Source organism: Roseburia sp. AM59-24XD (genome assembly GCF_003478445.1).
In the GTDB taxonomy this organism is placed as follows: Bacteria; Bacillota; Clostridia; order Lachnospirales; family Lachnospiraceae; genus Jutongia.
In genome coordinates, this window is sequence record NZ_QUET01000016.1 from 1 (window position 1) to 57671 (window position 57671).

The 57671-nt window shown below is 47.6% G+C and carries 38 protein-coding genes, 1 tRNA gene, 1 other RNA gene and 4 pseudogenes (1 of these 44 running past the window's edge); 4 read left to right on the forward strand and 40 right to left on the reverse strand.

Annotation, left to right across the window (positions count from 1 at the left end):
* Positions 1-166: 166 nt before the first annotated feature.
* The 18 genes and pseudogenes from DXA20_RS08920 to nrdG form a co-directional block, all read right to left on the reverse strand.
* Positions 167-835 (reverse strand): FHA domain-containing protein, encoded by a 669-nt coding sequence (locus DXA20_RS08920; RefSeq protein ID WP_158577178.1) that lies wholly within the window; start codon positions 833-835, stop codon positions 167-169.
* Between the two features lie 35 nt (positions 836-870).
* The gene (locus DXA20_RS08925) at positions 871-2520 is read right to left on the reverse strand and encodes a M14 family zinc carboxypeptidase (RefSeq protein WP_147403728.1); all 1650 of its coding nucleotides are present in this window, start codon (positions 2518-2520) and stop codon (positions 871-873) included.
* 188 nt (positions 2521-2708) lie between these two features.
* Entirely contained in the window at positions 2709-3386 is a 678-nt protein-coding gene (locus DXA20_RS08930; protein ID WP_022305115.1) for a peptidylprolyl isomerase, read from the reverse strand.
* A 209-nt stretch (positions 3387-3595) separates the two neighbouring features.
* Positions 3596-4015, reverse strand: coding sequence for a hypothetical protein (locus DXA20_RS08935; RefSeq protein WP_022305116.1), 420 nt, complete (start codon positions 4013-4015; stop codon positions 3596-3598).
* A 68-nt stretch (positions 4016-4083) separates the two neighbouring features.
* A complete protein-coding gene (locus tag DXA20_RS08940) occupies positions 4084-4776 on the reverse strand; it encodes an alpha/beta hydrolase (protein WP_199877067.1) in 693 nt (230 codons plus the stop codon).
* A gap of 172 nt (positions 4777-4948) precedes the next feature.
* Complete coding sequence (locus DXA20_RS08945) at positions 4949-15241, reverse strand: leucine-rich repeat protein (protein ID WP_118560209.1); 10293 nt, start codon at positions 15239-15241, stop codon at positions 4949-4951.
* A gap of 917 nt (positions 15242-16158) precedes the next feature.
* Positions 16159-17196, reverse strand: coding sequence for a zinc-dependent alcohol dehydrogenase (locus DXA20_RS08955; RefSeq protein ID WP_118560211.1), 1038 nt, complete (start codon positions 17194-17196; stop codon positions 16159-16161).
* A complete protein-coding gene (locus DXA20_RS08960; protein ID WP_118560213.1) occupies positions 17193-17786 on the reverse strand; it encodes a TetR/AcrR family transcriptional regulator in 594 nt (197 codons plus the stop codon). The genes DXA20_RS08955 and DXA20_RS08960 overlap by 4 nt, the downstream gene beginning before the upstream one ends.
* A 168-nt stretch (positions 17787-17954) precedes the next feature.
* Positions 17955-18308, reverse strand: coding sequence for a dihydropteridine reductase (locus DXA20_RS08965; RefSeq protein ID WP_118560215.1), 354 nt, complete (start codon positions 18306-18308; stop codon positions 17955-17957).
* 164 nt (positions 18309-18472) lie between these two features.
* Positions 18473-18816, reverse strand: a transfer-messenger RNA (tmRNA) gene (gene ssrA, locus DXA20_RS08970).
* A gap of 121 nt (positions 18817-18937) precedes the next feature.
* Complete coding sequence (smpB, locus tag DXA20_RS08975; protein ID WP_022305798.1) at positions 18938-19405, reverse strand: SsrA-binding protein SmpB; 468 nt, start codon at positions 19403-19405, stop codon at positions 18938-18940.
* 51 nt (positions 19406-19456) lie between these two features.
* Positions 19457-21805: a ribonuclease R gene (rnr, locus tag DXA20_RS08980; RefSeq protein ID WP_022305797.1), complete on the reverse strand. Its 2349-nt coding sequence runs from the start codon at positions 21803-21805 to the stop codon at positions 19457-19459.
* Positions 21806-21946: 141 nt separating this feature from the next.
* A complete protein-coding gene (gene secG / locus DXA20_RS08985; RefSeq protein WP_022305796.1) occupies positions 21947-22195 on the reverse strand; it encodes a preprotein translocase subunit SecG in 249 nt (82 codons plus the stop codon).
* A gap of 154 nt (positions 22196-22349) precedes the next feature.
* Positions 22350-23894, reverse strand: coding sequence for a 2,3-bisphosphoglycerate-independent phosphoglycerate mutase (gpmI, locus tag DXA20_RS08990; RefSeq protein ID WP_118560217.1), 1545 nt, complete (start codon positions 23892-23894; stop codon positions 22350-22352).
* Between the two features lie 283 nt (positions 23895-24177).
* Positions 24178-24923: pseudogene (gene tpiA / locus DXA20_RS08995) on the reverse strand (triose-phosphate isomerase).
* A 26-nt stretch (positions 24924-24949) separates the two neighbouring features.
* Positions 24950-26160: pseudogene (locus DXA20_RS09000) on the reverse strand (phosphoglycerate kinase).
* Positions 26161-26328: 168 nt separating this feature from the next.
* Positions 26329-27345 (reverse strand): type I glyceraldehyde-3-phosphate dehydrogenase, encoded by a 1017-nt coding sequence (gene gap / locus DXA20_RS09005; protein WP_022305792.1) that lies wholly within the window; start codon positions 27343-27345, stop codon positions 26329-26331.
* A gap of 187 nt (positions 27346-27532) precedes the next feature.
* Entirely contained in the window at positions 27533-28063 is a 531-nt protein-coding gene (gene nrdG / locus DXA20_RS09010; protein ID WP_118560219.1) for an anaerobic ribonucleoside-triphosphate reductase activating protein, read from the reverse strand.
* Positions 28064-28186: 123 nt separating this feature from the next.
* On the opposite strand from nrdG, the gene DXA20_RS09015 reads away from it, so the two are divergent.
* A complete protein-coding gene (locus DXA20_RS09015; protein ID WP_118560221.1) occupies positions 28187-29017 on the forward strand; it encodes a hypothetical protein in 831 nt (276 codons plus the stop codon).
* Between the two features lie 84 nt (positions 29018-29101).
* On the opposite strand, the pseudogene nrdD reads toward DXA20_RS09015, so the two are convergent.
* Together nrdD and DXA20_RS09025 are read right to left on the reverse strand one after the other, a co-directional pair.
* Positions 29102-31226 (reverse strand): annotated as a pseudogene (nrdD, locus tag DXA20_RS18400) (anaerobic ribonucleoside-triphosphate reductase).
* Positions 31227-31638: 412 nt separating this feature from the next.
* Positions 31639-34218, reverse strand: coding sequence for a leucine-rich repeat domain-containing protein (locus DXA20_RS09025; RefSeq protein ID WP_118560223.1), 2580 nt, complete (start codon positions 34216-34218; stop codon positions 31639-31641).
* Between the two features lie 296 nt (positions 34219-34514).
* Between DXA20_RS09025 and DXA20_RS09030 the strand changes: the two genes are divergently transcribed.
* Both DXA20_RS09030 and mutY read left to right on the forward strand, forming a co-directional pair.
* Positions 34515-35378, forward strand: a complete 864-nt coding sequence (locus DXA20_RS09030; RefSeq protein WP_158577179.1) for an RNA polymerase sigma factor region1.1 domain-containing protein — start codon at positions 34515-34517, stop codon at positions 35376-35378.
* 23 nt (positions 35379-35401) lie between these two features.
* A complete protein-coding gene (gene mutY, locus DXA20_RS09035; protein ID WP_118560227.1) occupies positions 35402-36505 on the forward strand; it encodes an A/G-specific adenine glycosylase in 1104 nt (367 codons plus the stop codon).
* Here the strand turns inward: mutY and DXA20_RS09040 are convergent.
* The 6 genes from DXA20_RS09040 to DXA20_RS09065 all read right to left on the reverse strand — a co-directional run bounded on the left by DXA20_RS09040 (position 36489) and on the right by DXA20_RS09065 (position 43611).
* The gene (locus DXA20_RS09040) at positions 36489-37895 is read right to left on the reverse strand and encodes a DUF4340 domain-containing protein (protein ID WP_118560229.1); all 1407 of its coding nucleotides are present in this window, start codon (positions 37893-37895) and stop codon (positions 36489-36491) included. The genes mutY and DXA20_RS09040 overlap by 17 nt on opposite strands.
* A gap of 3 nt (positions 37896-37898) precedes the next feature.
* Positions 37899-39341, reverse strand: coding sequence for a GldG family protein (locus DXA20_RS09045; protein WP_158577180.1), 1443 nt, complete (start codon positions 39339-39341; stop codon positions 37899-37901).
* Between the two features lie 37 nt (positions 39342-39378).
* Positions 39379-40248: an ABC transporter permease gene (locus tag DXA20_RS09050; protein WP_118560233.1), complete on the reverse strand. Its 870-nt coding sequence runs from the start codon at positions 40246-40248 to the stop codon at positions 39379-39381.
* Positions 40248-41375: an ABC transporter ATP-binding protein gene (locus tag DXA20_RS09055; protein WP_118560284.1), complete on the reverse strand. Its 1128-nt coding sequence runs from the start codon at positions 41373-41375 to the stop codon at positions 40248-40250. The genes DXA20_RS09050 and DXA20_RS09055 overlap by 1 nt, the downstream gene beginning before the upstream one ends.
* A gap of 216 nt (positions 41376-41591) precedes the next feature.
* On the reverse strand, positions 41592-42110 hold the full coding sequence (locus DXA20_RS09060; RefSeq protein WP_022305781.1) for a peptidylprolyl isomerase: 519 nt from the start codon (positions 42108-42110) through the stop codon (positions 41592-41594).
* Between the two features lie 130 nt (positions 42111-42240).
* Positions 42241-43611 carry a hypothetical protein gene (locus DXA20_RS09065; RefSeq protein ID WP_118560235.1) on the reverse strand — a complete coding sequence of 457 codons (1371 nt, stop codon included), beginning with the start codon at positions 43609-43611 and terminating at the stop codon, positions 42241-42243.
* A gap of 180 nt (positions 43612-43791) precedes the next feature.
* Between DXA20_RS09065 and DXA20_RS09070 the strand changes: the two genes are divergently transcribed.
* Positions 43792-44397, forward strand: a complete 606-nt coding sequence (locus tag DXA20_RS09070) for a stage II sporulation protein M (RefSeq protein ID WP_118560237.1) — start codon at positions 43792-43794, stop codon at positions 44395-44397.
* On the opposite strand, the gene coaE is transcribed toward DXA20_RS09070, so the two are convergent.
* The 14 genes and pseudogenes from coaE to rsmD form a co-directional block, all read right to left on the reverse strand.
* Positions 44377-44961, reverse strand: a complete 585-nt coding sequence (coaE, locus tag DXA20_RS09075) for a dephospho-CoA kinase (RefSeq protein ID WP_118560239.1) — start codon at positions 44959-44961, stop codon at positions 44377-44379. The two genes, DXA20_RS09070 and coaE, sit on opposite strands and share 21 nt — an antisense overlap.
* 96 nt (positions 44962-45057) lie before the next feature.
* Positions 45058-47909 (reverse strand): annotated as a pseudogene (gene polA, locus DXA20_RS09080) (DNA polymerase I).
* A gap of 12 nt (positions 47910-47921) precedes the next feature.
* Positions 47922-48230 (reverse strand): anti-sigma factor family protein, encoded by a 309-nt coding sequence (locus DXA20_RS09085; protein WP_022305776.1) that lies wholly within the window; start codon positions 48228-48230, stop codon positions 47922-47924.
* Positions 48231-48365: 135 nt separating this feature from the next.
* Positions 48366-48447, reverse strand: a tRNA-Leu gene (locus DXA20_RS09090).
* Between the two features lie 121 nt (positions 48448-48568).
* A complete protein-coding gene (locus tag DXA20_RS09095) occupies positions 48569-48931 on the reverse strand; it encodes a response regulator (protein ID WP_022305775.1) in 363 nt (120 codons plus the stop codon).
* A 112-nt stretch (positions 48932-49043) separates the two neighbouring features.
* Complete coding sequence (locus tag DXA20_RS09100; RefSeq protein WP_022305774.1) at positions 49044-49496, reverse strand: NUDIX hydrolase; 453 nt, start codon at positions 49494-49496, stop codon at positions 49044-49046.
* 88 nt (positions 49497-49584) lie between these two features.
* Positions 49585-51114, reverse strand: a complete 1530-nt coding sequence (locus DXA20_RS09105) for a peptidoglycan D,D-transpeptidase FtsI family protein (protein ID WP_147403729.1) — start codon at positions 51112-51114, stop codon at positions 49585-49587.
* Entirely contained in the window at positions 50996-51289 is a 294-nt protein-coding gene (locus DXA20_RS17165; protein WP_279222364.1) for an FtsW/RodA/SpoVE family cell cycle protein, read from the reverse strand. The genes DXA20_RS09105 and DXA20_RS17165 overlap by 119 nt, the downstream gene beginning before the upstream one ends.
* Positions 51290-51306: 17 nt before the next feature.
* Positions 51307-52488, reverse strand: a complete 1182-nt coding sequence (locus tag DXA20_RS17170; RefSeq protein WP_279222365.1) for an FtsW/RodA/SpoVE family cell cycle protein — start codon at positions 52486-52488, stop codon at positions 51307-51309.
* Positions 52489-52558: 70 nt separating this feature from the next.
* The gene (locus tag DXA20_RS09115) at positions 52559-55057 is read right to left on the reverse strand and encodes a U32 family peptidase (RefSeq protein WP_118560243.1); all 2499 of its coding nucleotides are present in this window, start codon (positions 55055-55057) and stop codon (positions 52559-52561) included.
* Positions 55058-55199: 142 nt separating this feature from the next.
* Entirely contained in the window at positions 55200-56159 is a 960-nt protein-coding gene (zapA, locus tag DXA20_RS09120) for a cell division protein ZapA (RefSeq protein ID WP_158577181.1), read from the reverse strand.
* Between the two features lie 69 nt (positions 56160-56228).
* The gene (locus DXA20_RS09125) at positions 56229-56858 is read right to left on the reverse strand and encodes a hypothetical protein (protein ID WP_022305768.1); all 630 of its coding nucleotides are present in this window, start codon (positions 56856-56858) and stop codon (positions 56229-56231) included.
* Between the two features lie 40 nt (positions 56859-56898).
* Positions 56899-57384, reverse strand: coding sequence for a pantetheine-phosphate adenylyltransferase (gene coaD, locus DXA20_RS09130; RefSeq protein WP_118560247.1), 486 nt, complete (start codon positions 57382-57384; stop codon positions 56899-56901).
* Between the two features lie 2 nt (positions 57385-57386).
* A protein-coding gene (rsmD, locus tag DXA20_RS09135) for a 16S rRNA (guanine(966)-N(2))-methyltransferase RsmD (protein WP_022305766.1) crosses the window boundary here: on the reverse strand, positions 57387-57671 show its final stretch. It continues 300 nt past the right edge of the window; 285 of the gene's 585 nt are visible here — the last part of the coding sequence; its start codon lies beyond the right edge, outside the window; its stop codon occupies positions 57387-57389.

Consider the following 57671-nt stretch of genomic DNA (forward strand, 5'->3'; position numbering starts at 1 on the left):
CATTTTCCTATACCAGAACAAAAGGGCAAAACCAGCGTTTTGCCCTCCAAGAATTGCTTCGCAATTCTCGTTAGCCTTCCACCACATTACGAGCATTTTCCTATACCAGAACAAAAGGGCAAAACCAGCGTTTTGCCCTCAATTAACACTATATTATGAGCATTTCTTATACCAGAACAAACACGGCTTTACCGTTGGAGAGCGAGATACGGCTTCCGACAGGCACCTGCACCGGCTGTCCTTCCGGCAGCTCGTCCCCACCCAGCACATAGGTTCCGTTGGTGGAAAAATCAGCGATCAGGAAACCCTCCTTCGGTCCGAGATAACTGATCGAGCAGTGCTTACGACTGATCTCCGGCGTCTCAAATATCACGTCTGCCTCCTCCGGATCTCTTCCGATCACGACATCCTCGTCCCTTCGTATCGGGATCAATGTTCCTTCATAGGTACCGGAAATCCCCTGAAGAATCCCCCACTCCTCTCTCGCCTTTCTCTGACGCAGCCACATCTGCAGCTCGTCCACCTTGCTGCAGATCAGCTCATGATAATACGGACTGATCGCAATCAGACGGTTATCTAACAGAATATGCGCCGGATAGACTGCCACGATCGCCTTACAGGACACCAGATAATTCGGATGACACCGCACAAAATGCGTGCCGTCCAACAACTCCCATAGTTCATCCAGATTCCCGTCGAAGCTGATCTGATGCTCATCCATCATCGTTACAAACACACGCATCGCTCTTCCTTCAAAATACTTGATCTCATCCAACGCAAGCGTTAGTTTGTTACCGTGAAAGTTAATCTGTAAATTCTCTCCGTTTCTCTCCATATCAGCTTCCTCCATTTGTTTATTGTCCTGTATTCCTAACGAAACAGCTTCGCTGCCTGTATTACAACCATTTTATTGCATTTCCATACGGAAGGATATTCTCTTGCCGGTCCCGGACAGGTGTAGCGTCCAACCTCCAGAGTGATGCCCGGCACCTTTGTAACCTCATGAATATAGGTAAGGAAATTGCCGTCTCCTCCTGATGAAGAATGATAGCCCGCCGCACTGGCATAGCCCGTCAGCCGTCTCGACTGATAATACAGCCTGTCTGTATTCTTCTGGAGCGTGCCGCCCAGACCGCTTCCACCGAAAATGATCGAACCCATCGCATGATAGCTGATCACGCCGCGCAGTGTCTTTTGTGAACGAAGTTGATCTGTCAGCTTCTTAATCGCACGCGTCTCACTCTCGCTACATGCTTTCGGTCCGCTGTAGCCCATCGGTCCGCGCTTTCCCTGCTTGCGGAAACGCACCGGATAATTACGGTTCAGATCAACGCCTCTTGCATTGGCTTTCCAGATCGTTGTGCTGCCGCTTTTCAGCTTCCGGAGACGCTTTCGCAAAGCTGCGCTTCGTATGCCCTTGATTCCAAACTGTGAGATTGTTGTGCCATCCGGATTCGCCATCGGTACATAGTGAACAGCAATCTTATCAAAGGTCTTCTTCCAGCTTCCACCCTCTCTTGCCGTATAATAATTCTCCAGATAATATTCAATCTGATCCATGCAAAGCTCAGAGGTCATATACTCTCTTGCATGAAGGTTGGCGACCACAAGCAGGGTCTTTGATGCCTTCGTATTACCGATCACTACATCATAAAGATTTCTACCATCTTCACTCTTTCCGATCACACTGGTATGTACGATCCCATGATATTTATCCTGTAATTTCTGAATATCTGCCGACATCTCCGCATAGCTGTACTTCTGATGATCCGTCTGCACAATGGTGCGGTTATTATAGGTTCCTGTTCTGCCGGCTGCCTTTCTGATGCCATCCGTCTTATTCACTGCTACTACCTGATACCGGTACTTTTTGTTAAAAGTAAGAGACTTATCCAGATATTTATGAGCGGTCACCTCTGCCCGCAAAGTATACTTCTCCTGTCCGGAAGCCTTGCGGTATACAAGATAGGATGTCGCATTAGCTGTTTTCTTCCAGGAAACCGTCACCTTGTGACGTCCTCTTCCGCAAAAATAAAGCTTTGCCACGCGTCCCGGCTCAAGATCGACCATCTCTGTCGGTATCGGAACCGGAGAAGCGGTAACTGCACCCTCTGAAGGAGCCGGTGTCTGGGTTGCCGGTGGTGTCGCTGTTTTCGCCGGTTCTGTTACAGCCGGTTCCGTTGTTGCAGGTTCTGTTACGGAAGGCTCTGTCGCTGATGGTTCAGTTGTTGCCGGTTCGGTAACTGCCGGCTCTGTTTCCGACGGCTCCGTTGTTGCAGGTTCTGTTGCCGACGGTGTCACAGTCTGTGCCGGCTGCACACTTTCTTCTGTATTCTCTGCCTTTTTCAGACTCTGCTGCTTCTTATCATTCGGTAACTGTTGTGATGCATATACCTTTTTGATATTCATTCCAAAATCCGCTGCCATCTTCCTTTCTGCCTGCAGGTCATTTCCCGCGCAGGTCTCCAGCAGTAATACCACTGCCAGCATAAAACATTTCCATTTCATTCTTCGTTTCACTGTACTTACTCCCTTCAATATACTCCTGTTTTTTATTTATTATACAGATTCCAGCCACAAAAGTCCATTTCCCGGACAGAGATATGTTCGGAAATTGCAGCTTATTTCCGTAAAAAATTATGTAAAACAAAAAACGGTCAGACAAATCAGAAATTCTTCCGACTTGTCTGAACCGTTTGGCTTCTCACTTAATCAATCACCTTGATGCTCTTGATCACCGGCTGATTCTCTGCGGCAACCGTACCATTCTCATCCTCAACCTGTGTATCCTCGCAAATCTTATCAACAACCTCCATGCCCTTCGTCACAGTTCCAAAAGCAGCATACTGACCATCCAGTCCCGGATTATCCTTATGCATAATAAAGAACTGAGAGCTGGCACTGTCATAATCCTGCGACCGTGCCATGGAAATCGTACCACGCACATGGGAAATACTGTTCTCAACGCCGTTCTCAGAAAACTCCCCCTTGATCGTCTTGTCTGACCCTCCGGTACCATTGCCCAGCGGATCACCACCCTGGATCATAAATCCGGAAATGATCCGGTGAAATGTCAGACCGTCATAAAATCCGTCTTTGGCAAGATCCACAAAATTCGTCACAGTGATCGGTGCCACGTCCGCATCAAGCTCGACAGAAATAGTTCCGTAATCCTTCACCTTGATCTTAATATGATGCTTACCGGAAAGCAGATCGCTGTCTTCGTTATCAGAAGCCACATTGCTTTCTGCATCCGCTGCCGGAGAAGAGACCGCCGCCGAGGAAACATTCCTGTCTGTAGCCGTATTATTGTCTGTACTTCCACATCCTGTCAAACACAATGCTCCAAGAAGCACTGTCATCAAAATACTACTTATCTTTCTCATAAAAACCTAACCTTTCTTTCGACTTTAAAATCACTTTTCTTTCACTCAAATTTTGAAAAAAACTATAGAGCATCATACCACAAACTTTTGATTCTGTCTATTCTAAGAAAAATGCCCCCTTTCGGAAAACAGTTTTTTATGATCCTACCTGTTTTCCCAAAAGGGAGCATATCCTATTTCGTCAGGATTTTTTCACAAAATATTTTGTACTATTTGTATACCTCTTGAATTTCCTGTTGCAGCTCTTCACACTCCTCCGGCTGCACAGGATATCCGAGATACGCGATTCCACGATAAACAGAATCAGTAATCTCTCCCGATTCTTCCATCACGCTGCAGATTGTCACAATCAGCTCCTGCTTGGCGGCGACCACCTTCTCATCCGCATCATAAAACTGTGTCATGTCATAATCCGAGGTATTTCCGCACGGATTTTTGCAGACCGCACAGTCCGGTGCGATCACATTCTTTGCCGCATGGATCTGCCTCACCATATCCTCTTCCCTGTCCGGCTCACGCAGATGCAAAAAAGCCTCCCTGATCACCTCATCTGTCTGTTCTGTTCTGCCATTGTTGGACACCGCACCTACCAGTCCGATCAACGCACTTATTACTTTATCTCCTGTCATCAAAATATCCTCCTGTCAGATCATATCTTTTCCACCACAGCGCTGTCCCATATTATGGACAGACCAAATCACGAACGTTCCAAATTACGAACACACCATATAAACGCTTTCGCACATCGGACATCCGACTCCTGAAAATGATTCCCTTCGTTCCATTCCAGCGTTGTCTGGATCCCCTGCTCCTGCAATTGTTTATATTGTTCACGAATGCGGTCTCCCACCGCTGCCATAACCTGGTTCCTCGTTTTCTCTTCTCTCTTGCCAAGACTTAAATAAATCCGTTCTGTCTGTACGGCATGCTTCCCCGCATATTCATCCCACTTTGGAAACCATACTGACGGAGACACTGCCGCAACCGCCGCAAACAGATCCGTCTGATACGCACTCCAAAGTGAAAACAGTCCTGCAAGTGAATAGCCGCCAAGCACCACAGGCACATCAGAAGCTGCTGCGTAGTGTTTCACCACAAACGGCACGAAGCTTTCCTGCACAAACCGAAGCGTGCCAGCCGCTCCGGTGCCAAAGCCCTCCGTCCCGAACACAGACGGTGCCTCCCACGGTGAAAGCTCCCGATTCCAGTCCCGTACCAGAAATGCCGCCAGTACGACCGGTTCCGTCACCCTGTCACCGATCATAGAAACTTTCTTCTCCAACTGAGCCATCTCATGTTCATTCACCGGCTGGATCAAAATATATTCCGCATCCGAGCTGCCATGTATCACGCACTGTTTATCTTCCAATAGAAATTTCTCGTTTATCATGTTCTCACCTTCAATGATTGTTTGTCATGTTTATTTAAGCAAAAATAGAAATTTTCGTCAAGGAGAAGAGGATGTGGCACGGAAACCTTCTGTACTAAAAAACGGACACCACATTTTTGTGTGATGTCCGCTTTTCTATTTTCACTACATCATATACATTTTAGCATATTATCTAGCGAATTTTTCTCTGACCGGTAATCCCCGTCTTCTTCAGCCAAATCTTATACTGTTTTTTGCATTTCTTCGGCACCTTTACAACAGCCTTTTTGTGTACTTTATAAAATGCTTTCTTTCCGACTGTTTTGGCAGTTAATTCCTTCGTCTTGATCACAATGTTTTTCAGATTTGAGCATCCGTAAAATGCTTTTTTGCCAATCTGAACCACATTTTTACCAATGACGATCTTCTTAAGCTTTTTGTTATTATAAAACGCTTTTGCTGCAATGGAGGTCACCTTGTATGTTGTTCCCTGCAGTGTTACTGTTGCCGGGATAACCACCGTGCCTTTTGCCTTTGCATCTGCTTTCTGATACTCCACAGTGTCATCCGCCGTGATCCGGTAGGTGACACCGTCCTTCACTAACACTGTTCCAACGGATACGGTGTCCCCATGAGAAGGATCCGGCGATACCATCCCCTGATCCAGTGAAGGAAGTGGCTGTGATGTTCCATCCGGTGCTGCCGGCTGAGTTGGTATTGGTGCCGGTGTTTCGCTCGGCTTTACCGTCGGCGTTACCGTCTCTGTTGGCTTTGGTGTCTCGCTCGGCTTCACTGTTGGTATTACCGGCTCTGTTGGCACTGGTGTCTCACTTGGCTTTGCTGTTGGCGTTACCGTTCCTGTCGGTGCCGGTGTCTCGCTCGGCTTTGCCGTCGGCGTTACCGCCTCCGTTGGCTGAGGACTCTCACCCGGTTTCACCGTTGGTGTTACCGTCGGCACTGTGCTCTCGCTCGGTTTTGCTGTCGGTGTTACCGTTTCTGTCGGTACCGGCGTCTCTGTTGGCTTCGGACTCTCGCTCGGTTTCACTGTCGGTGTTTCCATTGGCACTGGTGTCTCACTCGGTTTCACTGTCGGTGTCTCCATCGGTTCTATCGTTGGAACAGGTGTCTCGGTCGGTGCCGGCGTTACCTTCGGTATCATAATGATACTTTCCGGATTGATCGCATCACACAGAGTACAGTGGATCGATTTCTGTCCTTCTTCGTCCTCAGAAGCCTCTCTGTCAATCACATAGTCCTCTCCCCAGACATGTGCATCCGAATCGATTGGAAGAATAATCTCCCTTGATTCACCGCATCCGCCGCACACTTCCACTGCCTTTCCTGTCTCGGAGCAGTTCGCATATTTGATCACAATCGGCTCACCGTAGCTATGTCCCACTGTGACAAGACATTGTGCGGTCACTTCTTCATTATCTGCCGCAATCGCAGAGATCGTTGCGGTTCCTGCTGCAACAGCGCTTATCACGCCATCCTCTGAAACGATGGCAACCGATTCATCCGATGACTTCCAGTTGATTCCCGGCTTGGTAATATTTTCCGGTGCGGCAATGGCACTAAGCGTTGCCGTCTTTCCCGGACAAAGTGCCAGCTCATCCTGATCAAACGTTATGTCGGTTGTGTATATCTGCTCGGACTTTGTTCCCAGCGCATAAACGCTGAAATGCTCGGTCTGGAAGGTAAACTTGCCGTTCTGGTACTTTGCATGCATGTCAGTGATCGTTCCGTCTTCCTCGATACGGTAAATCACCGCATCCTCCGTCAATACACCATCCGGAACCGGTATCTCCACATCCACGCTCTGTCCCGGCTGGACCGTAGCCTCATTTTCATACAGACTGATATCAAAGATCGGCGTCACAGGCTTATGTCCCTTTGCCGCTTTGATCATTTCCTGAATGATCTTCCAGAACAGTTCCCATCCCTTCGGATATTTCTTCTGCAATGCTTCCCTGGTGATCTCATCCACTCCAAGTGTCATGTCCTTATCCATCTCACTGTCATCTGAATTGCTGACAATGATTCCTGTCTTATCATCCTTCAAACCGACTACGGTCACCTCGTAAGAGGATGTCTTATCTCCTACCGTTGCCGTGATCGTTGCCTTTCCGGTCTGAACTGCTGTTACAACACCGTTTTCATCAACTGTCGCAATGGATGGATCAGAGGATTCCCACTGAACCGTTGTATCATCTGTCGTATTCTCCGGCTCATAGATTACGCTTAATTCCTTCTTTCTCTCCAAACGCAGGGTTCCGGTGGCTGTGTTCAGCTTGATCCACTGCAGTGGTGCGAAAACTTCCACCTCCATCTCGCATCTTCTGCCGTTGACCAGTGCAATGATCTTCGCATGTCCCGGTCCCTTTGCCGTCACAGTCCCGTCGGCATTTACTGACAATACACTGTGATCTGTGCTGATCCATGTCACACTCTTATCATCAGAGGTATTTACCGGATCATATGTTATCTGCAGCTTCTTCTCATCGCCGACATTCATCTGCTCGATGGTTTCCTTAAAGGAGATCGACTGCAGTGGCGCATATACCCGTACCGTGTAATGTACCTCATCAATACTGCCATGACGTATCCGAATATCTGTCTCTCCCGGCGATATCGCAGTAACTTCTCCGGTTTCAGAAACTGTTGCCACACTCTCGTCACTGCTGGTCCACTCTGTGGTAGCAGTATCATCCTCCGGCACAACAATCTCTGCCGGGATCTGATAGGTTTCTCCCGCATTCATTTCCTTCTGATATTCACTCAGCTTAATTCCATAATTAACCTGCGTTACCGTCACGGTACACTGTGTCTTGATAGACGGATCTTCCTTCAGGGCTGCCGTGATCACAGCCTCTCCCTGTGCGATACCCTTCACCGTGCCATCCTCTGTCACAGTGGCTACTGTCTCATCGGAGCTCCTCCAGAGTAACGTATCATCGTGACTGTACTCCTCCGGTGCATATGCCACCGTCAGCTTCTTTGTATAGCCTTCCTCGACCTCTGCACTCTCCGGCAGTGATACACTCTGTATTGGTGTGTCATAAACTGCATAAGCGTTCAGATCAGCGGTTAAAGTTGCCGGCAGCTTATCTGCCTTTCCGTCTCCATCAATATCCCATCCAATGAATTTGGCACCATCCGGCAGATATTGATCGATCAGGGACTGTGCCGGTGCCTGAAGCACCTGTGCGGACAATACAGGTTCCATCTGAAGAACCATGCCATCCACCCAGAAGGTTGCCTGGTTCCATTCACCATCGTAGTAGAGGTTATCGAGACGCTGTCCGTCGTTTCTCTTTACATGAGAGTAGATTACACTACCATTATAGGATGTCGCTTCACTTATCTCCGTAGCATCAGTAATCACATTCACATTCTGACTGCCATTATAAAGTATATTCAAGGCAGCTTCATCCACTTTGGCGATCCGAATGCATTCAATTCCTGTTGCATCAAAAAACATGGAACTTCTCTCCAAATTAGAAGGATCCGCTTCAAAAAGTATATATTTCAGACCGGCACAATAAGCAAACTCAGAAAAACCATGTGTTGTCAATGTTTCCGGTAAAACAATACTGTAAATCTTTCCGCAGTAACCAAACGCATACTCTCCTATCGATGTCAACCGCCGGCTCATCTTCACAGATTTAAGATTTTTACAATAGTAAAATGCGAATTCATTAATATGCAAAACAGAATCCGGAATCTCAACCCTATTCAACGTTTCATTATAACTCAAGCAACCTGCTGCAATCAAACGTGTTCCTTCTTTAATCTTCAAATATTCAGTCACATATCCAAGATTGCTACACACAGCATATGAGCCGATATAAAGTACACCATTCTCCCAATTTTTCTCATTATAATAATACCCGGTTCCTCCAAATGCACCCTGACCAATAAATGATACATTTTCACCCATATAAATCGCCTTTAATTTTGGGCAGTTAAGAAAACAAGTGTTTCCGATATACTCCAGACTATCCGGTAATACAATCTTTTCCAGTTTTTCCCGGTCAGAAAAAGCTGATTTTTCAAGACGTTTCACACCTTCCGGAATAACCACCTCTCCACTGATCATCATCGGTGTCAGTAGCAGTTTTGTTCCTTCTTTGTTGTAAAGAATACCATCCTGCGTCTTAAAATACTGATTGGTTTCATCAACACGGATGTACTGTAACTGACTGCATCCATTAAAGACAGAATCACCTAGTGTTTTCAATTTAGATCCCAATGATACATATTTAATACCGGTTTGTTCAAAAGCTCCAGAATCTATTTTCTCAATATTATCGGGAAGTTCAGCCTTATGAAGTTTTGTATCTCCCATAAACAACCAGTATGGAATTTCATGAAGATTTTCACTCAATTCTATCTGTTCCAACTGTACACATTCCTGAAATGCATATTTACCAATTTCTGTGACACCGTCCGGTAAATCAATCTCTTTCAAAGAAGATTTCAAAAATGCTCCTTCTCCAATCACTTTTAAACTATCTGGCAAAACAACCTCAGTTACACCGGTACCCGCAAAGGAATAATCCCCTACTCTCTGTATTCCATTCGGAATCGTCACCGATCCTGTCAACTTTCCCGGAACGCATAACAATTCCGTTTTTTCTATATTATAGAGCACTCCATCGACTGAGCAGTATGCCTCATTCTGCTCATCCACATCAATTCTTTCCAAATTCTTGTTTTCAGAAAAGGCACCTTCCCCGATAGATGTCACACCTGCTGGAATCTCTATATTTTTTAACGAGCTCAACGCAAAAGCACGCTTCTGTATATAATTCAATTTATCCGGCAGTGTAACTTCCTCCAAAGAAGTATTATAAAAAGCTTCTTCTCCAATAAAGTTTAACGATTTCGGAAGATCTATTTTCGTTAATCGGGAACAATTCCGAAAAGCACTTGCATTAATCTTATTTACCTTCTCCGGAAAAACCACTCTTTCAGGTGATGTTGCTTCAAAAGCCCGTTCACGAATAACCAGCAGATTTTCCGGTAAACTGATTTGTGTCAATGACGTACTACAAAAAGCGCATGCTCCTACTTCTGTAACTGTATCCGGCAAATTCACTTCACTGATTCCCTCCACAGACCAGCAATACTCTTCTGGTACAAACTGTCCCTGAAGGATCGTCAGCTTTTTCAGGTTACCAATAGTCGTCCATTGCTCCTGCGCAAACAGATCATCCAGTTTCACCGTATTAATATATCCATTTCCTGCTTCCGCACCCAGATATTCACCGAAAAATGGCAACGTCAGTTCTTCGATCGTATTGGCTCCCTTCAATGCCCCATTTCCAAGATATGTCACACTGACCGGGAACTCCAGCTTCGTCATCTTCGCCAGACCACAGTCTGCAAAGGCATTTCTTCCAATCTCCTGAATGGAATCATTAACGATCAGGGTATCCAGCTTCGCACCATTGAATGCCGCTGTTCCGATCTCCACCAGATCCTTTGGCATCGTAAAGTTTGTAACTGCCGAATACTCAAACGCATGGTCATCAATACTCATCATCTTGCTATTATCAGTGATATCCATATTATTGAGACTATTACAGCCATAGAAGGCGTACGCGCCGATCTCCTGCACGCCATCCGGGATCCGGATGGATTCCAGCTGACTGCAGTTATAGAAAGCACTTTTATAAATTCCGCCAAGCTGGCTTCCCTCTGGTACCTCTACCGTTTTCAAACTACTGCAATACGCAAAGGCATACCGGTCAATGCTCTGCAGTCCTGCCGGGATACTGATCTGCTCCAGCTTCTCACAGCGCATAAACGCACGGTAACCGATCGTACTTAACCGGCTGTCCTGCGGGATTGTAATCTGTGACAGCTTTGATTTTTCAAATGCTGCAAATCCAAAGGAGGTCACGGTACTCTTGACCGTATAGCTGCCTTCCTTATTGGCAGGACAGGTGAGCAGAGTTGTCTGTGCCTTATTGTACAGAATATCCTCATCCGAGCTGTATCTTTGATTGTCCTCTGCCACCCGGATCGCCTTCAGATTTTCACAGCCGGCAAAACAGAGTTCTCCGATATGATCCACTCCGGCCGGAATCGTGACCTCCGTCAGACCGGAATTATAGAATGCATTTCCCTGCAGCGTAAGCTTCTCCCCGTTTCCAAGATCCACCTTTGTCAGACTGGTCGCATCACTGAACGCATTATAGTCAATGTTTGTCACACTGTCCGGCACGGTAAAGTCAGTAAGTGCTGAACCGGCAAACACATAACGCCCAATCTGTGTCGGTTCTGCTCCATCGGCAAAGGTAAGCTCCTTAATTCCGCTCTTATAGAATGTATAATCACGGATCCGGTCAACGCCCTTCGGCAGGGTAAGCTTTGTCAGGTTCTTTGTCTCTGTAAACGCATAACGTCCCAGAGTCACTAACTTACTTCCGGCAGCAAACTCCACCTTAGCCAGACCGCTTCGCGTAAAGGCATGGTCATCGACCACACGCACTGCAGCCGGGATCGTGATCTCCTGAAGCTCTGTCGTTCCGGCGAAGGCATTCTGATAAATGCCGGTCAGTGTCTCCGGCAGGGTAATACTGCGAAGGAATATATTATTCTGGAACACTTTACCGCCGATCGAGATGATATCATGACCATCGATCTTATCCAGTGCGATGTCTGTGGCACTTCCGTGATAAGCAACAATGCTGGCATCTCCATCCTCGGTCAGAGCATACTCCCATTCCCCGCTGCTGACCACATCTGATACACCCAGATAGTAAGCAGCCACATCCTCGTTCCATTTTTCTTCCAAGCCTTCCGGCAGCACACTTGCCTTAAAATAGATCTCAATCTTGTCGGTATCGACAAAGGCATATCGTCCGATTTGGGAAAGCTTCGCCGGCACGGTCAGCTTCTTCAACGAAGTACAGCCCTGGAATGCATATCTGCCAATTACAGTCAGGGACTGTGGCAGAGAAATATCTGTCAAGGAAGAACAGTGATTCAGTGCATAATTATCAATCTCCTGCAGCTTTGTACAGTATTTCAGATCCAAATGGTTCAAGGAGGTCAAGCCTTCCAATGCTCTTGCCTCGAGCAGCGTCAGGCTGCTTCCCTCTTCAAAGGTGATCCGGCGCAGCGCATCCGCACCTTGAAACGTCCATGCCGCAATGCGTTCCAGCTGGCTCTCTCCCTCGAATGTCACTGTGACCAGGTTCTTGCAGCCGGTAAATACCTCCTGTCCCATTGTAGAAACGTTCTCCGGCACTGTGAAATCCTCAATACCACAGTATCCAAATACACCATAACCGAGACGGTTCAGTTTGCTTTCCGGTTCAATCTCTATCGCAGTCAGGTTATAATCATACGCAAACGCAAATCTGCCAAGTGCAGACACACTTTTCGGGATCAGGCATTTCTCCGTCATGCTGCTGCAGTTTTCAAAGGCATTCTCCGAAATGCGTTCCAGCCCCTCTGGGAACACTGGTGTCTGAAGTGATTCACAGTCACTGAAAGCATATCTGCCGATTTCAATCAGACCATCATTCAAGGTTACTTCTGTCAGCTTAGACGCTCCCGAAAATGCATATCCGGCGATCGTCTCGGTGGTCTTTGGAAGTGTATATGCCCCCGTCTTTGCCGCCGGATAGAACATAAGCTTCGTCTTCTCCGCATTGAACAGGACACCGTCATAAGAGCCAAACACTGCATTATCATTATCCACCGTGATGTCCTGCAGGTTCTGGCAGTAGGACAATGCACCTTCGCCAATCTCCGTCAGTCCGGCACCAATCTCAATCTCCTCCAGTCCCGACTGGTAAAAACAGAGTTCCCCAAACGATCGTACCGAATCCGGAACTTTGATCTGCTTTAACATTCTTGTTCCTGAAAATGCATAGCCTCCCAAAACCGTGCATTTACTGTCTGCTCCAAATGTTACCTGACTCAGTTCCTGACAACTGGCAAATGCCGCAAGGTCGATCGCCTGCACCGTATCCGGTAATGTGATTTTTCGCAGATTTGACCACTGAAACGCTCCATTTCCAATCAGCTCCAGCTGTGAATCCTCCGCAAAGTTAACACTAACCAGCCCCGTGCTGCTAAACGCTCCACTTTCAATTTCTGCAATCCCCTTCGGAATAGAAACAGTTGCAATCAGGCATCCCATAAATGCACCTTCCGAAATCTTGGTAAGCTGGCTGTCCTCCGGCAGATCTACTGCCATAAGAGAGGAGTACGAAAAAGCGTACTCTCCCATTTTCCGGACAGACGCCGGAATCGTGATCTCATTGGCGGATACCCCCGTAAAGCTCTGATCTCCGATCGTCTCCAGTCCATCCGGAAGCGTAATCTGCGATGCTCTCGCATATGCAAACGCATATTTTCCGATCTCCTTCGTTCCCTCTGCCACCGGATAACTTCCCGCAAGCCCGGTCGGATAGTAGATCAGCTTTGTTCCGGTGCTGTCATAAACTGCATGCTCCTTCTCCTGAAATGTCGTGTTGCCCTCTGCCACCGTGATCTTTCTCATGCCACGGCAGCCCAGAAATGCTCCGTCCCCCAGCTCACTGAGCTTCTGCGGGATCGTAAAGGAGCTGATCATTGTATTGGCAAATGCCTGCTCTCCGATCGTGCGAAGATCACTGCCCGGCACGATCCCCACACTGCTCATTCTGGCACAGCCGTAAAACGCAAATGTTCCGATCGTCTGTACGCTTTCCGGGACATCGATCGACAACAGTCTGCTGCATCCGTTAAACGCATACGGCATGATCTCTGTCAGATGTTCCGGCAGGCTCACCTTCCGGAGTCTTGCATTGTTCTCAAAGGCGGACTCTCCGATACAGCTTACGGTCTTTCCTTCGATCGTATCCGGTACGGTCAGATATTTTCTCTTACCGGTATAGGATAAGATCTTCACCGTTCCATCCGGCAGGGTTGCATAGGTGTATGCATTGGCATCGTCCTCATTCGCCCACTTTGCATACAGTGTCACATCCTGCGAAAAGACATCCGTATAATACTCCACCTCATCCGTGCAGTCCCTGTCATAATACCAGCCGTCAAACACGACATCTTCCCGCTCCGGCTCCAGCATCAGCTGAACCGTATGTCCCTTTACAAACGGCTGTGTCTCATTCTTGATCTCATCGGTCTGCATCTCATAGGTGATCGTTCCTTTTTCCTCATACAGAAATGCATAGATATCCAATGCACCGTAGCCGTAAAGCACATCCTCTCCGCTGGTGCCAAGATCCACACTCGATGCGATCAGATAATCACGGATCTCTTTAAACTCCGCACCCGGATGGTCTGCGCGGTACAGTGCTGCCGCTGCTGCAACGATCGGGGAAGCCAGAGAAGTTCCCTGTGTGTATCCGTATGTACCGCCCATCTTTGTCGTATACACACTTCCCGGTGCTACGATATCACTGTTGTCACCATAGTTGGAATACGCAGCAAGCTCCCAGTCCGAATCCAGTGCTCCGACACCGATCACGTTCTCATCGGCAGCCGGGTAATTGAGGAGTGCCGTGCTGTCATTACCGGCAGCCGCCACACAGATCACATCGCTGTCCACCGCCAGCTTCGTATAATAACTGAAGATATTTTCATCTGTCACAAAGGACATGTTTACCACATCTGCATCGGCTTCGATCGCATACGCCAGACCAAAAACAAGATCGGATGCTCTCAGAAAATTACCCTGCGCATCTGCATCGCATTTGATCACAAGCAGCTCTGTCTCAGGCGCAACACCTGTGATACCGCTTCCATTATTCATGGATGCACCCAGAGTTCCGGCAACACTTGTTCCATGTCCCTGCTCATCCTCGATCACAGACATATCATAATCCTTGACGATCTTGTCATCCGAAGCATTATAAGAAAGCTTACTGATCCGCCCCTGAAATTCCTCATGATCCGTATCAATACCGGTATCAATAATGGCTACCGTCACTCCGGCACCCTTATTGTGCTTCCAGGTATCCCTCAGGTTCAGATAGCCCGTCTCGCTCTGCTTATCGTAGTCCGGATCACTCACCTCGTAATCCGCTCGCGTCTGATACAGCTCATGCTGGCTGGCATCCACCGCGCTCGCCTTCACATGGTAGTTTAAGGACATCTCGGACAGATCCTGCCTGTATTCCTTGTCCGAATAAATGTCCGCCACCTTCACATCCTTCGGCAGCGTCAGCACCGCAAAGTGCTTGTCTGCCGTCATGCGGACAGAAGCACCCATCTTGTCAGCCAGAGCCTTTGCCCGCGACTCATTTGTGTCCGACAGAACGATGGTCTTCTCATCGTACCGTCCCTTCTGCTGCACAAGCTCCTTACATTTTTCATCCTGCTGTTGTTCCAGCTTTTTCTTCTGATCATTGGATGCATTGATCGACCCGTTTGTCTCCGGTCTTTCGTGGTAGTATCCCACGATACCGCCCACAATGACAGCCATGATCACAAGAATTATTCCGATTCTTTTTCGATTCATCGCTTATCCTCCTTATCCGAAAGTCTAGATAAGGATATGATAACATATCCGATGAATCGTTTTCTTTCCGTTTTTTTCACCATCAACATTGACAAAAAATAAATCAAGTATAGATTGATATCAAATAATGTCACCAATCCGTCAACAGTATACGCTTTTACACATGAAAATTACTTTCCAACTCTTGATTTTGCTTACAATCTCTGATACCAATTAATTGAATCGAGTAGGAGGCTAATCATTAGTTGATTAGCCGACCTCTCACACCACCGTGCATACCGTTCGGTACACGGCGGTTCCTTAGTTTTCACTGACCATCAGATAATGGTCATGCATGGATGTATATCCCAGCTTGGCTATTGTTTTATTCGTGATTACTGAATTTAACACTTGTGCCATTTTCCAATAACCTTTTCTACTATTGGCTAGTTTCTTGGCTTTCCATTCCTCTAATCCTAGTGCTTTTAGCATTCGGTACTTTGCTTTGATTTTCTTCCATTGTTTCCAATAGACCGCTCCTCTGAGAATTGCTCCTCATAGATTGGCGAGAGTTCCTGTGCAATTGCCTGTTGGATTACCCTGTCAACAACCGTAGGAACTCCCAGCTTTCTAAACTCGCCTTTTGTCTCCTTGGGTATTTCTACCCTTCGAACCGGGTTAGGTTATATTTCCCTTCCCTTATCTCCTGGATTAAGGATTCCTGGTTTTCTCTAAGGAAGGGCAGAAGTTCATCCACCTGCATACCATCGATTCCACCTCACGATGGACACCCTTGGTCTCGGCTGTATCTTTCCCACTACTAGGGCGGATTAGGAACTTACACCCCTTAGCGACGTGCGCCGCAAGGCGCACACAAAGAAGAGAATGGCTTTCTCCATTCTCTTTTCTACAAATTGAAAGTCATAGCACAGACTTTTTTATCCTTTCATTTCCACGACCACATTTCCAGCATGGTCAACATCGCTCGCCGTGCGGATGGCTTGTTCCAATTCATTCAGTGGGAACTCATGAGTGATGATCCGCTCCAATTCCCACTTACCACTCGCCATGATCTCCTGCACGTCCCGCACATCCTCCGGCATATAGCCACCGGAGCCGATGATGCTCTGCTGGGCATAGGTCATGTGGAGCAGGTCAATGGTGCGGGGCATGTTGTTGACTGCAACGGAGACAAAGCGGCTCTCGATTTTTCCAAACCGAAGGAAATCATCCAGAATACTCTCCGCACCGGCGGCATCCAGCCAGCAGTCAATGCTGGCAACTGTGCCATTTAGGGAAGGAGCCGTGCCGAAATAGCTAACGGCTGATGTTTCAAAATTCTCTGACGCTGTATTGCAAACCGCAAAGCCTAACTGTTCTGCTAAACTTAGACGAAAATCCGAGCGGTCACAGATCATAACTTTCTCCATGCCGAAGTGCTTGAAGGCAACTGCAGCGGCAATGCCAATCGTTCCGCAGCCGAACACCACGGCATTCTGCCCAGCAACATACTGTTCCTTGCCCCAGGGAATCATCCCCCGGCGGGCAGCACGGCAGCCAACCGTAAACGGCTCAATCAGGCTTGCCAGCTTATCGGAGATACAATCATCCACAGCATAGAGGGAATGATTCCGTTTGGCATTAGGAATGAGAATATATTCCGAGAATCCGCCGATGGTTCCGGCTCGTTTTGTGTCCCCTTTGGCATAACGAGGGTAAGGGTAGACCCGTTCGCCTACTGAAAAATCTGTGACATTCTTTCCGACCTTCACCACACGGGAAACAGTCTCATGACCAAACTCACCGCCGACAGTCACCTTGTGACCAGTGTTCGGACCGTGGGTGAAAACCGCAACATCTGTGCCGCAGATACTGGAATAGAGGTTCTGCACCAGCACATCATTGTCTCCGACTTCCGGCAACGGCAGCTCCCGAATTTCAACTTGTTCTTTTTCTAAATAGATACCAGCTTTCATATTTCCTCCCTGCGGCGTTTTACACACCGCTGAATCACATTTACAACATCCTCAACGGAATCCGTGCAGTCGTTTTTGAGCCATTCCGAGATAATTGCCATTAACCCTTGAATATAAAACGCCATGAGATACGGTCTGTCCTGCTGCGGTATACCGTAGCGGTCGAGGATTGGCGTGAACACATGGCGGAACATCCGTTCATAGCTTTTATCCATTCCCAGCACTGCGGCATTTTCTGTTGCCGTGCGGAACAGTAGCTTGTGCTGCTCGATGTAATCAAGATAAGGTGTCAGATACTCTGGCGTAATAAGGTACAATTCATCCAACGGACAATCCCACAACTTTGTGACAAAGGCATCTGTGTCCTTCTTCATGTGAGCAAGAAACTGCTCATTCATATGACTGACGCTCTCCGAAAGTAAGTCTGCCATTGTTTCATAATGCAGATAAAAGGTGGAGCGATTGACGCCTGCCTCCTCGCAGATTTCCTTGACTGTAATGTAGGCAAAATCCTTCTTTTCCAAAAGCGCCAAAAAAGCCTCGTCCATTCTGGCTGCAGTGGCGAAATATTTGCTTTCTGACTTCTTCAATCGTTTCCACCTTCTTTCGTGTTTTATGTTATACAACAGCATGATTACGGCAATCAAAATGACCATGCCGTAGACAAATCCGCCTGTAATGGCGTTCATTATTTTTCGGTAACTCTCTCCGTTTTCAGAAAAACGGGTTATCATCGCTGTCTGCAAACTGAGAATGCATCATTTCTCACTGATTTCTTTCGCCAATTCCATAATCTCAAAAGCATATTTCTGCTTGCTCCGTGCCAGCAGTTTTTTGTAAATGGGATAGTTGACACCCATACCCAGCAGACCGATGATTCCAACAATCACACCGAGGACGAACATAGCGGTCGTACCACTGCCGATGATCTTCATTGAGAGACACATTCCCACACCTGCTACCAACGCAGCGATAATTCCGAAAGTGTAGGTGAAAACGGTTGCGGGAAGTTTAGCTTTCTTGTCCAGCTTGCGAAGGGCAATCACTTTCGAGGTGTCTTTAGGTGTGTACTCGTTGGCGAGCTGTTCTGCGTAAATCTTATCTGTGTTCATGGCTTATTGCCTCCTTTATTTGATGGTTTTATGATACCAGCAAAAAAGGAACAACTGAACAACACGGATGAGGATTTGTGTTGAGTTCAGGAATACTGTAAATTCTAAGTTGTTAACCGGTATAATACAAAAGCCCCAAGACACGGTATATCGTGCCTTGGGGCTAATGGAGCTGAGGGGAATCGAACCCCTGTCCGAACCCGGATCCAATGTCCTTCTACTGTCATAGTCAGTGTTTTGACATTCCCTCCGGCTGCCGCCCACTAACAGGCTGCAGTCTTCAGTAGCTTCATGAATTTTCTGATACCGCAAAGCTTAGGCATCAGAGTTTCCCGCAGGTCGACACCGGAACCCCTAACGGCGGGACGCTAGGACCGATGGGCTGCAACTAGGCAGCCAGTGCTAAATTATCTTCAGCGTTTAATTTTAAATTCGAACTTTTAACGTGGTGTCCGACCACGGACAGCTTCTCCATCTTCAGCGAGCCCGTCGAAACCTGTACAACCCCTTAAGTTGTAAGATTGCTGATTACTATAACACCCTTACAACATTTTGTCAATAACCAGATCATCTTTTTGATAAGCTTTTGATCTATAAATCAGACGTTGTCTGTTCTACCGTAAGCCTGTCTAATAAAGATTTCTGACCTTAAACTGCTTTTCAGCCTCCCGGCGCTGATCCTTCTTGGCAATGTCCTGGCGCTTATCATACTGCTTCTTACCCTTTGCCAGGCCAATCTCCACCTTCATAAGGCTGCCCTTAAGATAAACATTAAGCGGCACTAAAGTATATCCCTTCTGTGCGATCTGTCCCTCAATCTTACGGATCTCATAACGGTGCAGAAGAAGTTTTCTCGCACGAAGCGGATCCCTGTTAAATATATTACCCTTTTCATAGGGGCTGATATGCATACCGTAGATAAAAACTTCTCCCTTCTGGATGCGGACAAATGCCTCTTTGATACTGCACTTGCCCATACGCAGGGACTTTACCTCTGTTCCCACCAGTTCGATACCGGCTTCGTATTTATCTTCGATAAAGTAATCGTAAAATGCCTTTTTGTTGTTCGCAATGATCTTTTTACTTTCCTTTGCCATAATTCCTCCTAATGCGCATCACGCTGATCTGTCGATCAGATCATCCGCAGTCTATCTGCGTGTGCGTCTCTTTGCCACCTTCTTTTTCGCCTTGCGCTCCTTGGCTCTGCGGGTTCCTCTGTCTGCGCGGCCTCTTCCTGATTTACCATCCTTACCGGAATTTCTTGACTTTCCGGCAGACTTTGCAGCCATCGCTTTCTTCTCACGGGCACTGATACGCTCCTTCGGCGACTTCTTCTCTAAGGAAGGCAGGATTGGATTGCCGTCCTCATCCTCCTGATACAAAACAAAGTCAATCGTTCTGGTCAGCTTGTCGACACCGGCTACAATGATGCGCAGCGGTTCTCCCATCTTGTATACCTTGCCGGTCTGCTCACCGACCATGCGATGAAGATCCTCATCATAATAGTAATAATCTCCCGGAATATCTGCCACACGGATCATTCCTTCGATCGTATTCGGAAGCTCCACATACATGCCCCAAGTTGTCAGTCCGGAAATCGTTCCCTCGAAATCCTTTCCGACAAACTGCTCCATATATTCTGCCTTCTTCATCTTCTCTACTTCGCGCTCTGCGTCATCTGCACGCCTCTCCAGAGCACTCGTCTGCTCTGCAACCTCCGGAAGGATCTTCTGATAATGATCAATCCTCTTATCCTTCATGCCGCCGTGGATATTCTCCTTGATGATGCGGTGGATCTGCAGATCCGGATAACGGCGGATCGGCGAGGTAAAGTGGCAGTAATACTTAAGTGCAAGTCCGAAATGCCCCTCACACTCTGTCGTATATCTCGCCTGCTTCATGGAACGAAGTGCCAGCCTGCCGATCAGTCCCTCCTCCGGCTTGCCGGCGATGGAACGCATCAGCTTCTGAACCTCCTTCGGATGAATCTCATCCTCCTTGATCTTTAAAGTATACCCAAAATTCTCGATAAAGAGTGCCAGATTCTGGATTTTCTCCATGTCCGGCGTCTCATGTGTACGATATACAAACGGAAGCTCGTTCCAGAAATACTCCTCAGCGACCGTCTGATTGGCAGCCAGCATAAACTCCTCAATAATGCGGTTCGCCTGCGTCCGCTCGTATTCCTTCACATCGATCGGCTTCCCCTTCTCATCGAGAATGATCTTTGCCTCCGGGAAATCAAAATCAATGGAGCCTCTCTTCTCCCGTCTCGCCTGCAGGATATCTGCCAGCTCATACATCAACTCAAACATCGGGATCAGCTCTTCGTATTCCTTACGCTCCGCCTCATCCTTCTCTTCGATGATCTTATGCACACTTGTATAGGACATACGTCTTGTTACATTGATCACTGATTCACAGATCTTGTGCTTTACGATCTCACCCTTTTCGTTGATGTCCATCATACAGGACAGCGCCAGACGGTCAACGCCCTGATTCAAGGAGCAGATGCCGTTGGACAGCTTGTGCGGGATCATTGGGATAACGCGGTCTACCAGATAAATGCTGGTACCTCGTTTTAACGCTTCCTTGTCAAGCGGTGACCCTTCCGTCACATACTGACTGACATCGGCGATATGAACACCCAGATGGTACATATTCCCTTCCTTGGAAATGGTGATGGCATCATCCAGATCCTTTGCATCCTCACCATCAATCGTAACTGTCTGAAGATCTCTGAAATCGGCTCTTCCAGCCTTCTCCTTCTCTTCCACCTCATCCGGAATATTCTCGATCTGCTTCATCACATCATCCGGATACTCCTCCGGAAGACCGTATGCCTTGATCACGGAAAGAATATCAACACCCGGATCATTGACATGTCCCAGAATCTCCAGAACACGTCCCTCAGGCTTACGCTGCTCATCGCCAAAATCCGTGATCTCGACAACAACCTTGTGACCGGTCACCGCCCCCTTGCTCTCTGCTTTCGCAACATAAATATCCTTGGTAAATTTCTGATTATCCGGCGTCACAAAGCCAAAATTACGGCTGCGTGTATAGGTTCCGACAAGAACACTGTTGCCCCGTTCAAGAATATTAAGCACCTGACCCTCGCGCCGTTTGCCTTCGCCGCCTTCCTTTTTGACAAGTACCTGCACGGTATCGCCATCCAGTGCGCTCTTGGTATAGGAACCCGGAATGAAAATATCGTCATCCTCTCCTTCCACGCGTACAAAACCAAAGCCGCGCTGTGTCGCCATATACTTTCCGACCTTGACATCTGCCGGAAGCGGCTTGATCTTCCCTTTCAGATCAATGCTGATCTTGCCTTCCCTCGCCAGCGCGTCTAACACCTCACGGAAATCCTTCTTGTCACGGGACGGCACCTGAAGCACCATCGCCATCTCTTTCACAGACATACTGCGGTATCCCTTGGAGCCCACAAACTCCTCGATCATTTTCTTTTTCTCTTCAAATTCTTCCTGTACCATAATATCTTACATTCCTTTCTCGTCCCGCAAACTCCGGGCTGCAGGCGCAAAACCTCCCTAATTCCAAAAAACCGCCTCACGGAAATACCCATGAGACGGCATAATTTTCTATCGTACTGATCCTCCGTAAAGCAATCCGCTTTAGCTGAAGATATTAAGGTTCAGCAACAGTGAGAATACAACAAAAAGTACAGCCATAATTCTGGTTGCGAGTACAAGTCCGCCCTCCATGGAACGACCTTTGTTCTTGCCCCAGTATGACTCTGCAGCACCACTGATAGCGCCGGTCAGACCAGCCTGCTTACCTTCCTGCATCAATACAACAACCGTCAATGCAATACAATCAATAATATAAAGAATTAATAAAATGCCATGAATAATGTTGATCATCGAAAAACCTCCAATTTAATCCAATGTAACTTAAATTTGTCATGATGTTACACAACAACTACTTAATGATAGCACATGTGTCCCATCATTTCAAGAAGTTTTTTCTATAACGGGTAGATTTTTTGATCTACCCATATTCTGCCCGTCAAGACAATTATTTCTTAATCAGGAGTGACTTTCCTGTCATTTCCTTTGGCTGCTCCATACCCATAACCTCGATCAGTGTCGGAGCGATATCTGCAAGGCATCCGCCCTCACGAAGTGTATATGACTCGTCATAGTTGACAAGAATAAACGGTACCGGATTGGTTGTGTGAGCGGTATGTGGCTCACCGGTCTCGTAATCAATCATCTTCTCTGCATTTCCGTGATCGGCACAGATAAACAGAACGCCGTCAGCCTTCTTGATTGCCTCAACTGCAGAACCGACACACCCATCCACTGCCTCAACTGCCTTGATAGCTGCAGGGATCACACCGGTATGACCTACCATGTCAGGGTTTGCGAAGTTGATGACGATCACATCATACTTTCCGGAACCAATTGCCTCATTCAGTCGTCTGCTGACCTCCGGAGCACTCATTTCCGGCTGCAGATCGTAGGTTGCTACGGCTGGAGACTTCACAAGGGAACGCTCCTCGTCCTTATTCGGCTCCTCTACTCCGCCATTGAAGAAGAATGTAACATGCGCGTACTTCTCTGTCTCAGCCAGACGAAGCTGTGTCTTTCCATTGGCTGCAAGGAACTCACCAAACGTATTCTCTACGGATTCTTTCTTAAATGCAACAAGCTTGTTGCCAATTGTATCATCATAATCAACGAAGCATACATATGTCAGCTTCAGGAAGCCTTTCTTGCGCTCAAAGCCTGTGAACTCCTCATCACAGAAGCTACGGGTAATCTCTCTTGCACGATCCGGACGGAAGTTAAAGAAGATCACGGAATCGCCGTCCTTGATCGTTGCCAGTGGCTTGCCGTCCTTCTCGATGACGGTAGGAACAACGAACTCATCTGTCTTATCGTTGGCATAAGAATCTGCCATTGCCTGAACAGCATCCTCTGCCTTTACGCCCTCACCATATACAAGTGCAGCGTAGGACTTCTCAACACGATCCCAGTTCGTATCACGATCCATTGCATAATAACGGCCATGCAGGCTGGCAATATGACCAACACCGATCTCGTCGATCTTTGTCTGAAGCTGCTCTACATATTCCTTACCGGATGCAGGCGGTGTGTCACGACCATCCAAGAAGCAGTGAACATATACATTCTCCACGCCATTCTTCTTTGCTAACTCCAACAGTCCGTACAGGTGTGTATTATGACTGTGTACACCACCATCGGAAAGCAGACCATATAAATGAAGATCTGAGCCATTCTTCTTAACATTCTCAATGGCAGCTAAAAGCTCTTCGTTCTCGAAGAAATCGCCATCGTCGATTGACTTTGAAATACGTGTCAGCTCCTGATAGATCACGCGGCCGGCACCGATATTCATGTGACCAACCTCTGAGTTACCCATCTGACCATCCGGAAGACCTACTGCAAGACCGCTTGCATTTCCTTTGACAAACGGATACTCTGCCATCAGCTTGTCCATTACAGGAGTGTTCGCCTGTGCGATCGCATTTCCCTCAACCTTGTCATTCAATCCGTATCCATCTAATACCATCAATACAACTGGTTTCTGACTCATAATCTCTATTCCTCTTTTCTGTGCTGTCTCTGTCTGTTATCGCCGCGCCACAGCACCGGCAGCGGACTTTCACTTCTACCATCCTTGAGTATACAAGATTCCCTCGCATTCGTCAATAACAAGAGCTGCCTGAGATTTAAAAGAAAACGCCACGAAACACAGTTCAACGATATCTATATACATTGAACGCATTTCATGGCGTTTTATATTATTACTAATCCAAAAGCTAACAGCGTAATATCATGACATCGGGATCAAAGATATTGACTCCTTTGCATCATGTTTATGCGTTTACTACCTTACCGAAATCAGCCTTAAGGGATGCACCACCGATAAGACCACCGTCGATATCCGGCTTAGCAAGAAGCTCTGCTGCATTTCCGGCATTCATAGATCCACCGTACTGGATGCGGACAGCCTCTGCTGTATCAGTATCATAAATCTCAGCGATGAGATCACGGATACCCTTACATACCTCCTGTGCCTGATCAGAAGTAGCAGTCTTGCCTGTTCCGATAGCCCAGATTGGCTCGTAAGCGATTACCATGCTCTTAACCTGATCTGCTGTAACACCGGCAAGATCAGACTTGATCTGAAGACGGATCCAGTCCATTGTTACGCCGAGCTCTCTCTGCTCCAGTGACTCACCACAGCAAAGGATTGGTGTAAGACCGGCCTCGAATGCCTTCTTTACTTTCTTGTTAAGAAGTACATCATCCTCCTTGAAGTAATCACGACGCTCTGAGTGACCAAGGATCACATACTTAACGCCTGCATCTACAAGCATTGGTGCGGAAATCTCACCTGTGTAAGCTCCGCTCTCCTCAAAGTACATATTCTCAGCACCTACTGCTACGTTTGTTCCCTTAACTGCCTCTACGACAGGAACGATATCGATTGCAGGTACACAGTAAACAACATCAACGTCATCGTTACTACTAAGTCCTTTAACTCATTTACTAAAGCAACTGCCTCACTAGGAGTCTTGTTCATTTTCCAGTTGCCGGCAATAATTCTTCTTCTAGCCATTGTACTATCTCCTTATATGAATCTGATTATTTATCGTCTGCTGCAACTACACCAGGAAGATCCTTACCCTCAAGGAACTCAAGAGAAGCTCCACCACCGGTAGAGATATGAGTCATCTTGTCGCCGAAACCAAGCTGGTTACATGCTGCTGCACTGTCACCGCCACCGATGATCGTTGTAGCACCCTCAAGTTTAGCCATTGCCTCAGCAACTGCGATCGTACCCTTTGCGAAGTTTGGCATCTCAAAGCAGCCCATTGGTCCGTTCCAAACAACAGTCTTAGCACCTGCTACCGCATTTGCGAAAAGCTCCGCTGTCTTAGGTCCGATATCAAGACCCTCCATATCAGCAGGGATCTCTCCACGACCAACGATCTTGATGTTTGCATCGTTAGAGAAATCATCAGCAACAGTTGTATCAATAGGGATCAGAAGCTTAACGCCCTTCTCCTCTGCCTTCTTCTCCATCTTAAGAGCATAATCCTTGTAATCCTCCTCAAGGAGTGACTTACCAACTTCCTCACCGTGAGCAGCCATGAATGTGTAAGCCATACCACCACCGATGATCAGTGTGTCAACCTTGTCAAGAAGGTTCTCGATAACAGAGATCTTGGAAGATACCTTAGCACCACCAAGAATTGCTACGAATGGACGCTCCGGATTGTTTACTGCATTACCAAGGAAATCGATCTCCTTCTGCATCAGATATCCAACAGCGCAGTCTCCACCCTTCTTACGGATGAACTCTGTAACACCAACGTTAGAGCAGTGTGCTCTGTGAGCAGTACCGAATGCATCGTTTACGAATACATCAGCCAGAGATGCAAGCTCCTCTGAGAAAGCCTCTCCGTTCTTTGTCTCCTCAGCTCTGTAACGTGTGTTCTCAAGAAGTACAACGTCGCCGTCCTTCATTGCAGCAACAGCAGCCTTTGCGTTGTCACCAACAACGTTAGCATCAGCAGCAAACTTTACTTCCTGTCCAAGAAGCTCAGCAAGTCTCTTAGCAACAGGTGCTAAAGAAAGCTCTGGCTTTGGCTCTCCCTTAGGCTTACCAAGGTGAGAACAGAGAATGATCTGTCCACCGTCAGCGATCAGCTCTTGATTGTAGGCAGAGCAGCTACAAGACGGTTCTCGTCAGTGATGTTTAAGTCAGCATCAAGTGGTACGTTGAAGTCACAGCGAACCAGAACCTTCTTGCCCTTTACGTTGATATCATCAACAGATTTCTTATTTAACATGTTATATTCCTCCTAATAATTAATCATATCTTCTAAAAAATACAGAAGAAAAGAAAAACGAGCCCGGTCCAATGAAAGACCGGACCCGTACATGGATCATCCAATGCACCGGATAAGTATCCGTCAGCAAATGCTAACAGCCTGTCCGGCTAAGCACCTCAGATCAAATTATGCAAGCTCTGAGAAGTACTTGATTGTTCTTACCATCTGAGATGTGTAAGAATTCTCGTTATCATACCAAGATACTACCTGTACCTCATAGAGGTCATCAGCAACCTTGTTTACCATTGTCTGTGTAGCATCGAACAGAGAACCGAATCTCATACCAACGATATCAGATGAAACGATCTGATCCTCGTTGTAACCGAATGACTCGTTTGCTGCTGCCTTCATAGCTGCGTTGATACCCTCAACTGTGATATCAGAACCCTTACATACAGCTGTAAGAATTGTGGTAGAACCTGTAGGGGTAGGAACACGCTGTGCAGATCCGATGAGCTTTCCGTTCAGCTCTGGGATTACAAGACCGATAGCCTTTGCAGCACCTGTGCTGTTAGGAACGATGTTAACTGCTGCTGCACGGGATCTTCTGAGGTCACCCTTTCTCTGAGGACCATCAAGAGTCATCTGATCACCTGTGTAAGCATGGATTGTTACCATGATACCAGACTGGATAGCTGCGTACTTGTTAAGAGCGTCAGCCATAGGTGCAAGACAGTTTGTTGTACAAGAAGCTGCAGAAATGATGTTATCCTCAGCCTTAAGTGTCTCATGGTTTGTGTTGTAAACGATAGTAGGAAGATCATTTCCTGCAGGAGCAGAAATAACAACCTTACGAGCACCAGCGTTGATATGAGCCTGTGCTTTCTCCTTAGATGTGTAGAAACCTGAGCACTCAAGAACAACGTCTACACCAAGCTCGCCCCATGGGCAGTTGTTTGCATCAGGGAATGCATAGATCTTAATCTCCTTACCATCAACTGTGATGGAATCCTCTCCAGCTGAAACTGTGTCAGCCTTCTCATACTTACCCTGTGATGAATCATACTTTAACAGATGAGCAAGCATCTTTGGGCTTGTCAGATCGTTGATAGCTACTACTTCATAACCCTCTGCACCAAACATCTGTCTGAAAGCAAGACGTCCGATACGACCAAAACCGTTAATTGCAACTTTTACTGCCATTTTTAATTCCTCCTAAAATATAATTTATAATATACTGTCACTGCTGGCGCTGTGCAGTAATTAAGCATTTCTCATAACTGCCCGATTACCTCGCAGTCACAACCCACTCATTATTGTAGCGGACTTGTCCTAAAATTTCAAGCCTTTTTGGGATTTCTTTGGGATTTCATACAATTTTATCAGTTTCTTAAGGATTTTGCGGATTCCAGTATACAATATGCCCTGCCGCAAGTGATTCCTGCACCAGGATCGTGCGCTGGTTGGCAGAACCCTTAAAGATCAGTCCCAGATCCTTCTGTTCGATCTTAAACTCACCATCCACCAGCACATCCAGATAGGAAAGAAATTCTTTCGTCTCCTCCCATTCCGAGACCATCCTGCCAAGCACATCCTTCTCATAATCATATCCGGTAAAGCACCATACGGTCTTGTCCGGCAGCTTTTCCCTGATCTGGCGCAGCAACGGCAGAAGTCCCTGCTGGTTCACATGCTCCATCGGTTCTCCGCCAAGCAGCGTAATGCCCTTGATATAACCCGGACTTAACAGCTGCAGGATCTCATCGATCGTATCCTGTGTAAACGGCTTTCCAAACCCGAAATCCCATGTTTCTTTATTGAAGCATTCTTTGCAGTGATGGGTACAGCCACTGACAAACAAGGACACACGCACCCCCGGTCCGTTCGCCACATCACATCGTTTTATTTCTGCATAATTCATCTGATCGACTCCTTTTAAAATTGTTTTGACCCATATTCAAAATACTACTATAATCTATCTTATACGGCAGTGTCTGTATTCTGTAACACCGCTGCCATTCCACCTGTGAACGGAGGTATCCATATGAAGAAATCATCTGTAAAATATATTCTGTGTACCCTGCTTGTTGTGTGTCTGATCACCGCGGAAGGGATCGCACTCTACCGTCATCATCAGAAGGCTTCCCCGCAGACAGCCACACCAGTCACGACCTCCGGTCCGGGCAGCCGGACAGATGCATCAGAGACTCCCCTTCCGGAAACAACACCGGATCCGGATTCACCGGAGGGGAAAATCTACTATGCCTTTGAGCAGATCTTAAACGAACCGTCCTTTCAGGTGGATACCGACGCTACGATCAATCTGAAGGGCAGACTGATCAAGGGCAAACGTGTTCTCTCAGCGCACGCTCATGTGACCGGAGCCGATGACCGCGACAATCTGAAGCTTGATATGGCAACAAAAACAACCTCCCGCGGCAAAACAGAGAAAACACGTTCCACCTACCGTAACGGACTGTACTGCTCCGATAACGGCAAGGAGAAAACAAAAACCGAGCGTTCCCCGGAGGAGGTACTTTCCATGGTTACCTTTATCTCGGATATTATGCAGGATGCCTCCTCGCAGCTTGAAAATATGAAGATAACCACCGACGACAGCGATACGATTTATTCGTTTACACTGCCGGGCGAAACCGCGTCCTACTACTTCAGCCGGATCATCGAACAGGCTTCCATGAATACCGAGGAACTCAAAAATGTTACAGGCTCCGTGGACTCCCTGAAATTGAAATGCCGTCTGAACAAAAAAGGCGTTCTGACAGAACAATCTGCCAATGCTTCCGGGACGGTTTCCAAATCCATTTTTACCATTCCGGTCACACTGACAGAAACTACTTCTTTTATGATTCCATAACTATGATTCCGCAGAACGTTGCTGCGGGTGCAGGTCATTTGCTCCCTTTCCCTCACGGACACCGCGGATTACTCCCACCTGCTTTTACAGGTGAAGCGTTCTTGCGTTGATTTCCTTTGTCTTTCCGACATTCCAGAAATTCTCTCCAAGATATCCACAGGTACGTCTTGTAACGTTCATTTTATTCTTGTCCTTATTATGACACTGCGGACACTCCCACTCCAGATCATCGTTGATAATGATCTCTCCATCATATCCACAGACATGGCAGTAATCCGACTTTGTGTTAAACTCCGCATACTGGATATTATCATAGATAAACCGTACCACATCCTCGAGCGCTTCCAGATTATGGCGCATATTCGGAATCTCCACATAAGAGATCGCACCGCCGGAAGATATCTTCTGGAACTGGCTTTCAAAGCGGAACTTCTCGAATGCATCGATCTTCTCTCTGACATCCACATGATAAGAATTGGTGTAATAGCCCTTGTCGGTTACATCCGGAATCTCACCGAAGCGTTTCTTGTCAATCTCTGCAAAGCGATAACACAGACTCTCTGCCGGTGTTCCGTACAGTCCAAATCCAAGACCCGTCTCAAGCTTCCAGGTATCACATGCCAGACGAAGACGCTTCATCAGACGCAGTGCAAAATTCGTTCCCTTCGGGTCGGTATGGCTGACACCTGTCATAAGCTTTGTTACCTCGTACAATCCGATATATCCCAGAGAAATTGTGGAATAACCGTCATGCAGAAGCTTGTCGATCGGCTCCCCCTTCTTAAGGCGGGCGATCGCACCATACTGCCAGTGGATCGGGCTTACATTAGAAAGCGTTCCTTCCAGTGCATGATGACGACACATCAGAGCCTCGAAGCACAGTGCCAGACGTTCCTCTAACAGCGCCCAGAACTTCTCCTCATTTCCCTCTGCCAGAATACCGATCTGTGGCAGATTCAGGCTGACAACGCCTGATTGAAGCGTCCCTCAAACTTATAATTACCATTCTCATCCTTCCATGGTGTTAAAAAGCTCCGACAGCCATACAGGAGAATACATTTCCCTCATAGTTTTCACGCATCATCTTGGCAGAAACATAATCCGGATACATTCTCTTGGCACTGCACTTTACCGCAAGCCTGGTGAGGTAATCATACTTTCCGCCCTTTAAGCAATTATGCTCATCCAACACATAGATCAGCTTCGGGAATGCCGGTGTCACATAGACACCCTTCTCATTCTTAATGCCTTCGATACGCTGCTTTAAGATCTCCTCTATGATCATCGCATTCTCTTCGATATATGGATCATCCTTATCCAGATTCAGGAACAATGTGACAAACGGAGACTGTCCGTTTGTTGTCATCAGAGTGTTGATCTGGTACTGGATCGTCTGCACGCCGGAACGAAGCTCATCACGGAGCCGGTCATCAATAAAACGCTCTCTGACTTCATCGGAAATAATATCTCCGTACTTTTCTTTGTAGTGGCGCTCATATTTATCTCTGGTCTTACGCAGATACCTGCCTAAGTGGCGGATGTCAACAGACTGACCGCCGTACTGGCTACTGGCAACCGCGGAAATGATCTGTGTCATAACAGTACATGCAACCTGGAAGCTCTTCGGGCTCTCGATCAGCTTTCCGTTCATGACCGTTCCATTCTCAAGCATATCACCGATATTGATCAGACAGCAGTTAAAAATGCTCTGCAAATAATAATCCATATCATGGAAATGGATCACACCATCCTCATGCGCCTTAATGATCTTCTCCGGCAGGAGGACACGCTTGGTCAGATCCTTTGACACCTCACCGGCGATCAGGTCTCGCTGCGTAGACGCAATATATGCATTCTTGTTGGAGTTCTCCTCCATAACATCCTTATTGCTGTTCTTGATCAGGCTCATGATGGAATCGTCTGTGGTGTTGGCACGGCGAACCATTTCTCTGGTGTAGCGGTATATAATGTACTTTTTGGCAAGCTCATACTTACGCTCTGCCATAAGCTTCTGTTCGATCATATCCTGGATATCCTCCACCATAAGGTTATCCTTTCTTTTATTTTCAATACTGGCAACAATGGCATCGATCGTCTCCTCAGAAACCTGCTCATAGCGGTCTACCTCCACGTTTGCCTTCTGAATAGCGATCACGATCTTATTTCTGTCATAGTCAACAACTCTTCCGTCCCTTTTTGTTACTTTCATTGTCCCAAAACACCTCTTCTTTCTTCATTTTGTTCACCCCTGCCTGCGAGCTCCATACTCCTTCCTTTGCCCTCCAAGAATTGCTTCGCAATTCTCGTTGGCATCCCACCACGTTACGAGCATTTTCCTATATATTGAAAACAGTCCATTTCATCGTACCGAACGGACTTTTCGCAAGCGCGTCTATAGTCGATTATAGCAAACCCGTCGCCAAAAGTCCACAAGATATTGTATGTGTTTTTAAATATTTTTACCATATATAGTAGAAATGCCGATTTCACTAAGTCCTACGCGTGTAGACCGGAAATAAGCAGTCATTTTGTTGTTCAACTTCGTTTCCACAAAAAAGGATGCCGCACCTGATCGCTCAGATACGGCATCCCGTTATTTCAGAAAATCTACCTTCCGGTAATTATTTTACCTTCTTGTATACCTTCTTAATTTTCTTCTTGTTTGCTTTCTTGCTCTTACCTGTAACCTTAATTTTCTTCTTGCACTTCTTGAATGCAGTCTTGCTTACAGATTTCAGCTTTGCATTGCACTTGATGGTTGTAAGCTTCTTACATCCCATAAATGCCTTAGCAGGAATCTTCTTCATCTTCTTGTTAAGTTCTACGGTCTTGAGCTTCTTGCAGTTCATGAATACCTTAGAAGGAAGTGCCTTAACGTTTGTAGCCTTCTTAAAGCTGAACTTCTTAAGCTTAGCAGAGTTCTTGAAAGCACCGGACTTAACAGATGTGATCTTGTAAGTCATAACAGAAGCTGCGGTTGCAATTGCAGCCTTGCTTGTAACCTTAGCGGTTGCGCCAAGAGAAAGACTTGCTTTCTTCTTACCCTTCTTAGAAAGACCAACAACCTGAACAGTTCCCTTGGAAACCTTGTTGTCGCCGGAAAGAACAACTGCCTTTGTAACCTTATACTTGAAGTTACCCTGTGTGAAGGTCTTACCCTTCTTAACACCGATCGTCTTACTGTTGAAGTCAACACCGTTTACAGTGTACTCAATCTCGATAGAATTGGTTGGGAACGTCTTTAACTCGCTTCCTGATGGATATGCAGCATCCTTTGTTCCATCAGATGGAGCATAAGCATCTGCCAGCATGAACTGATAGTACTTGGAAGCATCGCCTTTGTTAGGAACAACCTTGTACTCCTTGATTACCTTGCCATCGATCTTAAGAACAGCGTCCTTAACGGATACACCCTTCATAGAAAGAGGAATATCGGTAGAAAGATATAACATGTTAAACTTCGTTGATGCAGAAGAAACCTTCTTCACATCGAGTCCGGTGATTGCAACTTTGTACTTCACACCGTTCTTCTCCATTGTAGCATCAGTGATAGATGTTACATTGATTGGATTGGTCTTGCCCTCATGGCTCCATGCTACCTGCTTGGTGTAATCATAATCCTTACACTTCAGACCTGTATCTGCATGCCATACATCACGGAAAAGCCAGTCATCTGTCTGGAATCCAAGATATGCCTTGTAAGTGCTTGAAGGAACAACTGCTACAGGAGTAGCTGTCTTTGCAGGAGCCGGAGCTTCTGCTACAACGTAGAACTTGAATGTAATCTTGTCACCCTTCTTTACAGGGATCTCATCCTTAATTGTATTAGCTGTTTCCTTCTCGACATCTGTTGCCCACTCGTTATTAACGGTAAGTCTTACATTGCCCTTTGCATCCTGCATAAGCTGTGATGTCCAAGAATATTCCTTAGCGGAAGCACCCTCACCAACGACAACCTTTGTTGCTTTGAGGTTGAAGTCCTTAGGCATAACACCTGTGCTTCCGTTGATGATGATAGGGAACCAGATCGCACCACTCTTGGTGATATCCGGCATATCACTTCTTGCTGTAACAGACAGTGCATACTCACCAGTCTTGGAGATGGTTGCACAAGAGCTGTCAGAAACAATGTAGTCCATTGTATTAGCATCGAAAAGAGCCTTACCGTCAGCACTCTTAGCTGCGGTAACCTTTGCCTTCATTGCCTCTGAACCAAATACAGCAGACTGGATCACCTTCTTGCCTGTAGTATCTGTAGGATCAATTCTGACATCAGGACCTGCAGAAGGTGTCAGTGCCTCAACTACGTTTGCGCTGAGTGCCATATCAAATGATGTGCTCAGTGGAACCTCAGGAGGTGCTGTCACTTCCGGAGCCTGTGTAGGAACAGGGGTAGCTGTTGGTGCAGCCGGAACATATGTCCAGTCAACACCCTGAATCTTGAAGGTAACCTCGATATCGAACTTACCGGTTGGAGCTGCAAGCTCAGTGTTCGGAGCGTTGTCCTTGATTGCCTGATACAGAGGATCCGGAGATGTCTTATCGTCCGGAGCATATCCGTTAGCGATCATGAACTTGTAGTTAGCGCCCTTCTTAAGATCGCCCTTTGCAGGAAGATCAACGTTTGTTGCGATCTCCTTGCCGTTTACCTTGATAGAAGATGCCTTCGCTGTAACTGCGCTGTTGACATCATCCTTTACGATGTTGGTAGCAATGTCAAGCATGTAGAAATTGCCGTCCTTGTCCTTACCAAGATCGAGATCCTTGATGGATACAGTGTACTCGCCATCTGCAGACATTACTGCATCAGATACGGTTGCACCCTCAACGAGCTCAGCCTTCTCAGCGGTAGACTCATCCAGAGTACCCTTCTTGTCACCCTTTGTGTACAGGGAAGGACCGTTACCGTTCTTGTAGATGTTCACACCATTGTAAGGCTGAACCTCCTTGCCGTTTGCCTGTAACCACTCATTGTACTTCGCATCAGCCTCAACCTGCTCGTAGCCGTCACGATAGTCATATGAGTTTGTCTGGAAACCAACCATAGCACCATATGTAACTACTGTTGCTGCAGGAGTGTTTCCAGTACCTGCTGCCCCATCTGCTGCACTTGCAGGAGCGATGTCAAGCCCGGAACCGAGCGAAACCATCATTGCTGCTGAAAGCACGAATGATAAGGCTTTCTTGAAACCTTTTCTCATGGTAATACCTCCTTTTGCTGCAATTTCGGACGGTCATGAGAAGAAACCTGTCCATACGCAGCGTATTATAAGCTATATTATAGCAAAACAATGGTCATTTGGCTATAACAAACCTCTCATTTTTTATAATAATTTTTCCACATAAAATACACAAATTATTTGCTCTTTCCTGTGTTTAGGCTCCTCTGTATTTCAAGGATTCATTATTGACATAATACCCGTTTTTCTCTACAATCGGAGAAAGGATAAAACTCTACAGAATAAGGCAGAAAACTGCCATGAAAGGTTGTATGAATATGGATCAGAATAAAATATTGGAATGTATGGAAGAGATCAAGGCGATCGCACAGTCACAACAGAACCGGATGACAAAGGAGGAGGTTCACCGCTATCTTTCCGATATGGAATTAAAGGAAGAACAGTTTGATGCTGTCTATCAGTATCTGGTCACCAACGGCATCACGATCACCGGCTTTCACCCTTCCCGGACAGAAGGTCCCGTGCTTTCTTCCACCGAGACAATGTACTCCGGCGAGCCGGAAGTTTCCACGGAGACAGACGGCAGCCAGCTGCAGGAAAACGCAGATGCTCCGCGCCGCATCTCCAAGGCAGAGCGCAATCTCGAACTTTACCGCAGAGAGGTTTCCGCACTCACTGCGCATAGCGGTGCCGAGCTTTCTGCTCTCTGGGACTGCTTTCTCTCCGGCGATACCTCAGCAAAGGACGCCCTTGTCCACGAACAGCTCGACAAGGTATTCCGCATTGCCAAAACTTATGAAAAGCGCGGCATTGCACTGGATGAGATGATCGCCGAGGGCAACATCGGTATCCTGATGGGACTGGAGCGTATTGGAAAGACTCCTTCTGACTTCCGTGTGGATCAGGCACCGGATCTGAAGCAGATCAATGCCGTGATCGAGGAAGAGATTCGTCTTGCCATCGAAAGCATGATTGATTCCGTCACGATTGCAAAGGACTGGGAGCACACGGTTCTTGCCAAGACAAATTTATTGCATGAGGCAGCCAAATACCTCGCCGAGGAAAACGGTCGTGCTGCCACCCCATGGGAGCTGGCAGAATATACCAAGATCCCTCTGGCAGAGATTCATGATATCATGGGATTATCGGAGGATGCCAAGAACATCTCCAAGACAAAATAAATTCTGAAAGGTACGGTATTCCTATGAATAAGAACATTTTCTCTCCTGAGACAATACTGCATAAAATCACCACTCCGCTTACGACCTGGTATCAGTTAAATGCCCGTTCACTTCCCTGGCGGACTCCTGCCGGCAGCTCGTCCCGACCGGATCCCTATCATATATGGATCTCCGAGATCATGCTGCAGCAGACCCGAGTGGAGGCAGTAAAGGACTATTATACACGCTTTTTAAAACGCCTGCCGGATGTTTCCTCTCTCGCAGGCGTTTCTCATGATGAGCTGATGAAGCTCTGGCAGGGGCTCGGCTATTACAGCCGCGCCAACAATCTGCAGCGTGCAGCGATACAGATCATGGAGGAATACGGCGGCAGCTTCCCGGAGCATTACGAGGAGATTCTGACGCTTCCGGGCATCGGAGAATATACAGCCGGTGCGATCGCCTCAATCGCATTCGGCGAAGCCGTTCCTGCGATTGACGGCAATGTATACCGTATCTACACAAGACTTTGCGGGGATGATTCCGACATCACTAAAACACCGTTTAAGAAGAAACTGCGCTCTCTCCTTTCCAATGCCGTCCCGGTCACAGAACCGGGCAGCTATAATCAGGCATGGATGGATCTTGGTGCCACTGTCTGCCTGCCAAACGGTGCTCCCCTGTGCAGCGAATGTCCTCTGAGGGAATTCTGCACTGCTTATAAGGAGGATTCCTGGTCACTCTACCCGGTGAAGCCGCCCAAAAAGGAACGAAAGATCGAAGATAAAACGATCATTCTTCTGGAATATCAGGGAACCTATCTGATTCAGAAAAGACCTCCGAAGGGACTCCTCGCCGGTCTGTGGGAATTTCCGTCCGAGGAGGGCTTTGTCTCACCGGAAAAACTGCAGGAGCTTCTTGCGCAGTGGGATACCGGTGCCGACAGCATCGAGCTTCTCGGCAGGGGAAAGCATATCTTTTCTCATATCGAATGGCATATGATCGGCTACCTGATCCACTTAAACCGTCTCCCTTCTGTCCCGCCCGCCAATGAGGGCGTCTGGATCAGCACACAAAAAATGCAGAAGGAATATAGCATTCCCTCTGCATTCCGGGCTTATTATTCTAAGATCACTTCAATGAAGTAAACTGCTTTATCACCTTATCAACCGCACTCTTGTCTGCCGTGAACTGCATTACGCCGTTTACACTGACACGGTAGGAATTCTTTCCATCGTAAGGAAGAATGATCATCTTCGTTGTTTTCTTCTCCTCACGGAATGTAAATTCCGCCACCGGCTTGTTACTCTTCACGGTAACCTTCTTATCGATATTACCGCCCGGTGCAAGATAACTGATCACGCTGTATGCCGTGTTGAAGGTATCACTGTCAACCTTCTTGCCACCGCTTGTGATCGTATAGGTGTATTCTGTCTCTGATTTCTTTTTCTTCTTGGAGACATCAAAGGTGTATTTCTTTCCATTGTAAGATAACTCTACCTGATCAAGCTTCTCTTTATCTCCCACATACAGACGCTGATATACATAATCAAGTGCATTGATATTAACCAGCGTACTGACCGTGGAAGCATCCATCAGATAAATACCATCCTCCCCTTTGACCTTCACATAATAGCTGCTCTGATCCTTCGTTTCTTTACCAAAGTAAAGGGTCAGCTTCTTCTTGGCTGTCTGAAAGCTTAAGGTGTATGCCGGCGCATCAAGTCCGTATTTCTTCTCAAGTGCAGCGTCCTTTTTGTAGGTCACGCCGGAGCCCAGATCCAGATTGGTATAGCTGCCAAACAGATTCTGGAGCTGATCCTTGTCACCGGCTACCGGCTGGGTATACGGCTGTTTGATCGACCATCCGTAAATATCCTTATACGGAGAGTTCTTCTCGTCATACTCTGCTTCAAAGCTCTTGCCTGTGGCAGATTCCAGCTTCAGATAACGGATCTCGTCTGCCTGTACACTCGGAAGCTCAGGCACCTTCATCAGCTCTCCCAGACTGTAATTAAAGCTGTCATACAGAGATGTGGAGATCAGATAAACCTTCTTCTCATCGCCGCCGCAGTATGCATATCTTCCGCCACCGGCTACGGATTCCATTCCCACATAGATCGTAGTATCCTTTCCATCGTTATCCGTCACCGTCACCGTCAGATCCGGTTTGTCCAGATTATACTCTGTCAGATCCCCGCAGCTTGTAGTAACTGTCTGTGTGGCAGCAACCCCTGTTGTCTCGTCTACCATATCAACAATACGATCCTGATTCAACGGATAATTCTTATCAGAGGATAGCTTCCAGGTCTTACCGTCCTTATCAAAGGTTAAGGATGCCTTCTCTCCCTTAAAATCCACTTTACAGATATCATCGGAGGAAAGCTGAAACAGCCCCTCTGTCTTTTCCTCTTCCGCCTTCTCTGCTTTCTCCTTTGATGCCTGATAGCGGGTCAGCGCATAATATCCAACACCTGCGGCAATCAGAACCAAACAGAGTACCACAAGCGTCACTGTCTGTCTCTTTTTTTTGCTCATGCTTTATTTTCTCCTCCTTGTAAACCAGATTCCGAAACCAGCCAGAAGCAGACCTGCCGGAACAAGAATGACCAGTACAATGGACCACATGATCGCACTTCCCGCACTCATTGTGATCGTTGAAGAAGACAGACTCTTTGCCTCGATCGAGGTTGCAGTCGTTCCATCCCCGGAATCTCCCAGCATACCGCTGATCACATTCTGCATCAGATCATCCTGCACTTCATTGGTTGCAATTACGGTCAGCTTTGTCGTTCCCTTATCTAAGGTTTCCTCAGCATATACGGCTGTTGCAAACGGACCGTCTACATCTCCCTTTTCCTTATCGGTATTCTGGGAGCTTGGATCCTTCTTTAACAGAGACTGCTTTGAAGTTGTCAGAAGATCCGTCAATGTCAGGTCACTTCGCAGAGAGGATTTCTTTGCTTCCTTAATACTTTGTGAAGAACCGATCACCACATAATCCTTGTCATCAAATTTAGACATTACATCGGCATCGGTATTGATCGTCGGTACAAGCCAGTTCAGATAATTCTCATAATGACCGGCACCCTCATAAATAATTCCTTTGTCGATGCTCATGCCATAATAGTCCAGGATCTCGTCAATGTTCGGCGTATCCTTTTCCACATAGCCCGGCATCAGAACTGCCGTGCCGCCCTTTTTCAGGTAATTAAGCATTACCGTTTTCTCACTGTCACGAAGATCGCTCTGCGGACCGTAATCGATCAGAAGAGAACAGTCATCCGGCACATTTTTCTGGGTAACAAGAGAAATCTCTTTCACTTCTACATTCATTTTCTCAAGTGCCTTGGAAAGGGAATCGCTGATACTCTTTTCATCGTGACCGGTCACCATATAGATCTTTTTCTTATCGGTAGAAAGAACATTCTGGATTGCTGATGTGATCTGTCCCTCGACATCCAGATACTCCTCGGAGCTTCCGGTACTATAATAGCTGTACTGGTCAGAATACAGCATATCACTGTTGGAGACATACTTGGCTGCTCCCGTCGTATTATCCACAACGATCACATCATTGTCGGAAACCGCATCGTCCACATACTTCTTGGAGAAGTTCGGATATACAACCGGATCCTTCTTTACGACCTTAATATTGTCAGAAACTTTGTTGTACTGCTTAATGACACGCTGGATATAATCCTGCTCACTGCCATTTGCCACCATATAGTAGATCGTAATATCATCCTTGACATCCTTCAAAACCTTCTGTGACTCTTTGGTCAGTGTAAATAAGCTGTCCGATGTCAGATCGGTCGAAAGATCCAGCTTATTAAATACCAGGTTCACGATCACAACCAGAGCGAGCACAATCACAGTGATCACCGAACTGTACGCACCTGATTTGAACTGACGGCTGGAAAAGGATTTTCTGATTCTTCCGGGCTTTTTATTCTGCGTCTTTTTTTCTTTATTTTCGCTCATCATTTACCTCATTTCCGCGCTGCTTTCTGCGCATGATCTAGTTATATCTCTTTTTCTTAATACTCTGAATTGTCAGAAATACAAATAAAAATGCAACGCTCGCATAATATACGATCACGTCATATTTCAGAACGCCGAGCGTAAAATCACTAAATTTGGACGATAACGCAGCACAGTTTAAGATATTGGAAACAATTCCCTCATAGAGAGAGGATTTTACTGCATATATGATCCAGATTGCTGCTTCACCAAGCACACCCAGAATGATCGTGACGGTCAGATTGCGCATCATGTAATATGCCACTGCTGCCACAATGATCCACAGCACTGCAAGGATCGCCGCCTGTGATAACTTGTCGGAAGGAAGTGCTCCCGCAATATTTGAGATCAGTACACTCATCAGAAGTACCAAGAAGGATACGACCGCTGCGATCGGCTGGCTCTCTGTCAGCGAGGAAATAAATGTACCAACGGCAATATAGGCTGCCCCCAGAAGGAAAAATCCAAGCAGAGCACTGTATGCCGGTGCAAGCTGAACGCCGGTGCTTCCATAATGCTTCAAGATCAATGGATAAAGCCCGATAAACAGGATACCCATTCCAAACAAGGAGATCAGTGCCAGATACTTTCCGATGATCACTCGACCGATAGAGATCGGTGCCGTGTACAGAAGCTGATCTGTTTTCTGATGCTTCTCCTCCGCCAGAACTCTCATGGTAAGGATTGGGATCAGCAGTACAAACAGAAAGGTGGATGAACTTAATGTCGTCTCAAAATTACCAGCCTTTCCGTAGAAGTTATTTGCCCATGTATAGATACTGATGATCGCTATAAAAAAGGCAAGAAATACAAATCCGATCATGGAATGAAAATATTGCTTTAATTCTTTCTTATAAATCGCAAACATTATGCTTCCTCCTTTTCTTCAGGATCTTTCTGAGACTCCGCCTGCTCACTGTCAGTCACAATCCCCGTTTCTTCCTGTGTCTCCGGCTCCACAGCGGTGTTGTCTTCCGTCTCTGCTGTAGTATTGTCTTCCGCGGCATTGTCCTCCGCAGCTTCCCCCTGCTTCTTCACAGGCTTTCTGCCGCCGAACTGACGGGATCCACCCTTTGTCAGAGCAATAAATGCCTCCTCAAGTGTTGTCTCCTGACGGTGCATTTCAAGGATCGGACATTCTGCCTTTGCCAGAGCAAAGAATACGTCCTCTCTGAGATCCTTCTTATCGATAGAATAAAGTGTCAGCCCAAGTGTCCCCTCCTCCATCTGCTCATCATAAACGACATTCTTGATACCGGAAACCGTCCGGAGGGCTCCCTTGATCACTGCCACATCACCCTTGATCACAAGATGAAGTCCGTTGGATGCCATATGCATTGTCAGATTATCCGGTGTATCGCACGCGATCATCTTTCCTTCATTGATAATGATGATCTCATCACAGACAGCACTGATCTCCTGCATGATATGAGAGCTTAACAGGATCGTGTGAGATTCACTCAAGTCACGGATCAGCTCACGCATCTGTATGATCTGGTTCGGGTCAAGACCTACCGTAGGCTCATCCAGGATCAGGATCTCCGGATATCCCATCATTGCTCCCGCCACACCGACTCTCTGCTTGTAACCCTTGGACAGATGGCGGATCAGTCTCTCAGACACATCCACGATCTTGGTTCGGTTCATGATCTCATTGACCATGACATCACGCTTGTTACGAGCCACCTTTTTGAGCTCCGCAACGAAATATAAGTATTCTCTCACTCGCATATCCGGATATAACGGCGGATTCTCCGGAAGATAACCGATATTCTTACGGACCTTCTCCGGCTCCTCCTCCATATCCACACCATCGATCAGTACTGTGCCCGATGTCGGTGCAATATAACCCGTGATCATATTCATTGTTGTTGATTTACCGGCACCGTTCGGTCCCAGAAATCCCACAACCTTGCCCGTTTCCACGGTGAAGGAAAGGGAATCAACTGCTGCATGATTTCCATACAGCTTCACTAGATTTTTAACTTCAATCAATGTTTCGTCCTCCATTCTTTGCGATCTTACGCAACATCAAAAATTACTTTAACATAATAATGTCAAAGAATTGTGAACAAACAGCACTTTCCTATACGAAAAAAGAGAGATCCCTTTACGGAAATCTCTCTGATTCATCATTCTAAACTTGTCTGCGTACTTTTCCTTCACAGCATGATCATTCAGGACTCATTATGCCATACGCAAAAAAGCAGCCTAGCACTTCTCCGGCTCCGGATAATCTACGCCGAAGGTATCTGCTGTAACCTTGATCATCATCTGTGGCTCTAACGGTGCATCTCTGAAATCCGTCTCCACCTCTGCGATCTTGTCTACAATATCCTGTCCCTTTGTCACCTTACCGAATGCAGCGTATGCACCGTCAAGATGTGGTGCATCCTTATGCATAATAAAGAACTGGGAGCCTGCGGAATCCGGCATCATGGAACGTGCCATGGATAATACGCCTGCGGAATGCTTCAGATCATTGGCAAAGCCATTCTGTGCGAACTCGCCCTTGATCGAATATCCCGGTCCACCGGTTCCAACACCGTCCGGATCTCCTCCCTGGATCATGAAGCCGTTGATCACGCGGTGAAAGATCAGACCGTCATAAAAACCCTTTCCGACGAGTGATAAAAAGTTGTTTACTGTATTAGGGGCAATCTCCGGATACAGCTCTGCCTCGATTGTTCCCTGTGTCGTTTCAAATGTTACGATTGGATTCTGTGCCATGTCAAATTTCCTTTCTATTCTTTTTGACTGCATATCCGTTGCGATATCACAGCCTCTCTCTCCATCATAAAGGAAATGCGCCAAAATGTAAAGAACCGCCTGCCAATTCACTCCGTTGTCTGAGACGGATTCATTTCAAGCCGCTCATGATCCGGAACATATCCTCCTGTTCCACGGCATCCCTGCGCAGCGTTGTCGCATTGACTCTTCCCGGATGATAGGCCACACCGCCAAGAAGTGCGCATTTCCACAAGACGTCTCCTTTTTTAAGCATTTTCCCAATCTTATCCTTCTCATATGCCACGCGCTCCCAGACACATGCCATATCAAGAGATCCGGCGCAGATCTTCCGAATACATTCCACAGTTGTCAGATCCCCCTTCGGGACAAGAAGCTGTGTCGGATTGGCTGCCTCCCTCTGATAATAAGAATTGCAGCAAAGGGTAACCGTATCCTTATCCTCCTGCTGCAAAACATAAAGACCGGTGCCAAGATATCCGTCCTGTTCTCCCGTTCCCGTGACCAGATAAATCTCTCCCAGCCGCTCCAGATCCTGTCTGCGGTATTTCGTTGTCTCGATCCGGATTGTTCTTTCATCCACCTTTGATATCCCTGCGATCACTCCGTCACCTGCTGCCGTCTGCTTCCACAGCCTTTCCGCAGCCAGTCCCCGCAGCTTTTCCCGGTAGCTGTTTCCTGTCATTTCCGATAACCGGTCAAGCTCTGCCCCGTACTGGTCTGCGATCTCTTCCACTGCCTTTTCGGCGTCCTTTCCCTTGCCGGTATACGCTGTGGAGGGAGCATAATAATATGCAAAAAGCTGCACAGGATCCGGATATTTCTGACACAGCTTTCTCGCCGCCATATCATAATACAGGCTGCGCACCCATTGATATTCCCGGCGCAGTATCGGTGTCACAAGCTGACCCGCAATCTGACGGCGAAGCGTCTTATCCGGCTTCTTAAGAACCTGCGCTGTCTTTTTCTTCCGCTTCCGCAACATTTTGCCGGATGCACCATAACGGTATACGTCCAGCCCTTTCACCGGCACCTCACAGACACGGTCATCTCCGGTATATGCCGTCTGACAGCGGAGATAATAATTATACAAAAGAGTATCTGCCGTCACGAGCCGTCCCTGTGAATCCGTCACGTCCGGATGCAGACAGATCTCATAAACAGCGCCCTTGTTCTGTCTCTTCACCGTAATATCAGCAAGTTCCTGCACCCGCTGATAGACCAGTGCCATCAGCCGATTATCCCCTGCGCTTTCCGTGTGAAACGGACTCTCATGTCCGCTTAATTCTCCCAGATACAGCCGCAGCGATCCATGATCGTCCACCGGTCTCGCCGCATTTTGTCCGCCGGATGTCTGCATAGTCTCCTTCTGTCCTTCCGACTGCCGCCTCTGTGACATTCCCGCACTGAGTCCGTATAACACGACAACCGCCACACATGCAGTCAGAAATATCAGCCGCCGTTTTTTTCGTTCTGTCCCCATAACCTCAAAGCTCCTCCCGATCTGATCTTATTTCACGATATCGGATCCCTCCTGCAAATACAAGGAAAAGTCTTCGACAGATTTCTCCGTTCTATTTCACATTTGCAACATCATATAATAAATCAAATCCACAAGGAGTTGTCCTGTACTTGTCCCAAAAACAGGACAGATATATTTTTTATGAATGATACCGGAGCTGTCAAAAATAAAACAAAAAAAACGCTGCCTGTCATTACCATCAGCGTTTTTCTTTTCGCTGCCGCCGGACTGTCTGTGGGCTGTCTGACCGCATATCTGCTGCGCAGCAATATTTATGCATCTGTATTTCATTTGTATCAGACACTTCTTTCTGAGCTTCAGACACTGGAGATTAACCGGCAGGACTTCTTCCTGCTCGCAGTGCGCCGTGCCGGCAAATATTTTGTGCTTCTGTGGTTCTTTGCCTTTACCAATATCTGGAAATATTATTACCGTCTCTTCTCCGCATATATCGGCTTCCAGAATGGACTTCTCCTCACCTTCTGCATTACCTTAAACGGCTTTACCGGCATCTTCGGTTTTGTCTGCTTTCTGCTTCCGCAGGCACTTCTGTTCATTCCGGCATTTCTGATCGCCATCAGTCACTGTGATCATCTCCACTGCGGGCTCCACAGCATCACTCTGACACGCCACCGGCTCATCCTGTGCGAGCTGCCGTACTTCCTGCTATCTGCAGCTCTTGTACTTCTCGGATGCCTCATGGAAGCAAACATAAATCCGGCACTCTTACGCCTTTATTTCCGATAAGATCTTCTGACGCAGCTCCTCCATTGTGCCATTGTTCTCGATGACTACATCACTGCGTCTGCGAAATTCCTCTTCGCTTAGCTGACGTTTTAAAATAGACGTGATCTTCTCCTGCGAATATCCACGGCTTTCTGCAAGGCGCTGTCTGCGGACTGCTTCCGGAACACAGACATACCAGACCTCATCACAGAACCGGTCACAGCCGCTTTCAAACAACAGTGCCGACTCCAGAACGATCGTCCCCGGCTCTTCCTTTCTTGCCGCAATATATTCCTCAATGTAACGAATCACAGCCGGATGGATCACACTGTTTAACCATTCTCTCTCCTGCTCATCCGCAAATACCTTCTGTGCCAACAGCGTCCGGTCGATCGTGCCGTCCTCCTGCATAAGTTCTCTGCCGAAATGCCCGAGGATCTCCTCATACGCACGCTGCCCCTGCTCCATCACCGTATGTCCGAGTTCATCTGTGATCAGAAGCTGCGCCTGATATTCCTGCGCCAGCATCTGCGCCGCCAGACTTTTGCCGCTTCCCACACCTCCGGTCAGACCAATTACCTTCATATCAAATCTGCTTTCCTTCCTGATTCTACCTGCGGTTCGAAAGCCACAAGCACTATATTGCTAACGGATTACAACCGTCTTGTCTTCCCCTAAATATCAATGTGCTTCATACCAGTTGCTTCCCTGCTCTACCTCTACCTCGAGCGGCACAAGAAGATCTGCCGCACCAGCCATCTCCTCATGGAGGATCTGTCCCACCTTTTCGACTTCTGACGGCGGCGCCTCTACAAGAAGCTCATCGTGAACCTGTAACACCACTCTCGCCTCAAGCCCCTCTGTGAGAAGTCGTTTGGACACGCGGATCATCGCAATCTTAATGATATCTGCTGCCGTTCCCTGGATCGGTGAATTCATTGCTACACGCTCCCCAAAGGATCTCTGCATAAAGTTGCCGGAGGAAAGCTCCGGCACCGGTCTTCTTCTGCCAAACATGGTTTTCGCATATCCGGAAGTCTTCGCAAAATCAACCAGACCGTCCAGATATGTCTTGATCGCCGGGTAAGTCTCAAAATACTGATTGATGAAGTGCTCTGCCTCCTTACGGGATACATTCAGATCCTGCCCCAAACCAAAGGAGCTGATTCCGTAAACAATTCCGAAATTGACCGCTTTTGCATTTCTCCGCTGCAGATCTGTGACCTCATCAAACGGAATATGGAATACCTTGGACGCCGTCGAGCGGTGAATGTCCTTATTCTCCCGATACGCTTCGATAAGCTCCTGATCTCCGGACAGATGCGCTAACACACGCAGCTCGATCTGAGAATAATCTGCATCCAGAAATACCCATCCTTCTCTCGGCGTAAATACCTTGCGGAGCTGTCTTCCAAGCTCCATACGGATCGGAATATTCTGTAGATTAGGATCCGTGCTGCTGATACGCCCGGTTGCCGTGATCGTCTGATTAAACTTGCCATGGATCCTGCCATCCTCCTCAATATATACCGGCAGTCCATCTGCGTAGGTAGACTTAAGCTTTGTTACCTGACGGTACTCTAGGATCTTCGGAATGATCGGATCCTCCGTGCGCAGCTATCCAGAATATCTGCTGAGGTCGAATATCCGGTCTTTGTTTTCTTGGCAAACGGAAGCTTCATCTTCTCAAAAAGGATCACGCCAAGCTGCTTTGGCGAATTAATATTAAATTTCTCCCCTGCCAAATCATAAATCTCCTGCTCCAGTGTCTCAACCGTAGTCTGAAGCTGTGCCGACATCTCCGAGAGCACCGTGCCGTCTGCACAGACGCCTCTTCGTTCCATCTGATACAGATAATATGCCGTCGGGATCTCAATCTCCTGATAAAGCTGCCACATTTTCTGATCATTAAGTTCCTGACGAAGTTCCTCAAACGCAAGACAAGGTACAAAGGAAAGCTGTCCGAGATACTGCAGAACCGACTCCTCGGATATCGCATCATCTTCAAGGATCTGCGATACCGTTTTCCTGTCAAACAGCTCCGCATAGGAGGCGATCGTCATGTCCAGATAATCTCTGGCAATGTCGTCTGCCTGATAGGTGTCCTTGAGCGGATTTAACAGATATGCCGCAATCTCCAGATCGGCAAGCTTTCCAAACAGTGTCTCCTGCTCCTCCACAGATTCTGCCGGAAAACCCTCCTGCTGTGGAACAGATCCGCTGTCACCGGATAACGGTGTCGTGTGATGAAGCATGTCCTTCCAACCGATCACTGCAATATGAGTAATCTTACGAACCAGCTCACGCAGGCTGTTCACGATCCACTCTGTCTTTAACAACTCTCCTGCCATCATACAACCCGTGTGTACCTGCTCCCCTTCCTGATAGGAAACAGACATTCCGTAGAAGGCATATTCCTTTCCTTCGGGCTCATTGCCCTCCTCTGTGATCGCCGCATCGCCATCATCAAATACGAGTGCGAGCTGACCGCCTGATTTCTTCGCTTTCTTTTTCTGTGCTCCGGCACTTGCCCAGTGATCCGCAAGAAAACCGATACCAACGACCTCCGGCTTTGCCTGATACAGCTTCTTCAAAAAGTCACTTCCCTGTGCCTCGCTTGTGATCGTCTGCACCTGCAGATGCTTTGTCGCCTGCTCCTGCTGCTTTTTATCGAAACGTTTGAGCAGCGATTTAAACTCAAGCCGCTTAACCATGGCAAAGGATTTCTCATTAAACAACTCCGGAAGCCCTGCCTCCTCCAGCGAATAATCAAGCTCACAGTCCGTCTTGATCGTCGCAAGCGCTTTGCTCAGCATTGCCTGATCACGTCCCTTTTCCAAAAGGTCATGCGTCCGCTTCGGCGTTACCTCATCCAGATGTGCGTAAGCATCCTCAACCGTCGGATACGCGGTAAGGATCTTGACCGCCGTCTTTTCTCCGACACCTGCTACACCCGGAATATTATCTGAAGCATCTCCCATCAGACCCTTCAGATCAACGATCTGCGGCGGTGTAATGCCGTATTTGTCAATGACATCCTGCGTATGATAATTCTCGATCTCTGTGCCGCCACGCTTTGTCTTCGGAATACGGATCATGATCCGGTCTGTGGCAAGCTGTAAAAGATCCCTGTCACCGGATACCAGAGATACCTCAAGACCTTTCTTCTCCGCGGTCCGTGCGATCGTACCGAGAATATCATCCGCCTCGTAGCCTTCCTTCATCACAAGGCGCACTCCCATCGCGCGGAGCATTTCCTGAATCAGCGGAACCTGCTCCTTTAACTCGTCCGGCATGCCCTTTCTGGTTCCCTTGTAATCGGCATACATCTCATGACGAAACGTCGGATGCTTCACATCAAACGCTACCGTCAGATAATCCGGCTTCTCCTCATCCAGAATTTTGAGCATAATATTCAAAAAACCGTACACTGCATTGGTGTGAAGTCCCTCTGAGTTTGTCAGATCCGGCACACCATAAAATGCACGGTTCAAAATACTATGTCCATCAATCAATACGATCTTTCCATTCATCCGTCAGCCCTCCTAAAATAAAAGCACTACGCCAATACACAACACGGCAAGCAGTATGTATTTCTCCAGTCTGAGAATGCGGTACTTAAACAGATAATCCGCCGCCGAGCGCAGCTTCTGCGCCGAATCCAGCTTAAATTCCGAAATATTCTGGCGCTCATCCAGATAGCGCATTCCCATGATTACTGTATAGTATATATCATATTCTTCCCGGCATTCCTTACAGGTGTTCATATGATTCAAAAAAGCATCCAGATCGGACACGCTGAGCTTGTCATCAATAAACGGAATAAACAGCTTCTGAATATCCTTACAGGTCATATGATCCACTCCTTTCGCCGAAAATATCTGGAAATCAAAAACAAAAAAACTGTGTTTGCCTTGATTCACACTACGTTACGATCATTTTCTTATATACTAAAAAAGAGAAACCAATCTGTATGGCTTCTCTTCTAATGCCGGTGGCCGGACTCGAACCGGCACGGTGTTACCCGCATGATTTTGAGTCATGTGCGTCTGCCAATTCCGCCACACCGGCGCTGCATGTCGCAACAAAAGATATGTTACCATTTTTCAGCTCAAATGTCAACAATTTTCCCTTTCCGGGAAAACAAAAAGGAGATGCCAAAAACATCTCCTTGTATGTATCTGCCGTCTGATCAGCCAATAACCTTCTTCACTGCTTCCAGCACACGATCTGCCTGAAATGGCTTTACGATGAAGTCCTTGGCACCATTCTGGATCGCCTCGATAACCATCGCCTGCTGCCCCATTGCGGAACACATGATAACATTGGCTCCAGCGTCTACTTCCTTAATCTTCTTCAGTGCCTGAATACCATCCATCTCCGGCATGGTAATATCAAGTGTCACAAGATCCGGCTTGAGCTCTGCATACTTCTGAACTGCCACTGCACCGTTCTCAGCCTCGCCGACTACGTTATATCCGCCCTTTGTCAAAATATCTTTTACCATCATTCTCATGAATGCAGCATCATCTACAATTAAAATATTATTGCCCATACTTTTTCTCCCTTATTTAAATTCTCTGGATATCTCTAATATGATCAACCTTCTGTAATTATATCTTTTTTCGTGTAAATTGTCAATAAAGTCATTCACATAAAGCCTGTCTTTAGAAATATTTACGATTCCCCCACAGGTTGCTTTTCTTCAGATCAAGGAACTCGCTGTAAGCCTTCTCCAAGATCTGTTTCTCATTTGCAAACTTGAGCAAATGAACTGCTTCGTGATATTTATAAAATCCGGAATCCACGAAAAATTCCTCGCGTTGTGGTTTGCTGTGATAGCTCTCGCCCATCATCAAATACCAGTGTACATCCTTTACGACCGTGTCCTCCTGCGTATTAAAAGTATACTGGCTTTTCCCCACATACTTGATAATACTGGCATCTGCGTCCGTCTCTTCTTTTACTTCCCGCAAAGCAGTTTCCTTGAACTCTTCGCCTTCCTCAACCGTGCCCTTGGGAAGCACCCATCCTTCATACCTGTTTTTGTAATTCTTGTACAATAGTAAGATCTTTCCCCGAAAGATCACCACACCGCCACAACTTGTTGCCTCAATCATTGCAATCCCTCCCGGTGGCATACGTGCATTTGTTTCACTAAATTTAAGTATACCCTTTTTTGTTATTTATTGCAATGAAATTTAGAAATCAATTTCCAAGATATTCCTCAAGCATCTTCGCTGCGATCGGCACCGCATACTGACTCCCCGTTCCGGCACCTTCCACGATCACACTGACCGCGATTTTGGGGTCTGCTGCCGGCGCAAAGCCCACAAACCATGCATGTGAGGTCCCCTCCGAATCAATCTCTGCCGTGCCTGTCTTACCTGCCACCGGATAGGGCAGATTCCTTAAAGCTGCTGCCGTACCGTCAGACACGACTGAACGCATCATCCTTGTCACCTGATTGGCTCTTTTCCTTGAAATGACCGTCCGCTTTTCCTGCGGCTCATATTTCTTGACCACATGCCCGTCCACGCTCTCCGTGTGATCGACAAGATACGGAGTCATCATTACTCCGTCATTGGCGATCGTTGCGCTGATCAGGGCATTCTGTAATGGTGTGATCGTTGTTTTTCCCTGACCGATCGCCGTCTGTGCCGCCTCTGCCGTATCCGATTTCTCGTCGAGCACAAAACGGCTCCTGCTGCTGACAAACTTTACACCGAGCGAGCTGTTAAAACCAAATGCCTCACAGAGCTTGCGGTAGGATTTGCGGTTTAAACCCACACCGATATGTGCAAAAGAACCGTTGCAGGAATGCGCCAGTGAGCTTTTCAGATCGACCGTCCCATGGTGCTCCCCGTTGTAGCACCGGATCACATTGCCTCCAAACGTATCGCTTCCGCTGCATTCATACCGGTACTTGTCAAATGACGGATTCTCTCTCATATATTCCATCGCCGTCAGGATCTTAAACGTCGATCCCGGCGGATACAGCCCCTGCGTCGCGCGGTTTAAAAGTGCTGAGTTGCCAGCCTCATCTGCCACCAGCGAATCCCACTCGGAACGCACCGTATTCGGATCATAATCCGGCTTGGATACCATTGCCAGGACCTTTCCGGTGGACGGCTCGATTGCCACAACAGCGCCCTTCTGGTTTCCAAGTGCATCATATGCGATCTGCTGCAGCTTCGCATTTAACGTTGTTACAACTATATCGCCCTGATTTTTCTGTCCCTGCAGCTGATTGGAGAGCTGCTTTAACGGATTGACATGTGAGGTCAGAAGCGGAAAGCTCTGTTCCAGTTCTATACCGGTCTTACTGTTCCACACACGTCCCACAACATGGCAGAAAACGTTCTTATATGGATAAACTCTTGTCTCATTTCCCTTCTGATCCGTCTCGGTCGTAGCAAGCACCCTGCCGTCCGACGACACGATATCTCCGCGGACAATCCGCTCTGCCAGAAGCTCCTGCCTCTTGTTGGCGGGATTGTTGATGATTTCCTGACTATCCTGCACCATAAACTTCACAAGATATCCGATCATCCCCAGAAAGACAATAACAACGCAGTACGCTACTGCGATCACCTGACGGTTTCCGCGCTTTCTATCTTTATCTGCGTTCCTGTCTCTGCGTTCTTTTCGCTCTGCGGCGCGTGGCTCCTTCCGCTTCGTACTCTTCCGTTTCCCATTCCTGCTCCGCTCTGCGCTTTCGTTTTCTTTTCTCCTCAATCTCTCCCGCCTCCTCTCTGTTTAATACATACATGCCCTGAATAATACTGAACAGCACGATCGTGCTGATAACCGAGCTTCCTCCGTAGCTTACTAACGGAAGCGTTACACCCGTGGACGGAATAAACTTCACCGCACCGCCCACAGTCAGAAACACCTGAAAAATAAACTCCACTGCCAGTCCCAGCGCCGTCAGCTATAAAACCGGCGTGACATTTTCAGGGCAATATTGACAAACATGACAAAGCAGCTGATCTCGACAAGCACAACGCAGATTGCGAAAAACACACCCAGCTCCTCGCCGATCGCTGAAATAATGAAATCACTGGACGCAACCGGGATCTTGTCCGGCATTCCCTCTCCAAGCCCCATGCCAAACCAGCCTCCTGTACCAAAGGCAAATAACGACTGTGCCACCTGATACCCCTGATTAGCGATCGTGCTCCATGGATCACGCCATGCGATCACACGATTCTGTACATGCGTAAAGAGATGATATGCCACCACTGCCGCCCCGGAGCCACACGCCAATCCCGCCAGAAGATAACTCAGCCGCTCCGTGGAAACATACAGGATCACCAGATACGTGATGTAAAAGATCAGTGCCGCACCCAGATCCTTCTCCAATACAAGGATCAGCACATGCGCTGCCGCAACTGCCGTCACAAGCACAAGATCCTTAAATCTCTCTGCCTTTGCCAGAAATGCGGCTGCAAAAAAAACATAAATAATCTTTACAAACTCAGACGGCTGCAGTGCAAAGCTGCCGATCGACACCCAGTTCTTTGCACCGTACCTCTCTTCTCCGATCACAAAGACAAGTGCAAGAAGCCCCAGCCCTGCGATCGCATAAAACCAGCCAAATATATCAAAGTAGGAAAACTTTTCTATGATATACGGAATGAACAGCCCTGCCACACAGGTTGCCGCCGCAAAGATCATCTGCCGGATGGCGCTTTCTGTGTCCAGCCGCTCGATCATGACCATGCCGACCATCAGCAGCATCAACATATTATTCAGAACGATCTTTGACATTCCTTCATATACATACGGATACGCTTTTCCCGCAAACACAAACAGAACAACCTGCAACAGATACAGAATAATGATCTGCACATGCAGACTGTTTAAGAAAAGCACAAGTGAGCAGATAAAATGGATGGTAAACATCAGCTTTAACTGATGTCTGTATACTCTCTCCTTACGCTCCTTGTCCCTGCCTATAAATACCGTAAAACAATGCCAGGTATATACGGCAAAAAGGAAAATAATAATATATTTTGATAATTCTACAACCACAGAATGCATGACTCCGATGGTATTGCTATTTCCAAGAAGCTCCTGCAGCTTTCTTGCCGCCTCCTGTTTATCCATATTAATCGATACCTTTCTGTCAACCGGCTGCCTGCCGGAATGACTCCGTCGCCCGGTTTGTTATCCATTACTACTGGACCGGATCATAAAAATGTCCCTTCTGTCCCTCCGGAAATCTTCCCTTCAAAACGTCTGTCATCTCCTGCGGCGTCTCGATCGTAAAATCATACCGGAAACGCTTTATGCCGCACTTTCTGTACTGCTGCCGCTCCTCGTCAAGACAGAGAGGTTCTCCGTGATAAATGATATTATAACAATATTTACAGCAATTTAAAACCACAAAGGTACGCTTTTTGGCGTCCTGCATCCACAAAAGCTGCCCGCCGCCGTTTTTCTTCTGACATCCCTTCTGATGACGATGCACGCACTGCGCCGATACCATCAGCGGAATATATCCGTAAATAACCGCCTCAATATCTACAGATGTAGAAAGCTCCTGACATTCCTGTCCGGTCAGTTCCAGAGGCACGGTGCAGTGTTTGACACCCTGATCCTGCCACCAGCTCAACGCCTCGTTATTGGCGGTATAAAGATTGGCATCTGTAATAATCCTTTCCGCAGCGATCCCGGCTTCCTTCGTAAGAAACACAAATGATTCCATATTACGGATCACATAACCGGTAAGCTCCGACATCCGGTAAATACTGTCTCCACGGCTTAGCTTCTGCTGTTCCGACCGGTACACTGCCTCCCTGAAAATAAGCGGCATCATCAGGTACATGTTCTTTCCCGATGCTGCGCCCTTTCTGATCAGCCTGCGAAGTTCACTGTCATCCATCTGCTCCGTCCGCAGATAAATATCGTCCACACCCGGATCGTCGATTGCCTTCTGTGCCTGCCAGTCATATAATACCGACACGACGATTCGCTCCGGATCCTTACTGCCTGGCTGTCCTGCCACATGCTCCGGATGCATCGGTTCAGCATACATCTCACTTTCCGGCTGCCCATTATTTATCTCTGTCAGAGGCTTTCCGATATGGCGGTCATATTCCGAAGCCTCTAACTTCTCTAACAGTCCTGCAAGCACCTCCCGCCGCAGGCGTTTCACCGCCCCGACCGGGATAAAAAGCTCGCCGGTAAGCTTCACCCGGCAATTGCTGCAGCGAAAAACAGTACCGCCGGTCTGGCATAAAATACGCCGGATCGACTCCTCCTCTGCCGCACTTTTCTGTGCCTTCTGGCATATATCGCCCTCAAGCAGAAAGGAAGCTTCTCTGTCCTCTCCCTGAAAAGCCGCACAAAGCTTCATCGTCTCTCCCTCTGCCGCCTCAAAGTGCATGGAAACAGTAAGCTTTGCATCCTCCGAAAGATAGTGCTCCCTGATCTCTTCCAAAAGTCCGGCATCCTTTGTACGGTATACGCTGTCTCCTTTGCGGATACGGCTGCCCTTCAGATATCTCGTCTTTACAAGCTCTCCCTTACGGCGTCCTTCTCCAATCGTATACTCATAGGATGTGCGTTGCTTCCCGTCACGAAATTCCACAACATCCTGTGCATGAACATCGCGTTCCAGCCGGTATGTTGCAGTGTGCGGATCAACCGCCGTAACCGTACCTACCTGCACACCGCCATGATTTGGGCGCAGATCCGCGATCATATCTCCCTTGCCCTTCGGAACCGCATACGGCACGCCGCTTCTTCCCTCCATATAACCGGAGGTGAAACCCTGACGGTTGTATAATTCCGCCAGCTTCCGTACATCCTCCTGCCACTCCGATTGATGACATGCCAGATATTGTTCATAATCCGTTCTGCCAAGCTTATCATACAAATCAACATATTTGCGGTACATCGCTGTGGTCAGCGCCACATACTCCGGGCGCTTCATACGCCCCTCCAGTTTCAGCGAATCCACACCAATCTCCATCAGGTCGCCAATATGTTCAAGACTGCAGTGCTCTCTCGGACTTAATAAATACCCCGCTCCCCTGCCATCTTCGCACTGATAGAGCTGCCGGCACGGCTGTGCACATCGTCCTCTGTTGCCGCTTCTTCCTCCCAGCATACTGCTAAACAGGCATTGTCCGGAATAACAGTAGCACAATGCTCCATGCACAAAGATCTCAAGCTCCAGCCCCGTCTCCCGGCGCATATCGGCAAGCTCCGGAAGGGACAGCTCTCTTGCCGGCACGATCCTTGTCACGCCGTACGGTCTTAATACACTTGCACTCTCGCCCATTGTCAACGTCATCTGCGTGCTGGCATGAAGATCAAGCCCCGGAAAATGTCTGTGAAGAAAGCGCATCACGCCGACGTCCTGCACTATCGCCGCATCCAGTCCTTCCAGATAATACGGCGCAATATAATCGTATAAGGAGTCTGCAAGCTCCTCCGGTTTTAGAAGCGTGTTCACGGTCATATAGACCTTTACTCCGTACCGATGGCAGTAGCGGATCACCTCCCGCATATCGTCTCCCTGTGGGTTATCTGCATAGGCTCTCGCCCCAAACCGGCTCCCGCCAATATATATCGCATCACATCCGGCATTCACTGCAGCTCTCACGCTCTCGATCGAGCCTGCCGGCGATAAAATCTCGGGCTTTTTTCTCTGAATCTTGTCTGTCATTCTATCTGCTCTCCTGATCTTTGTTCACGAAGTCAAATCCTCTGCGGGCGCGGGATGGAACAAATGTATTGTTCCATCCTCCCTTTGCCTTCGCACGAATAATAAAGGGCAAAACCGGTGTTTTGCCCTTTATCCTGTTCTTTTATTTTCTCTTACTCTGGGAACGTCTGGAACCGGAATTCTTTCGTCCCCTCGCACCATTCTGACTGTCCTGTGTGCCGTCCTCCTTCGGATCCGCCTCCATCTCAAAGGACGCAATCGCAGGCTTTGCATTGTCCGTCTTGTCCACTGCTACAGGCTGTATTCCTGACATGATACTGTCATCCTTGGGCGTTACTGCTGCAGCCTGACTGACCGACTGTGTCCCGGAAGCCGTGAGGTGTGCTTCCGGCACCACCGTTTTCACCGGCTGGCTGCTCTGCGATATTGATGTGGCTCCTGTCTGCACCTGCTGCTGTGGTCTGACGACATTGGCTGCTGCCGGATATGCCTGCCGCTGCTGTGGCACCTCCGGTCTTGCCACCTGTGCTGCCGCTCTCCGCAGAAGCTCTTTATTCTTCTCTTCAACCTCTTTGGTCTTGCTTTCTAATTCCTTATCCTTGCGGGCGATATCCTGGGATTTCTGCTCTAATTCCTTTTCTTTCTGAGCGATATCCTGAGATTTCTTCTCCAACTCTTTCTCTTTGTTCAAAAGCTCCTGCGTCTTCTGATCCAGCTCCGCTTCGAGACGGATCGTTTTCTTTTCAAGCTCTGACGTCTTCGCCTGCGCCTGCTTTAACTGCTCCTTCACAGACTTTAATTCCTCATTGCGTGAGACGATCTCATGCTTCATGCGGAACATTTCCTGCTCGACCTCGCCCTGCTGCTGTCTGTTCTCGTCCGCCTGCTTCTGTGCCTTAAAATAATCATCGGACAGATTGATCGCGAGAAGAATATTCTTCATATCCATATCCAGGCGGTTATATGCCTCCTGCCGCTTAAACTCATCAAACTTCTCATTGATATGATTCGCGATATGCTGCAGATAATCACTGCTCTCGTAACCGCATATCGTATACTGCTTCCCGTTGATGATCACCTGTACATCTGTTTTCTCGTTCATTCTCACCCGCACCTTCCTCTGCCATCTCTGTGACGGCATCCTTTGTATTAGAACCTCCCCTGCCTTTGCCTATGAAACAGGCTCTTCCTGTACCTCCGGCAATTGCAGTTCTTCCTGCTGTGCGGCTGCTTCCTGCTGCGCCTGCACCTGGGCATCCTCGTCTGTGACAAGCTCCGCCTTATTCTGGCTGATCACATCCAGATATCCCTGCAGCGCTGACTCCAATGCCCGCGCATTGCTGCTTGTGGTCTCCAATGCCGCAGCCAGTGTCTTCTCAGACATCTCTAACAGATCTCTTGTGTAGTAGATTGCACCATTGCCGATCTCCGCTGCCTGTGCTCTTGCATTGGCAACGATCTGCTCTGCCTGCTCATTGGCTTCCCGTACCGTGATCTCTGCCTGCTGGTAAGCCTCCTGCATGATCGCATGCTCCTCCACAAGAGCCTTGTACTGCTCCTGCGCATCTGAGAGAATCGCTGCCGCCTTCTGCTCTGCATTATCAAGGATCTCCTCTCTCTGTCGGAGAATCTTCTGATAGCGCTTAATCTCCTCCGGCACATCCCGGCGCAGATCATCCAGTAGATCGTAAAGCTCGTCCTTAGGAACTACCACCTTCGTTGAAGAAAGTCTCTGCATACGGCAACTTTCCACAAATTCAAAAATATCATCAATCTCCTGCTCAATTCTGCTTGACTGCATATCGTTCTCTCCTATCTGCAAATCTATGATTATGATAATGTTAATTTGATACTACTCCATGCTCCCTCATATAGCGAAGAACCGTCTCCGGTACATAACCGGAAATATCTGCCTGATATCTTAAAAGCTCTCTGACTGCACTGGAACTGATATAGGAATACTCCGGTGCAGATGCCAGAAATATGGTATCTGCCTGAACAGACAGTTTATGGTTCGCCTGTGCAAGCGGAAGCTCATACTCAAAATCTCCCGGCGTTCTCAGTCCCCGCACGATCGCATCTGCATGCTGCTCCTTCACAAAATCTACCAGAAGCCCCTCAAAAGAAGATACCTCAATATTATCCTGATCCGCTGTAATCTCCCGCAGCATCGCCACCCTCTCCTCTTTGGAAAATAATGGCTGCTTTGCACTGTTGACTAAAACACCGACCACAAGCCGGTCAAACATCCGTGAAGCACGCCGGATCAGATCGACATGACCCGTTGTCACCGGATCAAAGCTTCCCGGAAATACTGCTGTACTCATCGTTATTCGTCCTCTCCCGCCACGGCTGTTTTATCCCGGCAGATAAATATATGACAATTGTTCTTGTATTCCTTGACTCTCTCCACATACCATCCACAGGTTGGAGGAAGCACGATCGGATCGTCCTCCATGGATGCCTCAACAATGATCCTTGTATCATCATGAACCAGCGATGACTCAATCAGATAAGGAATTATCCTTCTCTCCAGCCCCATGCTGTACGGTGGATCCATAAAAATAACATCAAATGCTTTCTTCTGCTGATCAAGTCTGCGAAGTGCCTGGAT

Excerpts from the sequence above, each read along its gene's own strand:
- DXA20_RS08920 (WP_158577178.1), bottom strand. The coding sequence starts at position 835 with ATGGAGAGAAACGGAGAGAATTTACAGATTAACTTTCACGGTAACAAA.
- DXA20_RS08930 (WP_022305115.1), bottom strand. The coding sequence starts at position 3,386 with ATGAGAAAGATAAGTAGTATTTTGATGACAGTGCTTCTTGGAGCATTG.
- DXA20_RS08935 (WP_022305116.1), bottom strand. The coding sequence starts at position 4,015 with ATGACAGGAGATAAAGTAATAAGTGCGTTGATCGGACTGGTAGGTGCG.
- DXA20_RS08940 (WP_199877067.1), bottom strand. The coding sequence starts at position 4,776 with ATGATAAACGAGAAATTTCTATTGGAAGATAAACAGTGCGTGATACAT.
- DXA20_RS08945 (WP_118560209.1), bottom strand. The coding sequence starts at position 15,241 with ATGAATCGAAAAAGAATCGGAATAATTCTTGTGATCATGGCTGTCATT.
- DXA20_RS08955 (WP_118560211.1), bottom strand. The coding sequence starts at position 17,196 with ATGAAAGCTGGTATCTATTTAGAAAAAGAACAAGTTGAAATTCGGGAG.
- DXA20_RS08965 (WP_118560215.1), bottom strand. The coding sequence starts at position 18,308 with ATGAACACAGATAAGATTTACGCAGAACAGCTCGCCAACGAGTACACA.
- smpB (WP_022305798.1), bottom strand. The coding sequence starts at position 19,405 with ATGGCAAAGGAAAGTAAAAAGATCATTGCGAACAACAAAAAGGCATTT.
- rnr (WP_022305797.1), bottom strand. The coding sequence starts at position 21,805 with ATGGTACAGGAAGAATTTGAAGAGAAAAAGAAAATGATCGAGGAGTTT.
- secG (WP_022305796.1), bottom strand. The coding sequence starts at position 22,195 with ATGATCAACATTATTCATGGCATTTTATTAATTCTTTATATTATTGAT.
- gpmI (WP_118560217.1), bottom strand. The coding sequence starts at position 23,894 with ATGAGTCAGAAACCAGTTGTATTGATGGTATTAGATGGATACGGATTG.
- gap (WP_022305792.1), bottom strand. The coding sequence starts at position 27,345 with ATGGCAGTAAAAGTTGCAATTAACGGTTTTGGTCGTATCGGACGTCTT.
- nrdG (WP_118560219.1), bottom strand. The coding sequence starts at position 28,063 with ATGAATTATGCAGAAATAAAACGATGTGATGTGGCGAACGGACCGGGG.
- DXA20_RS09015 (WP_118560221.1), top strand. The coding sequence starts at position 28,187 with ATGAAGAAATCATCTGTAAAATATATTCTGTGTACCCTGCTTGTTGTG.
- DXA20_RS09025 (WP_118560223.1), bottom strand. The coding sequence starts at position 34,218 with ATGAGAAAAGGTTTCAAGAAAGCCTTATCATTCGTGCTTTCAGCAGCA.
- DXA20_RS09030 (WP_158577179.1), top strand. The coding sequence starts at position 34,515 with ATGGATCAGAATAAAATATTGGAATGTATGGAAGAGATCAAGGCGATC.
- mutY (WP_118560227.1), top strand. The coding sequence starts at position 35,402 with ATGAATAAGAACATTTTCTCTCCTGAGACAATACTGCATAAAATCACC.
- DXA20_RS09040 (WP_118560229.1), bottom strand. The coding sequence starts at position 37,895 with ATGAGCAAAAAAAAGAGACAGACAGTGACGCTTGTGGTACTCTGTTTG.
- DXA20_RS09045 (WP_158577180.1), bottom strand. The coding sequence starts at position 39,341 with ATGAGCGAAAATAAAGAAAAAAAGACGCAGAATAAAAAGCCCGGAAGA.
- DXA20_RS09050 (WP_118560233.1), bottom strand. The coding sequence starts at position 40,248 with ATGTTTGCGATTTATAAGAAAGAATTAAAGCAATATTTTCATTCCATG.
- DXA20_RS09060 (WP_022305781.1), bottom strand. The coding sequence starts at position 42,110 with ATGGCACAGAATCCAATCGTAACATTTGAAACGACACAGGGAACAATC.
- DXA20_RS09065 (WP_118560235.1), bottom strand. The coding sequence starts at position 43,611 with ATGGGGACAGAACGAAAAAAACGGCGGCTGATATTTCTGACTGCATGT.
- DXA20_RS09070 (WP_118560237.1), top strand. The coding sequence starts at position 43,792 with ATGAATGATACCGGAGCTGTCAAAAATAAAACAAAAAAAACGCTGCCT.
- coaE (WP_118560239.1), bottom strand. The coding sequence starts at position 44,961 with ATGAAGGTAATTGGTCTGACCGGAGGTGTGGGAAGCGGCAAAAGTCTG.
- DXA20_RS09085 (WP_022305776.1), bottom strand. The coding sequence starts at position 48,230 with ATGACCTGTAAGGATATTCAGAAGCTGTTTATTCCGTTTATTGATGAC.
- DXA20_RS09095 (WP_022305775.1), bottom strand. The coding sequence starts at position 48,931 with ATGGGCAATAATATTTTAATTGTAGATGATGCTGCATTCATGAGAATG.
- DXA20_RS09100 (WP_022305774.1), bottom strand. The coding sequence starts at position 49,496 with ATGATTGAGGCAACAAGTTGTGGCGGTGTGGTGATCTTTCGGGGAAAG.
- DXA20_RS17170 (WP_279222365.1), bottom strand. The coding sequence starts at position 52,488 with ATGGATAAACAGGAGGCGGCAAGAAAGCTGCAGGAGCTTCTTGGAAAT.
- DXA20_RS09115 (WP_118560243.1), bottom strand. The coding sequence starts at position 55,057 with ATGACAGACAAGATTCAGAGAAAAAAGCCCGAGATTTTATCGCCGGCA.
- zapA (WP_158577181.1), bottom strand. The coding sequence starts at position 56,159 with ATGAACGAGAAAACAGATGTACAGGTGATCATCAACGGGAAGCAGTAT.
- DXA20_RS09125 (WP_022305768.1), bottom strand. The coding sequence starts at position 56,858 with ATGCAGTCAAGCAGAATTGAGCAGGAGATTGATGATATTTTTGAATTT.
- coaD (WP_118560247.1), bottom strand. The coding sequence starts at position 57,384 with ATGAGTACAGCAGTATTTCCGGGAAGCTTTGATCCGGTGACAACGGGT.